This is a genomic window from Pseudomonas sp. PDM19, assembly GCF_014852215.1.
In the GTDB taxonomy this organism is placed as follows: domain Bacteria; phylum Pseudomonadota; class Gammaproteobacteria; order Pseudomonadales; family Pseudomonadaceae; genus Pseudomonas.
This window is the reverse complement of the sequence record NZ_JACVBG010000001.1, coordinates 1,654,128-1,711,412: the sequence shown is the minus strand read 5'-3', so window position 1 is coordinate 1,711,412 and position 57,285 is coordinate 1,654,128. Positions and strand designations below refer to the sequence as shown.

The following is a 57,285-nucleotide window of genomic DNA, read 5'->3' as shown; positions in this document are numbered from 1 at the left end:
CGCTTTCGTTCTGCCTTCCTGGGCTTCGGAGCCAAGCCCTCCAGCTACCGCCCAAGCCTCCACGACGATTGCCGGACAAGTGATCCCCGTTGTGGCAGGAGGGTTGTACGATCGGTACCACTCCAATCCACCGCTCTCGGTGATTGCCCAGGAAGCTCCGGAAATCGACCTGAGCTGGTTCAAAAGCCTGACGAAGACCAAGGTGGACATGGGCTTCGAGTCCTATTCCCCGAATTTCTACTACAGCAACAGTCGGGTCACGGCGGTTTTCACTGCTGATCTGGACAGGCTGAGGGAGCTGATGCCCGCCAAGGTACTGGAGCAGGTGCAGCCACTGCAGATCTGGCCGGGGCGAGGGGTGGTTGCCCTGACTGCCTATGCCTATCACTACTGCGATAACGACAGTTACAACGAAATCGCCTTATCTATCGTTACCAACAAACCCGGAAGCCGCAACCTGGGGCCCATCAGCCTGGTCAGACAGTCGATGAGCAAGGACATGTGGGGATATGTGTTGAAGCTGCCGGTCAACACGGAGCTGGCCAGAGTGCGAGGGGTAGTCGGCTACAACCTGCCCAAATGGTTGGCCCTCATCGACTATCGCGAAACCGAAAAGTCGGTGGTCGTTACCATCAGCGACAGCCAGACCGGGAAGGCCGACGTGACGCTGGAAACGGAAAAGCTTGCCGATCTGTCGCAGGACGATGAATTGGTGACCAACAGCTTCATCAACCTCGATCACAAGTCAGAGCTCAGCTACGGCTATGCGGTTTCACGGCAGCAGCGCCACGCCTCCTCGACTAGTGCGGATGCCGTCAGGCTGACCCTGAGCGATGGCAGCCTGTCGACCTACATCAAGTCGCTGAAACTGGGTTCGATGTTGAAGTACGAGTACGTGCCGCAGTTCCAGAGTGCGTTGTATGCGCCGACACCGCTGCAGACCATTCTGCCGCGCGAATAAGAACTGCAGGCCCAAGGTCCCATTGAGGAGATTGCATGCAAACCATTCTGGGCGTCACCGGTCAGATTGCGGTGGAACTGGCGCGGGAGCTGAGCCGCACCTATACGACAGACTAGCGCCTTGTGAGCCGTAGCCCCGGGAAGGTCAACAACTCCGACTCCCTGGTGTCGGCCAACCTGCTCGATGCAGCCCAGGCAGCCAGGGCGGTGGAGGGCAGCAGCATCGTCTACTTCACTGCGGGGCTGCCGCCGGATACGCGGCTGTGGGAAGAGCAGTTTCCAACGATACTCAGGAACTCGCTAGAGGCGACCCGAGCGGCAAAGGCCAAATTCGTCTATTTCGACAACACCTACATGTCCCCCCAGGATGATCGCTTGCTGACCGAGGGTTCGGTATTCGAGCCAGTCGGGCGCAAGGGCAGAGTGCGGGCGGCGATGGGTTTTGCAGGAGATGGCGCGCGGCGAGATTCCCGTCGTCATTGGCCGGGCCCCGGAGTTCTATGGTCCCGACAAGACGCAGAGCATCACCAACAGGTTGATCATCGACAAGATCAAGTCTGGCCAGACGCCGCGTGTGCCGGTGCGGGACGACACCAGGCGCACGCTGATCTGGACTCCCGATGCGAGCCGTGTGCTGGCGGCCCTGGGTAACGCAGCGGACGCGTTCGGGAAAACCTGGCACCTGCCCTGCGACGATGATCGCCTAACCTACAGGCAGTTTGTTGCGCTGGCATTCGAGCTCTGCGGGCACGAGCCCTCGTATCGATTGCTCGGCAAGTGGACGTTGATGGCGGCGGGCATCATATCCCGGCAGGTCCGTGAACTCCGGGAGCTGCTGCCGCGCAATGAGCGCGACAACCTGTTCGACTCAACGAAATTCAAGCGGCGCTTCCCGGAGTTCAAGGTGACCACTTATCGCCAAGGGCTCTCGCAGCTCTTTGCAGAATCCAGCCCGAATCCGCTTGAAAGGTAGACCGCCATGCCTCGTTGCATTCTTCATGTCGTCTCCAATGTGGCTCACTTCGACCATCCCGACGAGCCAACCGGCTTATGGCTGTCAGAGCTATCCCACGCTTATGACCTCTTTGCTGCCCAGGGTTACGAGCAGCGGTTGGTGAGCCCGAAGGGCGGGGCAATACCTCTAGAGCCGCGCTCTCTCAAATGGCCGAACGCCGACGCATCCACTAAACGCTGGCTGGCTGCCCCTGCCAGCATGGCATTGCTCTCGGACACCGCCTCGCCAGGTGAGCTACACGGCAAGGATTTTGATGCGATCTACTTCACGGGCTGTCATGCCGTGATGTACGACTTTCCGGATGATGAGGGACTGCGGCGACTCACCCGCGAGGTGTATGAGAGCGGGGGGATCGTTGACTCCGTGTGCCATGGCTACTGCGGCCTTTTGAACACTCGGCTCTCTGACGGTTCGTTGCTCGTTGTAGGGCGACGCGTGACCGGCTTTACCTGGATGGAAGAAATCCTGGCGGGAGTTGCCAAACAGGCGCCTTACGACGCCGAGGAAGAGATGAGGCGACGTGGCGCCCGGTTCGAAAAATCGCTGCAGAGTCAGTCCGGGGTGATTCTCGCTTCTCGTTCCGGCCGACGGATGAAACAGCGTCCCCTGCAACTGCACGTCTGCAGGCGCCGGGCATCGATCTACACATAATCCGGAGAGACGAACATGGGATACGTCACGACCAAAGACGGTGTCGAGATCTTCTATAAGGGTTGGGGCCCGTGGAGCGCACCGGTCATTCACTTCCATCATGGCTGGCCGCTCAGTGCCGACGACTGGGACGCCCAGATGTTGTTCTTCGTCGCGAATGGCTTCCGAGTCGTTACTCACGATCGTCGCGGACATGTGCGATCGAGCCTGGTGTGGGACGGGCATGACATGGACCACTACGCTGACGACGTGGCCGCGGTAGTGTCAATCATCTTGGTACCCAGGGGGCGGCGCATGTGGGCCACTCCACCGGCGGCGGAGAGGTTATCCACTACATTGCCCGCCACGGCGAGGACCGTGTGTCCAAGGCCGCGATCATCAGCGCAGTTGCTCCGCTGATGGTCAAGACTCAAAGCAATCCTGGCGGTCTGCCCAAGGAGGTGTTTGACGACCTTCAGGCGCAGCTCAAGGCCAATCGCGCTCAGTTCTATTATGACGTGCCGGCCGGGCCGTTCTATGGCTAGCGGGCATCGACGCCTAAGGGACGAAACTCCCCTTTAGGTACGCACACAACTAAATCGATTGCAGAATCAGAGATAAGGGAGGAAGGTGATCTCCACCGCGCCCGAGCTATGTCGGAATATCCTTCCACCGTTCGGTCGTCAACCGAGGACGGTATGGACGATCGACGATTCGCCTGTGGTCTAAACATCGCTGCTTGCTATCTGAGAATGCTGGCGGACGAACTCTCTACAGATCACGCCCCATCTGATTATCCTCTCTCTACCAAGCGCTTTAACGATCTTGGGCGCAACTTAGAGTGTTGTGCATTGATCTTGGAGACCCTGCAAAAGAATCACAGGCACTTGTCGTTCATTCAAAATCTGCCTGACGATTCCCACGGCTCTGGTTGGCTGGTATCGAGAGGTCAGAATACATGCGCAAATCTGATTTGGCTGAGCTACCCACGAGTTACCTGCTCCTTCACTTAGACGTCTCAGGCGTCATCTTCTGAGCCCCTAGGCTCGGATGAGAGACCGCCATCTTAGATGGGCGTCAATCGCTCCAAGACGGCAAGCGGCTGATGGTGGAAACCCTAACTATTTCCACCACACGTCGGCAAAGTGACGAGTAACGCGGATAAGGTGAACGTACGCGAGATTGTGCCTTCTACCGCTGCACACAGAGGAGTTTAGGCATGGAAACGCTAAGAGGCCCGCTCACGAAAAACGTCACATACGTGCTCATCCTCGATGATGATTCGACTCTGGCGAGAGTTCTGGGTCTAGCCATGGAAGACTATGGAGTCCCCGCGATCGTTCTTGGAAATGCCGATGACGGGCTCGACTGGATCAATGCTAATCCTGGCCAACTGGCCCTCTTGCTTACTGACGTCTCAATGCCTGGAGAAATCGACGGCGTAGAACTCGCGCGTCAAATTGCAGAAAGATTCCCAGACATCCCTATCATCATCATGTCCGGCGGCTCTTGGAGCAGAGACTTCCCAACGTATAGATTTCTCGACAAGCCATTTGATCTCACGGCGCTCATGACCACTGTAGAAGAGGCTCTAGCGCCTCAACACTGAGCGAACAGCTCGCGTGCGCGTGACAACGCCGATGGATCTGCCGAGCAGTTATCGGCAGTCAGTGCGGTCAGCGAAGGGTAGGGAGATCAGTGTCTGTCGCGTTCTCGACCCTTGGTCGAATAACCGAACCATTGAGAGCTATTCAGCGGTATCAGGAGGATAGTGGGTTATCCCCTGAAATTGTGAGGCTCCCATGAACGAACGTGCATTCCCCGGTTACGACACGTGGAGCCTAGCCAAGATGAATGGCGACCACGCATTAGCCTTTATCGCAGTGCAGGACCAGTATGAGGGCTCGACGCCGAGTTTTCACTTGGTCTATGGGTTGTCCTGCTTTGGTGTGATGTCCCAAGCGTTTGCCGCAGCAGAAAAAGCTCTGGCAAAGATCACGCGCATCAATCGCCACGGCGAGCCGGTATTCAGCTCGCCAGATTGCTGACGCAACCTACCAATAGCTCCGCTTAGGGGCATACAGTCGCAAGCTGTCTTCCCTGCCCGCAGGTCCCCGCGGGCTTTTAGTTCCCGCCCTAAGAGAGCTTTCACTTAGGAGACCGGCATGACCGATACTACTGTCTCGGCGCTGCTTTATCGCCTCAATGAGAACATCAACGCCATCGGTGCAGCAGCAGAGGAGTTGGCAATCTGGATCGAGCAACGCGGTTCCACCGAAACAGCCTTGGCGGCTAAAAGCCATCTCGATGTGCTGGTTAGCAATGCTGACCTGATCGCGAATGGATTGGCGGAATTGATTGCGAGGGAGGCGAAGACCAAGAGCGATGTGCGGGCTTGGCGGTGCAGGTCGAGGACTTGCAAACCGGCTGGGATCTGGTGATGCCGAATGGTTTGAGGAGTAGCGGTCACACGGTAAAAGCCGCATCTTCCGATGCGGTTTTTTTCAAAAACATCAGGCGGCTGAATTTTTCGCCTTGCCAATCGTCCACTCGCTCCGTTTGTATGGCTCCTTACGGCCATGCCTACCGGCGGGAATTTCTTGGATTTCTCCGCCTTTGGAAAGGAACGCTGCGATTTTCTTCTCCAGATCCGAGCGCGCAGTTTCTAACATTGAATAAGACATCATGTCACCTCAGGCGATGAGCCACCAGGTTGGTGACTAGCATTCACTATACGCATATCTCGTGCTCATCCCCGACCGTCTGCCAGATATCTGCATATTTTTTTAAATTGCCTATCTATTCCTTGCAGAACCTGTATGGTGAGTCTCCTGCCTGCTCGGTTTAGCGGCACCGATTGATGTTTTGTCTTCTGGATTCTCCATCTTTGCGGCCCCTCTTCACTTCGCATCCAGTCATGTCTCGCATATCGCATGGCATGATCATTATTTGGAGATTCATCATGACTACTCGTCAAACTGGTATCGTTAAATGGTTCAACGCTGAGAAAGGTTTCGGTTTCATAACCCCCGAAAACGGCGCAGATGTTTTTGTTCACTTTCGCGCGATCGAAAGCAGCGGATACAAAACGCTTGATGACGGTCAGCAGGTCAGCTTTTACGTGACCAACGGGCCCAAAGGTCCTCAGGCTGATCAAGTGCAAGCAATGTAATCTGCGCAAATAAAAAGCCCCGCAAATGCGGGGTTTTTTTTCCAATGCCCCGTCCTGAATAAGGTTTACACCTTTCCCCTTATTGCAGCATTGACTCGCGGACTCTTATACGAAGGTTCGTCGCCGACATCAATCGCACCGGCCTGGGTGGCCACGGCTGTGGCGACGGCAACGGTCGGATTCATGCTGTCGATCATGGCGCTGGGAATGAGGATGGTGGTTCCGCGCTCCTTGGTGGTCTCGTAGATGATGTTCATTGCGCGCAACTGCAAGGCAGTAGGCTGACCGGCATAGATAGTGGCCGCTTCCACGAAACGTCCGGCGATTTCCGCCTCTGCGGAGCCTAGGATGATTCGCGCCTGCTTCTCGCGTTCGGCCTGCGCCTGGCGTGACATGGCGTCCTGCAATGCTACCGGGATGGCCACGTCGCGGATCTCCACCGAGCCGACGGTGACACCCCATTCCTGAGTCTTTTCACCAATCTCGCGGCACAACTGCTGATCGGAGCTGCGTCGATCGGATAGCAGCGCGGCCAGCATCGACGAGCCGATCATTTCCCGCAGAGAGGTCTGTGCTACCCGGTCGATGGCCTGCCGGTAGTCGGTGATCGCCAGTGCCGCTTTGCGGGCGTCGTGCACGTGCCAGAAGATGATGGCGTCGACGTTCACCGGCACTGTATCGCGGGTCAGTGCCTGCTCGGCATTGAATGCCGTGGTCTGGATTCGCTCGTCGATCACAGCGACGACGCTGTCCAGGACCGGAATGATCATGAACAGTCCGGGCCCGCACACGCCTTGCAGGTTGCCTGCGCGCAACACGACGAATTTCTGCCAGGTATTGGCCATCTTGAGGGACAGCGAGACGACCAGTGCGCACACCAGCACAACGATGCCCACAACCGTGTGGCCAAAGTAGATGAGGACGGCCCCCATGGCTGTCAGAACCATGACAATGAAGAGGGTGATGGGGTTCATAGTGTCCTCCTGCATTCAAGTGCAACGCTCATTTGAAGATTGCGCCTGAGGCGTTCGTCTGTCTGTGCGCTAGACCACTGGAGCGGTCCGTTGGGAAGGTCCCCGCGAGCACTGCCGGTCTTTGTGATGGGCTAAGCGCGCTTGCGCACCGACGCCAGGAGCTGCGACCTGCCATGGTTGCATTCCGTCGACAGCGAGCTGGCCTGGTGTTTCGGTACGTCCTGGCGACCAGCAGTGATCGGCTCACCAGAGGTCGCCATGAAAAGACAACCGGGAACAGTTCCGGACAGCCCATCGCCAGCCGGTGGTGGTGTCAGGCCCACACTGCCGGGCGGTGAATATGGCTCTCCCGCCGAGCGATATTCATTTCGAGATCGCGACAAGAAACAGCCGACGCTGCCTCCATCGGTTAACCCGGCCGAAGCACCATCACAGGCTCCGCACCAGTCTCCGGTCGATCCCTCGGAGGAGTAGTCCCCACCGAACGTGCGATGGCGCACGGACGGCTATCAGGCCTGGCTGGCGAATCAGGTCATCGAGTGCCGCAAGCCGCAGCAGGAGAAATCATCATGCTGGAAACCGTTGTTGTTTGCTTGCTCATCCTCTGGGCGCTCGGGATGTTCACCGCCTACACCCTGGGCGGCTTCATTCATGTTCTGTTGATCGCGGCAGTAGCAATAGTGGTGATGCGTATGCTCCAGGGACGACGGCCATCCTGACGCTGTTGTCCGTCCGCTGCCCGGAGTCGGCCGCTGCGTCGTCATGTGCCAACTCAGACCAGGCTGATGTCCATGTGCGCACCGACTCCGGGTGCTCTTTCGATGATGTCGAAGGCGCGCAGGGTTTCGCGCGCCGAGCGGGTCTCGGCAAGCAGAACAACATTTCCTGGCAGGAGGGTGTACCCGAAGGGATGGTCGTCCTGGCTGACGTTCGCCGACGCGCCGATTGCCGCGCCCGCCAGCCCTCCCACGACAGCACCCCAGCCCAGCATTTCGAATAGCGGCGAGCCGCCGAAGAGGCCTGCTCCGGCGTTCGTCATGGCGAATGCGAACAGCGCACTGACCAGCAGGCCGAACAGCGTCCCGACGGCAACGCCCTTGATGACCTGCCTGAAGGGGCGCCGCTTCGCGCGCAGGCGCCCGGAGGGCACCAGTTCATGGTTGTCGAATATGCGCACTCGGTCCAGACGAATGCCCAACCCCAACAGGTCCTGTTTTGCGCAATCGGCCTGTGATCGTCGGTTGAACACACCTGAGACCTGATGGCAGTAGCGGGTCATGGTTGCTCTCCTGGCATGCGACCTTTCGAACCAGTTTCCAGCATCCGCGAAGCCAAGGCGTCGGTCCGTCTGTTACCGCACGTACCGGTGCCCGTTATTGGATGACCAGCGCAAGTGGGCTACCGCACCGACAACCTGGTGAAAGGTTGTCATTGTCGCTCCCTCCACACTCTGCATGGTGCAGGAGTGGCAAGCGCGGCGAGGCGACCATGAACCAGACAGGCAAGCAAGCCCCCCATGGCGGGGCCGCTGATCCCAAGGGGAAGACTCATCCGCCCGGCAGGCGCAGCGAAGCGCCGCGTCTGCCGGGCTCAGATAACGACGCCAATCCGAAGACCAGAGCGGAAGTGGTACTCCAGCAATCGCTGGAGGTCGATTCTGCTGGAAATCCCATCCATCGACCGGAGAAGGGCACGAAGCCCAGCCGCGCCGGAGCTGTTCATGAGCAGTGATGCGCCATCGACGGATGACTACAGAGCGCGCAGTGTGGCGGCGGGTCTCCGGCGCCAATGGCGGCATGCGGTGATTCTCTGCAAGAGGGCATGGCGTCAGCTGTCCATGACGACACACTCCGTGCCGCAGGTCAATCGCCGGATCAGGGTGAAAGAAACGCCGGTGGTTCGGCGCAAGCCGCGTCGTTGATCGTGCAACTGCCGGTTCCGATGGAGGTCACCAGAGCCGAGCATCAAACGGCCCTTACCTTAAGTGCGCAACCGCACCGACGTCGTAGTCCTGGTCTGCGAAGGTTGCAGTCAGACATGCCCCACGGCTTGCGGTGATACAGGCAGCTTCTTCAGGACTCGCCGGGTACCGACAGAGGGGGCTTTCTCTGTACGTGCCCCCCTGACGCTCGTGTCGACCGGCCAGGTTTTCGCTGCACTTCCGGAGCAATGCCATGATGTCGCTCCATTTCCGGGCCTTGCGCCGCGACCGATCAAAGCCTCCCTGGGACAGTCTGGCACCGGTTCGAGAAGAACTCTTCGGCATCGAACGGCTCGAACAGCACGCGCAGAGCCTGGCCCTGGCACAACAAGTGACGGATACGCCAAAGCGTGTACTGCCGTTGCATGTGCGCCTGGATGACAACTCCCGTGTCCTGCTGGCTGCCTACCGGGCTAGCGCTGTCGAGTTGGAAAGGGGCAATGGTGTGGTACCGGCTGCCGAGTGGCTACTGGACAATTACCACATTGTCGAAGAGCAAATCCGCGAGGTCCGCGACGACCTGCCGCCTGGCTACTACCGGCAGTTGCCCAAGCTGGCCGATGGGCCGTTCGCCGGCTACCCGCGAGTCTTCGGGCTGGCCTGGGCCTTCGTGGCGCACACCGACAGCCACCTCGATGTGGAACTGCTGCAGCGCTTCATCCATGCCTACCAGCGGGTCCAGCCACTGACTATTGGTGAGTTGTGGGCGGTAGCGATTACCCTGCGCATCGTCCTGATCGAGAACCTGCGGCGCTTGGCCGAGCAGATCAGTGCCGGGCGCATAGCCCGTGCCGATGCCGATGCCCTGGCCGAGCGTCTGCTCTCGCCAGGGCACGCTCGTTCGGCACTGGAGGCGGATATCGCCGCGCGCTCGACCGGTCCGCTTTCCGAGGTGTTCTCGGCCCAACTGGCCAAACGCATGCGCGACCAGGACCCGCGCACGACACCGACACTGGGTTGGCTCGAAGAGCGCCTGCACGAACAGGGTGTCAGCGTCGAGGCGGCGGTCCAGCATGCGCAGCAGCGCTTGGGCGCCTCCAATGTCACTGTGCGCAATGTGATCACTAGCATGCGCCTGATCTCCGATATCGACTGGGCACAGCTGTTCGAGAATGTCAGTCTGGTCGACGCGCGGCTGCGCGACGGCAGCAACTTCGCTGCCATGGACTTTCCCACTCGTAACCTCTATCGCAGCGCCATCGAACAGTTGGCGCGCGGCTCGTGTCTGGACGAGCTCCAGGTGGTCGATCACGCCCTGGAGGCTTGCCGTCAGGCCGTTGCCGAACATCCGGACGGCGAAGACTCCCGCCGTGAATTCGATCCCGGATTTCATCTGATTGCTGAAGGCCGCCCGACGCTGGAGCGCGCCATCTGCTTCAGCCCGACGCTGCACCTGCGCCTGAATCGCTTCAGCGTGCGCCTGGGCATGGGCGGCTACATCGGTGCCATCGGCCTGCTCAGCCTGGTGCTGCTGGGATTCGTATCCCATCTGCTGAATCAGCCTGCGCTCTCCTGGGGTTGGATGCTGGCCTTCCTGGCCTGCCTTTTCGTTCCGGTGACCGAAGTGGCCACGGCACTCATCAACCGCTTGGTGACCTGGAGCTTTGGCGCGATCACGCTGCCTGCGCTGGAACTCCTGGCCGGCGTGCCACGGGCGTTGCGCACCATGGTGGCGGTGCCGACCTTGCTGACCACCGAGGCCGATCTGCTGGAGCAGATCGAGCGGCTGGAGGTCCACCATCTCGCGGGTATCGGCGGTGACCTGACTTTCGTGCTGATTCTCGATGGCGTCGACGCGCCACAGGAGGTCCTGCCCAGTGATGCACCGCTGCTCGACGCTGCGGCTGCGGCCATCGACCGCCTGAATCAGCATTACGGCCCAGGGCCCGGCGGCCAGCGCTTCTTCGTGCTGTTTCGCAGGCGCTGCTTCAACTCTGCCGAGGGCTGTTGGATGGGCTGGGAGCGCAAGCGCGGAAAATTGCATGAACTGAATCGGCTGTTGCGCGGCGCCACCGATACCAGCTTCGTGGCGATTGCCGGAGAGCCGCCGCGAGTGCCGAGCGAGGTACGCTTGGTCATCACCCTCGACGCCGATACCCGCCTGCCCCGCGAGGCGGCCCTGCGCCTTATCGGCAAGATGGGCCACCCGCTGAACCAGCCGCGCTTCGATGCCTCGCAGCAGCGAGTGATCAACGGCCACGCGGTACTCCAGCCGCGGGTGACGCCATCGCTGCCGATGGGCGGGGAGGGGTCGTTGTACCAGCGCGTCTTTTCCGGCCCGGCAGGCATGGACCCCTACGCGGCGGCGGTGTCGGACGTTTATCAGGATCTGTTCGGCGAAGGCTCCTTCACCGGCAAGGGGATCTATGACGTCGATGCCTTCGAGCGCGCGATGGCCGGTCGGGTCGCGGACAATCGACTGCTCAGCCATGATCTGTTCGAAGGCATCTTCGCCCGCGCAGGGCTGGTGTCGGATGTCGAGGTCGTTGAAGAGTCGCCGTCGCGCTTCGATGTGGCGAGCAGGCGCATGCATCGCTGGACCCGCGGCGACTGGCAGCTATTGCCGTGGATGCTCGGCCACTGGCGCGGGCCGCAGGCGATGCCGTTGATCGGCCGCTGCAAGATGCTCGACAACCTGCGACGGTCGCTGGTCGTGCCCTTCGCCCTGTCCAGCCTTCTGCTCTGCTGGTGGTTGCCATTGCCCCAGGCGCTGCTGGCCGCGATGTTGGTCATTCTGACCCAGGCGATCCCGCCGTTACTGCCGATCTACTGCGCATTGCTGCCAGCGCGCTCGGGTGTTCGAATACGCAGCCACTTCGCCATGCTCGGTGCCGACTTCCGTCGTGCGTTGCTGCAGATCCTGCTGTCGCTGGCCTTTCTGGCAAACGATGCCTGGAGCATGGTCGATGCCATCCTGCGCACGCTTTGGCGGATGTACGTCAGCCAGCGCAACCTGCTGGAGTGGACCACCGCCGCACAGTCCTCACGCAAGCCGCGCCCCGGCTGGCTCGGCAGCTATCGGCAGATGGCCGGCGGGACGGCCCTCGCCGCATCGGCCGGCATCACCGGGTTGGTATTGCATCCGGCGAACTGGTTGCTGATCCTGCCATTGACCCTGCTCTGGTTAGGCGCGCCTCTGCTCGCGTTCTACAGCAGCAGGCCCACGCAGCCGGCGCGCCGTTCGGGCCTGGAAGAGGATGACGCAACTGCACTGCGCCTGGGCGCACGGCGGACCTGGCGCTTCTTCGAGACCTTCGTCACACCGGCGGACAATCTGCTGCCGCCGGACAACTTCCAGGAGCAGCCCAGGCCTGTGCTGGCTCACCGCACTTCACCTACCAATATTGGCCTCTACCTGCTGTCCGCGGTGGCCGCCCGCGATTTCGGTTGGGCCGGCGGCCTGCAGACGCTGGAGCGCCTCGAAGGCACCCTGGCGGTGCTGGAGAAGCTGCCGCGCAGCCACGGCCATTTCTTCAACTGGTACGGAACCCACGACCTGCGTGCCCTCGAACCGAGGTACCTGTCCTCGGTGGACAGTGGCAACCTGGCTGGGCACCTGATCGTGCTGGCCAACGCGTGCGAGGAGTGGCGCGCCAGCCCGCTGGTGGTGGAAGCGCGCCAGGGCCTGCTCGACACCCTGCATCTGGCACGGCAAGCCGTCGCAAGGCTTCCGCTGGCAGAAGATGTCGCGTTGCTGCAGGTGAAGGAGGACGTGCGGGTGATTCACCGGGCCCTCACCGGCCCACAATCGCTCGACGCCTTGCTGCCCGCCCTCGGGCACCGCGCAGAAAAGGTCGTGCGTTGCGTCGCGGGCCTCGCGCCGGCTGGCGAGGAGGGCGACGACCTGTCGTTCTGGTTCGACGCACTGCGCAGGGCCTTTGCCGAGCACAGCCGAGACCGACGGCATGGCCATGAAAAGACAGTGGACCGTCGCCTTCAGGCCCTGGCCGATACGGCACGGCGGTTGGCACTGGAGATGGATTTCGGTTTCCTGCTCAACCAGGAGCGCCAGCTGCTGTCCATCGGCTATTGCGTGGACAACAACTGCCTGGACCCAAGTTGCTACGACCTGCTGGCCTCCGAGGCACGCCTGGCCAGCCTGTTCGCCATCGCCAAGGGCGACCTGCCGACCCGCCACTGGTTCCGCCTGGGCCGCACGGCCACGCCGGTGCCCGGTGGCTCGGCGCTGATCTCCTGGTCCGGCTCAATGTTCGAGTACCTGATGCCCTCGCTGGTCATGCGGGCGCCGGCCGGCAGCCTGCTGGAACAGACCAACCGCCTTGTCGTGGCGCGGCAGCAGGCCTATGGCGCCGCGCTGGGCATCCCCTGGGGAATCTCCGAATCGGCCTACAACGCCCGCGATCTGGAATTCACCTACCAGTATTCGAACTTCGGCGTGCCGGGTCTTGGTCTCAAGCGCGGGTTGGCCGAGAACGTTGTCATAGCTCCCTATGCCACGGCGCTGGCGACCATGGTCGATGCGCAAGGGGCGCAGCGCAATTTCGATCACTTGACGGCCGTCGGTGCGCTCGGCCGCTATGGCTTCTACGAGGCTCTGGACTTCACCCGCTCACGCCTGCAGGATGGGGAAAGCGCTGCCATCGTCCGCAGTTTCATGGCCCACCACCAGGGCATGAGCATCGTCGCCATCGCCAATACCCTGCAGCACGGGCGCATGCGCTGCCGCCTGCATCGCGAGCCGATGATCCAGGCCAGCGAACTGCTGTTGCAGGAGCGCGTCCCGCGCGACGTGGCGCAGGGGCATCCCCGCGCCGAGGAAATTACGGTAGCGCCCAGTGACACCATTGCCGATGCGTCCACGTTGCGCCGAGTCGATGCAATGCTCGATGGGCCGCCGATCACTCATCTGCTGTCCAACGGCCGCTACGCATTGATGCTGACTGCCAGCGGTGGCGGCTACAGCCGCTGGGGCGATATCGCAGTGACGCGCTGGCGCGAGGATGCTACCTGCGACGACTGGGGCAGTTTCATCTTCCTGCGCGACCTGCAGAGCGGCGCACTGTGGTCGACCACGGCGCAGCCTGGCGGACAACCGGTGGAGAATGGCGAGGTACTGTTCGACGAGGACCACGCCGAGTTCATCCAGCGCGACGCCGCGCTGCTGACCAACCTGGAGGTACTGGTGTCCGGGGAGGACGACGGCGAGGTGCGGCGGGTGTCGCTGACCAATCATGGTCGCCGTGCCTGCGAAATCGAACTGACTTCCTATGCCGAAGTGGTGCTGGCAACGCCGGCAGCCGATGCCGCGCATCCGGTGTTCTCGCGGATGTTCGTACAGACAGAATACCTTGCCGAGTTCGGCGCCCTGATCGCCACGCGGCGCCTGCGCTCGCCGGACGATCCATCGATATGGGCGGCCCATTTCGCAGTGGTCGAGGGCGAGGTGATCGGCGAGACGCAGTATGAGTCCGACCGCGCTCGCTTCCTCGGCCGCGGCCGAACCCTGCGGGAGGCGCAGGCAGTTCTGAGCCACCGTGCCCTGGGCAACTCCCAGGGCAGCGTGCTCGATCCGATCTTCTCCCTTCGCCAGCGCCTGCGGGTGGCGCCGGGCAAGGTTGCACGGGTCGCATTCTGGACACTGGTAGCCAGTACCCGGGACGCCTTGCTTGACCTGATCGACAAGCATCACGAACGCAACGCCTTCGAACGCGCCAAGACCCTAGCCTGGACCCAGGCCCAGGTGGAATTGCGCGACCTGGGGATCGATGCGGAGGAGGCCGCCGATTTCCAGCGCCTGGCGGCGCCGATTCTCTATGCGGATTATCGCTGGCGGGCACCGCAGGAAGCCCTCCGGCGCGGGGCGGGGCGCCAGTCCGGGCTCTGGCCGCTGGCGATTTCCGGAGATTTACCGATCGTGCTGTTGCGCATCGACGAAGTCGACGATCTGTCGCTGCTGCGGCAACTCCTGCGTGCTCGCGAGTACTGGCGGATGAAGGGCCTGGACGTCGACCTAGTGATCGTCAACGAACGAGCCTCGTCCTATGTCCAGGATCTGCAGACAGCTATCGAAACGGCCGTACGCAGCAGCCCCTCGCGTCAACGCAGGGAGGGCGAGGCCTTACGGGGTGCCGTGTACACTTTGCGTGCCGACCTGATGACCGTGGAGGCAAGGGCACTGCTGAACGCCGTGGCGCGGGTCAACCTGCTGGCGCGCCGCGGCTCCATCGCTGCCCACCTGGAGCGCCTGCCGCTGGCCCAGCCGCGGCCGTCTGCCGCCCTGCACTCACCGGTGGCCTTGCCGCTGGTGCCCGCGACCGAGGGAGCGAGCAGTGATGAGCCGCTGGAGTTTTTCAACGGCCTGGGCGGCTTCGCGCTGGGCGGGCGCGAGTACCACATCGCTCTGAACAATGGCCACATGACCCCGGCGCCGTGGATCAATGTGATCGCCAATCCAGCGTTCGGCTTCCAGGTCTCGGCGGAAGGCAGCGGCTACACCTGGGCCGGCAACAGTCGGGACAATCAGCTTAGCCCCTGGTCCAACGACCCGGTCATCGATCCTGCAGGTGAGGCTTTCTACCTGCGCGACGAAGAAAGTCTGGCAGTCTGGGGCGTTACCGCCCAGCCGATCCGCGACGCAGGCTTGTACCGCGCCGCCCATGGTTTCGGCTACAGCCGGTTCAGCCACACGGCCCACGGTATCGAGGCGCAGCTGCTGCAGTACGTGCCGCTGGAAGACCCGCTGAAGATATCGCGGCTGACACTGCGCAATACCTCCGGCCGGCCGCGCCGGCTATCGGTGACAGCTTACGTGGAATGGATACTGGGTACCGCGCGCGGAGCCTGTGCCCCTTTCATCCTGACGGGGGTGGATGTCGACAGCGGCGCGCTACTGGCACGTAACCCATGGAGCATCGCTTATTCCGAGCTGCTGGCTTTCGCAGACCTGGGCGGGCGGCAGAGCAGCTGGACCGCCGATCGCAGCGAATTCATCGGTCCTGCCGGTAGCCTGTCGGCTCCTCGGGCGCTGCTCGGCACCACGGCGTTGTCGGGCGCCAGCGGCGCTGGCTTCGATCCTTGCGCTGCCCTGCAATGCATCGTCGAGCTGGGCGTCGGCGAGTCCGTGGAAGTGCTGGCGTTGCTGGGGCAGGCCGGATCGAACGAGGATGTTAGTCGACTCGTGCTGCGTTACCGCAGTCTTGATCTCGATGCAGTGTTGGCCGACGTGACCCGGTATTGGGAACAACGGCTTGGCGCGGTTCAGGTCCGCACGCCCGATCGCGCCATGGACTTGATGCTCAATGGCTGGCTGCTCTACCAGACCCTGTCGTGCCGCATCCATTCCCGATCGGCGTTCTACCAGGCCAGCGGTGCTTATGGTTTCCGTGACCAGTTGCAGGATGCTCTGGCGTTGTCGTTCGCCTGCCCAGAGCTGACCCGCCACCACCTGCTGCGGGCCGCCGGGCGCCAGTTCGTCGAGGGCGATGTGCAGCACTGGTGGCTGGAACAGACGGGGCAGGGAGTGCGCACGCGAATCTCCGATGACCGGGTCTGGTTGGCCTATGCCTGTGCCAGCTACATCGAGTCATCCGCAGACCTTGCGGTGCTCGACGAAATGCTGCCTTTCCTCGAAGGGCCACAGCTGAATCCTGGCGAGAGCGATACGTTTTTCCAGCCGATGCTTGCGGAGGAGAGCGCCTCGCTGTTCGAACACTGCGCTCGGGGCCTGGACCGGTGCCTGGAGATGACCGGCGCCCACGGCCTGCCACTGATGGGGAGCGGAGACTGGAACGACGGAATGAACCGTGTGGGCGTCGGCGGCCAGGGCGAAAGTGTGTGGCTCGGCTGGTTGCTGTTGCATACCCTGGAGCGCTTCGCTGCCCTGGCCGAGGGGCGGGATGAGGTACGGTCCGTGCGCTGGCGAAAACATTCGGCGGCGCTGCAACTGGCCTTGGAGGAGCATGGTTGGGACGGCCAGTGGTATCGCCGGGCGACCTTCGACGACGGCACCTGGCTCGGTTCGGCGGCCAGCGACGAATGCCGGATCGATTCCATTGCCCAGTCCTGGGCAGTGCTCTGCGGCGGTGCGAATCCCGAGCGTACAGCCACTGCCATGGCGTCGCTGGAGCGCTGGTTGATCCGTCAGGATGAGGGGTTGGCCTTGCTGTTCACTCCCCCCTTCGATCAATCAGCACATGATCCCGGGTACATCAAAGGCTACCCGCCGGGCCTGCGCGAGAACGGCGGGCAATACAGTCATGCGGCGATGTGGAGCATCCTGGCGTTTGCCCGTCTCGGTCAGGGCGACAAGGCGGCCAGGCTGTTCTCCCTGCTCAACCCGATCAACCACACGCGCACGGCGGCAGAGGTTGAGTGCTACAGGATCGAACCCTATGTCGTCGCCGCCGATGTCTATTCCATTGCCCCCCATGTCGGGCGTGGTGGCTGGAGCTGGTATACCGGCTCCGCTGGCTGGATGTACCGAGCGGGGGTGGAGGGAATCCTGGGGCTCCGGCGCGAGGGTGCAAGTCTGGTCATCGATCCGTGTATCCCGCTGGACTGGCCGGGGTTCGACGCCAGCGTAACGGTGGATGGTTGCCATTACAGCATCGTCCTGACCTCGGCCGGGAAGCACTGCCGCGGCATCCAGCGCGCGCTTCTGAATGGCTGTTCACTGGTCTGCGGCGAAAGCCCTGTGCGGGTGCCGCTGGCGGTTGGCGAGCATCGCCTCGAGCTGTTCCTGTAAACGCGTGTCACCCCGCCGTATGGCCTGGACGACGGGGAACGTAGGGTAGCAAGCGGTCGGTTTCCGCCTTCACCACCGCGTAGCACTCGCAACTCAATGCCTCCAGGCGCGGGCGGTCCAGCACGGTGATCCGCCCCCGGCTGTACTCGATCACACCTTGCTTCTGCAGTTTGCCGGCCGCTTCGGTGACGCCCTCTCGCCGCACACCGAGCATGTTGGCGATGAGCTCCTGGGTCATGATCAGCTGGTTGCCGGGCAGGCGGTCGAGGGACAGCAGCAGCCAGCGGCAGAGTTGCTGGTCGATGGAGTGATGGCGGTTGCAGACAGCCGTCTGGGCCATCTGAGTGATCAATGCCTGGGTATAGCGGAGCAACAACTGGAGCATGTCGCCGTGGCGGCCGAACTCGTCCTTCATTCGTTGCCCTGCGAGCCGGTAAACGCTGCCGGCGCTTTGCACGATAGCGCGGCTGGGGGTGCTCTCGCCGCCCATGAAGACGGCTATACCGACCAGCCCCTCGTTACCGACCACGGATATCTCGGCCGATGCACCACTTTCCATCACGTACAAAAGCGAAACGATGGAGTCGGTGGGGAAGAACACGTAACGCATCGCATCACCGGGTTCGTAGATCACCTTGCCCAGTTCCAGACGTTGCAGGTCCAGATGGGGGAAGAGGCGCTCCTGAACCTCTCGGGGGAGTGCGGCCAGTAAATGGTTCTGCGCGGGGGAGGGAGTTTCTCGCATGGCGGCCTCCTCACGGGGCGTATCGCGACTACTCGAGCATACAGTTTCAGGCCTTTACCGGTGGTGCAACGTTCCCTATCGCACAGACCGGGCTTCCGCTGGCGCGCAGTCTGGAGCTTGCGGCGGCAGATGCTGATCTGGCGCTTTGTAAGACCAAGTCATCGCATCTTTTCAGGGATTTTCCATGAACATTGAAGATGGCGATTCCTTCAGTATGTACGAGGGCCATAACGGCGTAGCCGCCGATGACCATTCCTGTCTCGGCCCCTAATTGCTGAGCGCAGATACGCTCATCGAGAGTGACATCTGCAACTTCGAGGACGAAGGTTTTGGCGGCCTCAAGAAAATCATGCTGTATTCGCAAAGTAGGTAAGTTGCCTGTGCCGGGCTGTCGTTCGGCGGACTCCTGGGGATGGGAGAAAAACTGTTTTCAGTTCCATGGCGTCTCTGGAGGCGGGATATAGCGAACAAGCACTTCGTGCTTGACGTCGACCAGGACCGCCTCAGCAGCGCACCGGGGTTCGACAAGGATGATTGGCCGGACATGCAGGATCCGACATGGGGCGGGATATACCTGCTTATTATGGAGCTGAGCCAGTCGGAGATTTCAGATTATGATTGATTGTGCCTGACCGTGCCCTGCCTTTTTGTTAAATTGAAGCCAGTTAGGTGGTTTCTAATCAGTGGATTGGAAATATATTCGAGATTGGCTGGGCATTTGCCCGCTTGAGTGATTCCATGATCACGGCGACACATTCAAGTTGTTGTCTGATTCTGGCGAGACTTTCCCTGTTCGTGGAAGATTCAGAACTGACTTCTTCTGCCGCAAGATCATTTATCGCCTGTGTCAGGCAACTGCTTGCAATATTAAGGCTTTGCCCAAATCGCTTTTCTTTCATGTCGAATCCCCGCTATTTCCCTGTGAGTCGCATGGCTTGAACCCAATGAGAGACCCCGCAGGTAGCGGGGTCTGGGGATTTCACAGTACTTTCACCTGCTCGGCCTGATCACCTTTAGGGCCAACGCCCACCAGGAAGCTCACGCGCTGGCCTTCATCTAGTGACTTGAAGCCTGGAGTGTCGATTTCTCGGAAATGGACGAATATGTCCGGCCCTATCTCGGGTGTGATGAAGCCAAAACCTTTTACTGCGTTGAACCATTTTACGGTTCCATTCTGACGAATAGCCATGATGATCTCCACGGAAATGGCTGCAGAGTGAAGTGGCCGAGGAGATGGGCGTCATGCATCAAGACGGAGCCGCTAAACACGGCAGGGGAATCAAAGTATACACCGTCTGGGGATATCTTCAGGGTTTTTAAGATGGATTTGGATTATTCGGATGAGTGGTCTGCTGAGTATATGTCGATATCGAGATGATGTTTTTATAGGGTTGTTATTTTCTCTTTCTGCTTTTTGATTTCGTTGAGATGTTGGCCAGCAGTTTTGGTGGCCGCAGTTGCGGGGGATGTTTCCCTAAACGGATGAAACTTGGCGGAAAAGATACCCGATCCAGATTCATTCCAGCCATTTGAGTGCATACGAACAAAGAATCCTCTCGTAGCAAGTCTAGCTGCTGCATGGCATATGGCTGGCTCCTCCCCACGGTGCCGGAGTCTTTCAGGTGATTGCTGGGAGTAGCGTTACGCAGGCGGCCGGCACCCAGGCGCTCCTCCAGCGCGGCGATGCGCCGGCTGAGCTTCGACTTGGGCTCGTCCAGGGCGCGGCCGGCCGGGGTGAAACCGCCGTACTCGACCACCTGGGCGAAGTAATAGAGGTCGTTGAGATCGTCCATTTCAGTGTTCCTCCTATGGGACACTGATACTAATTTTTGCCGTCTACCGAGGCAATTGTTCCATCCGCATCGTGACCTCCATGCACTACAGGAGGCACCCATGAAACAGATTCTTGGTATCTACAGCGCCGCCCGGCCGCACTGGGTCGGTGACGGTTTTCCGGTTCGCACGCTGTTTTCCTACGACAGCCTGGGCGAGCACCTCAGCCCCTTCCTGCTGCTCGACCATGCCGGCCCCCACGCTTTCGGCCCCAGCACGGTGCGCCGTGGCGTCGGCCAGCACCCGCACCGGGGCTTCGAGACCGTGACCCTGGTCTATGACGGCGAACTGGAACACCGCGACTCCAGCGGTGGCGGCCGCATCGGCCCTGGCGACGTGCAGTGGATGACTGGGGCGGGGCGCATAGCCAAAGCTGACCATGTCAGAGTCGGAGCGGATAACGCAGTCATCAAGTGCGTGTGCAACGTTGCCCTGTTTACGATACGAGCAAGCTACCAACCATGACCTTGGTTCGTCTTTGCTAAACGATCCATGATCACTGTCACGCTTTATATGCAGGATGCCGTTGAGTCATTCTGGGAATAATTGTCCCTGCTATCTAATCGAATGCTCATGATGCTTTTTCATTTTTAGGACCAGTTCAGCAGCGGAAATGTTACCCATTTTATATTGATCAGCCAGCTCTAGGAACTTCTCGCTAGGCCTGACATCGGAGAGTCTCGCTGAGGTCAAAGCATGCTCTACATTCCAAGCTCGATTAATGCTCATTGCCATTTTACTCGCTACCCGGTGTGCCCGTAACTCGATCAAAAGCGTTCAGATAATTTTCATCGGCATCTATGTTCATCTGAATCGCTCGCTGAAGACGCAGATCTCCGAGTACTCGAAAAAAGCACTCGTCACAAAGACTTAAGTCGTAACTCTCACCCTCGTGAGTTGAACTCCTTCCCCAGTTGGCTCTAAGTGAGCCAAACTCCATCTCGCACCCGTCCGCGTCTACTGTCCTGCAGCAAGCATAGCAACTAACTTTAGTAGTCGCTGCGGAGTTATTTTCTTCGATAGGTTTCATCAGCAGTCTCCCTACAGAAAAATTTACTTGGGTAATTGCTATAGAGACTCATTGAGCTGACTTGTCGTTGCTTCCGGTCAATTTTCGCAGATAGGTTTCAAATAAAGTCGCTTGCTCTTGTCGGTGGGTGACAATCACATAGCGACTCCCGGAGAAGGTATATGCAACTAGATAGCCAAACTCAACCCCGATGCTAATTACGAAAGAGGTGGCTATTTGGCGCCCGTCTATAAATCGGCTGTGAACATCACCATATACGGTGCCGACGAGATAACCGAAGACGCTGGCGACGTCGATGAGATAGGCGGTAGGCGCCTCTTCCTCTTTCCATTGCCTCAATGCGGAGACGACCTCTGACGGATAAGGGATAGGGGACATATTGGTTAGCTCTCCTGTGACGATCTTGGTGGTAGGGCTTGCAGTGTCGAATGCCAAATACTATAGTCATTAAATGCACATTTTGATGGGAGTAATCAATGGGTCGTGAGCGTCCTAATCTGTACCCGATGCTGGAGCGTCTGCTGCTGGGATTTGGTGAGCGGATCCGTCTAGCGCGCCTGAGACGGGACCTTTCCATGGTGGTTGTCGCCGACAACGCGGGAATTTCTCGGGAGACGCTCAACAAAATTGAGCGCGGAGATCCAGGTGTTGCATTGGGGAGCTATGCACGAGTGCTAGAGGCCCTAGGGCTGGCAGGGGACATTGATCTGTGGGCTCAGGGAGACGACATCGGCCGTCAGCTGCAAGACGAACGCCTACCAAGAAGAGCGTCTCGTCGTAAATCCGAAGGAGATGAACCATGAGCTTTAGCGTGTTGGAGGAGTTTCGCGATCACGATGCGGAGATCCGAGGGGCGATTTTCAATCGAGGAGTCAATCGGGCCTGCTATCGAATTGTCGAGATAGAAGGGTCTCGATGGAGCTTTTTACTCCGAGCAATTGATGATCGCTCTGTATTCTGGCGAACCTATCTGATCAGGTCTTTGGCGGATGCAGTTAATCTGGCTGCCGATCCCGTATGGAGTCGGCATACTCTTTATGTTCTCTTCTGCTCGCACGATGGCATAGCTATTAAGCAAGAGTGCCAAAAGGTTCTCAATATCTATGAGGCAGTCTTTTCCTCGCAGGGTGGCTCGTCGTTCTTGGTCGAGACGGTAGATGGTGAGTTTGCCGATGACCCGATTATGGAGGGTGAAGTCCCCACTTCGCGTGCAAAAGTTTATTGCAGCGGGCAAGGTCAATAGTGCGGCGCTGCACGTATGGTTTGCGAGAGGGCGGGTAGGGCAAGTCGATTGTCTCAGTTTTTAGTATGAGCGCTCTGCGGTATGGAAGCGTTGTGATTCAATCTGCGTTGGTCCATCTGATAAATCATAATAGAATTAAATATCTTGCCAATTACAGGGCTGTTGATTCGTTCCTGCTTTTTTGTTAACAATAAAAGGCCGGCGAGCAAAGGTTCTGTCAGGACAAACCGCATCCACTAACGTGTGTACATTTGTCCTGACAAAACGCTCGACGGCCAATCACTGCGTTCTCAGCCGTATAATAAGAATAATAAAAAAGGCAAATATATGAGAAGTCTCAGAATCGACGTGCGTGTTTCGGACGAGGAAAAAAGAGAGCTCATTCGCCTGGCTACCGAGCAGGGGATGAGCCTTTCCGACTATCTGCGCAGCGTTTTGTTGGGCAAAGAAATTATCGTTAGAAGAGAAAGTCACGCTCCAGCGAGTCTTGTCCAAGAGTTATCCAGAATCGGCAACAACCTGAATCAGCTGGCTAGGCACGCCAACCGCGGGGACTCAATTACGTCCGCTGACCTCGCTCGGATTTGGCACTCCTTAGAGGTTCTGTGGGCGGCATTCCAATGATCGTCGAAACCTCAAAAGTTGCTGACATCATTTCCGCACAGAGACTTGTAAATTACTTGCTCTCCAATAAGGGCGAGCGACTCCCTGATGGTGAACGTGTGTTACTGGCTGCGGCCACCTATGCGCTCCCTCCGAATCCAAGTAGCTCCGCAACAGCTTATGCCAAAACATTTAGTGATCTAGTTCGAAAATGGACAACGCAGCATAGGGCAAATAAAAAGGAGCCAAAATCGATTGCGCAGAGCGTAACCGTTAGTTTTTACCCTGGCTGCAAAGCTTTTCCTAGGGATCCAGTCGACCCGTCACGAGCTGTCGAAATTGCGAGGGAGTTGGTTGGCGATGTTGCCCCAGGTGAACGACTCGCGCTCTATGTGGTTCATGGTGACACCCAGCATCTACACGTCCATGTGTTGTTCTCCACCGTTTGCGGAAACGGGAAAATATGGAACCCGCGTCATGACTATCGCCTGTGGGAGAGCGCAGCAGAGAAACTAGAAATTAAGTACAAACTTTACCGTACACCCAATCGGATATCTCGTGGTGAAGTGGTGGCCGACATCGCACTTGATCATGGTTCTATTCAAATGGAAAAGCGGACTGGTGATCAAAGCGAAAAAAGAAAGGTGAAATTTCATCTAGGCAGGATACTAGGGCTAGGCAATATTGAGTTTCGAGGATTCATTCAGATATGCCGAAAGATCGGTTTGTCGATAATTCTAACGCGCTCACAAAGTGGGCGAGTTTCCGGTATCTCATTCCAAATGTCGAAGGGGCCTATTTTTAAAGGTAGTCAACTCAATCGAGACTGGTCATGGAGCAAGTTGAGTAGAAGATTGAATTTTGACGAGGCCCAGCATCGAGACATCGTCGACGAATTAGAAAGACTAAAGCCGACAGAGTCAAAACTCGAAATGAAACAGTCCAACATAACAGCTCCAGGAGAAGCTGAAGGTAAAATCCGCAAGCTGGGGCCTCCTGATAAGAACTGGTCAAACGCTCTTAGACGGTTTAGATGTGAAAGCTCTAGCGACGCTACTAGGGACTACTATTGGCGAAATCAAAAGCGCTGCACAAAGCCAGCTTTTTCAGATCGAGGAGACAGGATCGTTACAAACAGTCGGCAGAATCAAACCATATATTTAGCCATGGCCGAGCTTGCCAGGAATAAGGGCTGGAGCAGCGTCGAAATTCGTGCCTCAGACAGGAAGGCATTGACAAAGTTATGGTTGGCGTGCGCGCTGACCGGGCTTGCTGTTACAAACTTCACGCCAACCAGCGATGAAATTATGGGGCTATTAGCTGAGGCGTATAGAGTCGAAAAAGATGAAATCGGCCATAAGCCTCGCTCAACGCGAAGCAATGATAAATTTGAAGGATAAGAGAGATTGGGTAATATCGCCTAGGATGGCGATGGTGCTTTAGAGAAGGAATTCTGAGAAAGGCACAGAGCTTGGTGAGAGAGACTAAGGATCGCGCATCCTGCGCGTGTGGTGTTAGGTCAGCGAGAGCGATTAGTGCCCCTGGTTTTTCGCTTGCCTACCCTTCTGCGAAATTCACGATAGTTGCACCAGCGCACATGAGTCAGTGCCAGTCCGTAGTTCAGATGAAGTTCGAGAACTTCTTTTCTCGCGGCCAGCAGCGTTTTACCCGCATAGTGGGGCCGGGTGACCTCCAAACCTGTAGGGTCTGCATGCCCCAGTAAATCCGCAATGATCTCAGCCGAAACGCCCCGTTGCCGCAACTGCTCAGCAAACGTGCGGCGAAGGCTGCGTGCGCCCCATCCCCCCTCGCTGGTCGCGACCCCACAACTGCGATCCAGGTAACCAGCTACGCGGTCATACCCCATCAGGAATCGACTGGCCTGACGAGAGAAGAGATGCATCTCATTAAACGATAATTCCGGAAACAACTGGCTTGTCTCTTTCCCTTCGCATTCGATCCGCCTTTCCTCCACAAACTCTAGAAATCCCATATCGATCAGCAACTGTGAAATCGGGATTTTTCGGCGCGAATGTGGCGTTTTGATACTTTGATGTTTGCCATCGTCGTTTACATGGATGATCCACATTGCCTCTTCAGGCTGAACATCTTTGAGTTGTAGTTGGCAAATTTCGTTGAGCCTAAGCCCGCAGAACGCTCCGAGGGGGACGAGCCAAAACTTAAACGACTGCGGATCCCATGACGGTTTTAGACCTTCGTCGCCATTAACTTGATAGATATAGCCGTCAAACAACTTCTGCAGATCTGAAAGACCAAATGGAGGCGTCACATCCAGTGTCGGGCGCTCGTAGGAGGATTCGACTACCAAGTCCTCTGAGACGTATCCTTCCTTCTTAGCTGCTCGCACTAATCTGTTAAATAAGGAGTAATAGCGATCAAGTGTAGAGCCTTGCCCGTCAGAGTAACGCTCCAGATGCTGATGCAGTTTAGTACGCAGCATCGTAACATCGGCGCCACTCAGTGAACTAACGCTTCTATTGGGATCTGCCGCTGTCAGCAGCTCTGTCAAGTTGTAAACTCTGCTACGCAACTGAGCTGCATGTTTTGGGCTGGGTAGGTTTTCTCGTATATGGCACTCAATTAAATCACTTGCAAACTTTCTCAGGAGCGGAGCCGACTGCATCCGTTGGAACTGCCGAATAGGTGCATCTAGGATCTTAATCAGATCAAAAACATAGGAAGCACCCGCTTCCGTGCGGCAGCAAACATCCACGCCGGGCATCACGCTGAGGCGCAGTTCTGGGGTTTCACTCATAGGCGTCTCCGTCAATGATTGATTCCCGCAAATCGTATTTAGAAAGCTCCTCTTCGACAAGAGCCTATTTTTTGCGGAGAGCTCTCTAAGAGTTATTGACGAGCTGTCAAACTTTACAAGATTTCAGATGCCAGGCGGGTTTCGATACTACTAAAAGAGCGGCTTTTTCAGCCAGAGAGCATAAAAAATTTTCTTGCTACAACCACTTTGATCAGGAGTGGGATCGTTGGTACTACTCCTGCTCCAGCGTTGACTGGGAGACTAAAGCCCACTTCAGGTCTGTCGCTGATCGAAGGCGGCGAGCTTTACGTAACACCGCAAAGTCGGAGGGGACTCGCGTGTGGCCGTGCATGATGATGAGTCTCTGCAGGATATCCAGGCGCGGGCGCAGCAGGCGCCCTCATCGCATGGGTAGCGCTGAGCTCCGAGGAGGTCATGCTCTCCGGGCGCGGTAAAAGCGCTACCGCCTGGCTCGGCCGGCTGAATAAGAACGGTGCGCCGCGTGACACCATGTGGCTAACCACAGGTATTGCCCAGGCGATGATGCTGGTCACCGGTTAAATCCACAGCCGATTGCTGCCCTAGCCGGCTTCCAGCGATGCGATAACGCCATGGCCACGGGTTTTCAGCGAGCCGGCGTCGTTGGCGCGGGCCTTAAGGTCGAAGCGGTTGAACTGCACGACGCCGTCCAGGTACTAGCCTTCGGGGCCGAAGTGCCCCGCCAGGCTAAAGCGGGCTCACTGTGCGGTGGAGCCGCCGTCGACCGTGAGTGCGTGACCATTGATGTAGCTGGCGTTGTCGCTGCAAAGGAAGAGGATGGCTTCGGCGATTTCCTCCGGGCGCCCGGCGCGGCCCATGGGGTGGGCCGCCAGGGCCTGGTCGCGGTGCGCGGATTCGCTGGCGAGGATGCGGTCGAGCATGTCGGTGTCGATCATGCCCGGGCACACCGCGTTGACCCGAATGTTTCTGCGTCCGTACTCCAGCGCAGTGCTTCGGGTCAGGCCGATGACCGCGTGCTTGGAGGCGCTGTAGATACTCATCCGCGCCGCGCCGATCAGGCCGGCGATGGAGGCGGTATTGACGATGGCGCCGCCGCCCTGGGCCAACAGCAATGGCAACTGATGCTTCATGCAGAGCAGTACGCCGGCGACGTTGACGCCCATGATCGTCTGGTAATGCGTGGCATCGCATTCCGCCACTCGCGCTTTGCGGCCCTCGATGCCAGCGTTGTTGACTGCGTAGTCGAGCCGACCGTAGGCCGCGACGCAACCGCCAAGCAAGGCTCGGACCTGCTCTTCCTGGGCGACGTCGCAGCTGATGAAGCAGGCTTCGCCGCCCGCCTCGCGGATGCGCAGGACGGTTTCTTCGCCGCCCTGGCGGTCGAGATCGCTGACCACGACGTTCAGCCCACTGCCGGCGAACGCCAGGGCGGTGGCGCGCCCGATGCCACCGGCGGCGCCAGTGACCAACGCCACCTTGCCGGAGAATTTCATGCTCATGGGTTGGGCTTCCTCAGGCGATGGCGCCGTTGCTGCGAAGGGTGGCGATAGCACTGTCATCCAGGCCCAACTGGGCGAGGATTTCCAGGGTGTTCGAACCGTTCTTCACGACCTTGCCAGGCGCGGCCGGGGTTCGGCTCAGGCGTGGCGCGGGGGAGGGCATCAGCACACCATCGCTTTCGAAGAACAGGCCGCGATCCTGGTTGTGGGGGTGTTGCGGTGCCTCGTTGAAATCCAGCACCGGGCTGAAGCAGGCGTCGCTGCCTTCCAGCAGACGACACCACTCGTCACGACTGCGGGAGCGGAACATGGCTTCCAGCTTGCCGCGCAACACCGGCCACTCGGCTCGTTCCCACTGGGCGGCGAAGGTCGGGTCGTCGATCTCGCAGAGTTGCAGCAGCAATTGGTAGAACTGAGGCTCGATCGGGCCGATGGAGACGAACTTGCCATCGGCGCAGGCATAGCAGCCGTAGAAGGGCGCCGAACCGTCGAGGAAGTTGCTCTGCCGCTGAGGGTTCCAGGCGCCCTGATGGCGCAGCTCGTAGTACATGCTGGCGAGGAGGGTCGTGCCGTCGCAGATGGCCGCGTCGACCACCTGGCCCTGGCCCGACTTCTGCGCCTCGAACAGGGCAGCGAGGACGCCGGTGACCAAAAACATGGCGCCACCGCCCATGTCGCCGACCATGTGCAAAGGCGGCGTGGGCGCGCGGTCGGCGTACCCCATGGCGTGCAGGACGCCGGACAGCGAAATGTAGTTCAGGTCATGGCCTGCGGTGGGAGCCAGCGGGCCGTCCTGGCCCCAGCCGGTCATGCGCCCGTAGACCAGCTTCGGGTTGCGCTGCAGGCACAGCTCCGGGCCCAGGCCCAGACGTTCCATGACCCCCGGGCGGAAGCCCTCGATCAATACGTCGGCGCCATCGATCAATTGCAGCAGCACATCTGTCGCTCCGGGTTTCTTCGGGTCGATGGCGATGCTGCGGCGGCCACGGCCGAGCTGGCTGCCGTCGCCATCGAAGAAACCGGCCGCCAGTCGGTCGACGCGGATCACATCGGCGCCCAGGTCGGCGAGGATCATGCTGGCCACCGGCGCGGGGCCGATGGCATTCATTTCGATAACTTTCACACCTGCGAGGGGGCCTGCCATGGAGTTCTCTCTTGTTCTTTGCGATGCGCTTCGAAGGCGCGCCCCGAACACTGGCAGCGCCGGCCAAGCCACGGATGCTAGGGAGCGCCGCCGGCCCGTTCCTACCTAGAAGGGATGATTTATGGCGGTTTTTCTGCCCCGGCGGCCTCTGTGCAGAGAGAGTGCGGTGCCAGGCGCCTGGGGGCGTGGCAAGATGCCGGCGTGTTTCGCAGGAGCCGTCGTCGTGCCTGATTTCCTTCCATTGCTTAGCGCCACTGACCAGGGCCACGTGCTGCCGCGCAGCGGTCTGCTCGCGCGCCTGCTCGAGGCCGAGGACGCCCGCCTGGTGCTGGTGCGTGCCCCCGCGGGATTCGGCAAGACCACGTTGTTGCGCCAGTATCGCGAGCAGCGTCTGGCTTGCGGTCGAGCATTGCTGTGGCTGGACATGGGCACCCTGGACAACGATCTTGCACGACTGCTCGGCGAGCTGGACGCCTCCCTGCCGCTGCTGGACGAAGGTGAGCTGTCCAGCCACGCGCTGCTGGAGCGCATCGCCCTGCACCCCGGGCCGCTGGACATCGTTCTGGATGAGTTCGAGGAAGTGCAGGCGCCGGCTCTCTTGCGCTTTGTCCAGCAATTGCTCGACATGCTGCCGGCCGACAGCCGACTGATCCTTGCCTCGCAGACCACCCCGGACATCGGAATTGCGCGTATCCGCGCCCGCGGCCAGCTCCTGGAGCTGACCCCCAGGGCCCTGCGTTTCAGCCTGGAGGAGACCGCCTGCTTTCTGCGCGAACAGTCCGGGCTGAGCCTGGACGATGCCCAGGTTGGCGCCTTGCAGCGATGCACCGAGGGCTGGGGCGTGGCCCTGGCATTGGCGGCGATGTCATTACAGGGACGCCCGGACCCGCAGGCATTCATCGACTCTTTCGCCGAGGTCGATGCCGACCTGGCCGCCTACCTGGCCGAAGCCGTGGTTGCGCGACTGACGGATGATCAGCGGAGCTTCATTCTTCGCACCAGCCTGCTCGACAGCTTCTGTGCCCCTCTCTGCGACGAGTTGTTCGTCCGTGACGACAGCCAGGAGCACATCGACTTCCTGGTGCGCGGCCACCTGTTCATTTACCCGCGCGACAATCAGGGCGTGTGGTTCCGCTACCACCGCCTGTTCGCCCGCCACCTCTGCGCCACCTTTACCCGCCAGGCCCCGGAGGAGGTGCAGGCGCTGCGCCAACGCGCCGCCGAGTGGTACTTCGCCCACGGCCAGCCAGCCCAGGGCATCGACCAGTTGTTGTTGGCCGGTGATGCCGAACTGGCAGCCGGGCGGATTGCCGAGCACTTGCAGGGACTGTTCGAGGCTGGCCGCACGCGACGCATGCTGCGTTGGCTTGAGCAGTTGCCAGCGGAAGTGCGCGAACGCCACGGCCTGGCCTTTGCCTATGGGTGGGCGGCGCTGTTCAATCGACGCTATGCCGAAACGCGCCAAGTGGTCGAGCGTCGCGACGGCGAGCTCGACGGCGAGGCACTGCGGCTGATCATGCTGGCGGTGCTCGACCAGGTCGAGGACGCCTGCCAGGTGGGCCGCGCATTGCTTGGCCGCTTGCCCCGCGACGGCAGTTTCGCCTCGCTTGCCGTGGCCAACACCCTTGCCTACAGCCTGCTTTCCTGTGGCCATTACGACGAGGCGCGGGCGCTGCTTTCCGCCAGCCGGCATGCCGATTCGGCCCGACAGCCTGGAGCGATGAGCACGGTAGCGGTGAATGCGGAAAGCATCATCGACCTGCTCAATGGTCGTTTCGGCAGCGCGGCCGCGCGGCTGGAAGGCTTCCGCCAGCAACGATTTTCCTCGGACGCGCGGGTGTTCGCCGCCAAGGTCCCACTGGAGTTGCTGTACGCGCTGGTGCTCTACGAGCGCAACGACGTAGAAGAGGCCCAGCGGCTACTGGGTGAAAACCTTTCGTTCGCCATGGACAGCGGCCCGCTGGATGTCCTCATCCTCGCCTGCATCCTGCTCGCACGCCTGGCGGCCCTGCGGGGCGAGCGCCAGGAGTGGAGCAAATACCTCGCGGAACTGGAACGCCTGGGACGGGAAACCGGCTCGCCGCGGATTCTCTCCGCCGTCTGGGTGGAGCGTGCGCGGCTGGCGACGCTCGAGGGGCGCCTGGACGCGGCGACCCAGGCCGTGCAGCAGGCCGAGCGGCACGCCGGCTGGGAGCGCCGCGGCGTGATCTTCCTTGGCAGCGATGACAGCACGCCCGCTATCGCGCGCTTGCGCCTGCGCATCGCCCAAGGGCAGTTCTCCGCCGCCTGCGAAAGCCTGAAGGCCGCCCTTGATGAAGCCGAGAAGTACCGTCACCGGCGTCGTGCATTGAAGCTGCGCCAGCTACTGGCCCTGGCGGCGGACGGCCTGGGTCGCGGTGACGAGGCTTTCGCCCAACTGACGCGGGCGCTGCATTTTGCGGCAGACGAACGCCTGTTACGCAGCTTCCTCGACGAGGGCCCGACAATGGCCGCCTTGCTGCAACGCTGGGCGCTGAAATATCAACCACGCGCCAGTGCCCTGGGCATCGCCCCCGGGTTTCTCGCCGAGTTGCTGAAACATTTTGCCGAGCAGGGAGAGGTGGCCGCCGTCGAACCGCAAGAGCAGCTCAGCGCCCGCGAGCTGGAAGTGCTGCGCTGGTCGGCAAGGGGGTTACCGATCCGCGAGATAGCCGAAGGCATGGCGCTGTCCGAGCACACGGTGAAGACCCACCTGCGCAACATCAACGCCAAGCTTGGCGCCCACGGCCGCACCGAGGCAGCGGCCATTGCCAGGGCTCGCGGGCTGATTGCCTGAGTTCAGGCCAGCACGCCGATGGCGCGCGCTCGGACGATCGCCTGGGTGCGGCGACTGACCCCGAGTTTATGGTTGATGTGTTTGGTGTGGGTCTTGACGGTGTTCGGTGAAATGTAAAGGCGCTCACTGATCTCCTGGTTGGACAAGCCCTCGGCGAGCAACTCCAGCACCGAGACCTCGCGCAGCGTGAGTGCTTTGTCGTCGCGCCGGGCACCGGGCAGTGGCGAGTGCTTGGGGGCTTGCAGCGCGCCTGCCCGTGGTGTGCCCAGCAGCAGATTGAAGGACTGGCTGGGCAACGGTTCACCACCGGCGGCACAGGGAGGCTGGCATGCCGATTGGGCCAGGCGTTCAAGCAGGCGCTCGGTCTTGCGCAGCAAGCCATGGAAGTTCAGGCGCTGGCACTCACGGTGCAGGGTACGTAGGCGTTTCTCGGCATCCACCAGGCGGCCGACACCTTGCTCGGCCTGGGCCAGCAGCAACTGGCTGCGAGGCAGGAAAGAGGGAGACTGCAGGGCTGCCAGGCGCGCGGTCGGTCCGCGCAGGTAGTCTTCCAGTTGCCGCGCCATCGGCAGGGCCTGTTCCCAGTTGCGCTGTTGCACCAGGATCGCCAGCGATTGCAGGTGCAGTACGCCACGATAGCCGTATTCGTTGACGTTCAACCTTTGCATGCGTCGCTCGGCATCCTGCAGGTGACGGAACGCCAAAGCGTAATCACCACGTTGCGCAGCCACCTCGGACAAGCCCAGCAGGCTGTGCATCTGCCCTGGGCCGATCTGCTCGCGAGTCTGTTCCAGCGCAGCGTTGAGGCTTTGCTCGCAGGCGCCGAGTTCACCCCGTTGCAACTGCAGCTTGCCTTGCATGACCAGCAGGCGACCGAGCTGCATGCGGTGGCGGTAGCCGTCTTCGCGCAGCAATTGCAGGCTCTCCTGCAGCAAGGCCTGGGCGAGCTCGAGCTCCCCGGTGAGAATCATGTGGGCGATGCGCTCGCTGTTGATCAGCACTTCGCTGGCCAGGCATTCCTGGCGTCGCGCCTGCTCCACGGCACCGAGCAGAAGCTGTCTGGCCAGGCCCGGGTCACCGTTGGCCATGGCCAGCCGCGCCAGGGTCGAATGGCACATGTAGGACACCTGCCAATCATCTTCGCCCAGGTATTCCAGGGCAGTCTGGCAGTACTCCCGGGCCTGTTCGGCGTGGCCCTGAGCCCCCAGCAGCGTGCCCTGCAACGCCTGCCAGACCGCCAGCAGGTGACGATTGGCGCTGGCCTCGGGCTGCGGCAGGAAGGCCCCCAGCTGGGCCAGGCAGCCTTGTGCCTGGTCGAGGTTGTAGTTGATCAGCAAGGCGCTGGTGTTGAGAAAGATCAGCCCCGGCGTGCTGTGCAGCAACCAGTCCGGCAGGCGCTTGCACCAACCGCGCATGCTGTGGAGGTTGTCGGCGGCGAGCAGCCAGTTGGGACTGAGACGGTCCAGGTAGTTGGCCGCTACCTCGGGCTGGTCTGCGTCGAGCGCCAGTCCGATGGCATCCTCGATGAAGCCCTGTGCGGCCAGAGCGCCACAGGCACGCAGGCGCAGGCCTTGCAGCTCGCTGTCCGCCACTTCGCCCTGTAGTGCCCGCGCCACGGCAGGCAGCAGGCGTTGCCAATGCCCGTCGGCATCCACATCGTGGAAGAACGCGCCACTGTGCAGCAGACGCTGGATTGCGGCATGGCTCTCCGGCGCGTCCCAGAGTTGAGCGCAAAGGCTCAGTGAGAAGCGCGGAAGATAGGCGAGGCGGGCGAGCAGCTCGCGTTCCTGTAGCGTCAGGCGAGCGAGCAGTTCGCGCCGCAGATAGTCGCCCAGGTGCGCCTGTTGGCTACCCGTCTGCGGCATGCCCAGCAAGAGCCGCGCCCCGGCGCACCAGCCCTGGGTCTGGCGCCAGATTTCGGCCTGCTCGGCGGTTCCTGGTTCGCTGTGGAGCCAACTGGCCAGGCTGTCGAACTCCTCGCGACTGAAGGCCAGCGCGGTAGCGCCCAGCTCCAGCAATTGATCTTCGAGGAACAGCCGCGGCAGGTTCCAGTTCGGCCGCTGCCGGCAACTGACCCAGAGTCGGACGGGGGCTGCGCAATGGCAGAGCAACCTGTCGAGCCACGCGTCGAGGTCTGCGTCTGGCTTCTCCGGGTAATCGTCCAGCACCAGGTTCAACGGGGCATCGAGGTTCTGCAGATGCTGCAGCAGCGCGGTCTCGGCTGCCTCCACGGGCGCCAGGCCGAGCAGGGCAGCGAGGGTGACGGCGAATCTGCGCAGTGACCAGTCGCCGCCCGCCATGTTCAACACCACCTTGGGCCGTTGCGCTGCCGGTTGCTCGAAGCAATCGCGCAGCAGTGCGCTCTTGCCGTAACCGGCCGGCGCACAGAGCAGGCGCAGGCGGTAGTCGCGTCGCAGCAGCAAGGCTTGCAGACGAGGGCGGGGCAGGGCGGTGACCGGCTGAGGCGACATCGGGATCTCCACGGGGCGGCCCGGGCGCCTCGGGGCGCGCGGCCAAGGGTCTGGGTAGCGCTGATTGTCGAGGAGCCCAGGCGCCAGGCGAATACCTTTTTCGGGTGATTGGGCGGGGATATTCGCTTGAGCAGTCAGCGCGGCGCCGGTGCCCTAGGCGTTTCGTCGGGCATTTGTTACCGCGGCCAAGTTCGCCCGGCACGCGCCCGGTGCCGGCCTTTCAGGCATTTGCGGGCAACTCCGCGCGGACTGTCTGTCACCTCGGGTAGCAGGGCGAATGGGGAAATCACCCTTTCGGGTGATCGAAAATCCTCTGAAGCGGCAATTCAGGACGGTGGATGCGCTTCCTAGCATGGGGCCTCCATCACATCCCAACCCGGAGAGCCGCATGACAAGAACAACAATGAGCGGGAGATTCCAACCTCAACTGCTGGCCGCGGCGGTGACCCTGGGGATCAGTTCCCAGGTAGGCGCCGTCACCTTCAACATCGGCGAGATCGAAGCGCGCTTCGACTCTTCCCTGAGTTTCGGCTCCAGTTGGTCGGCCACCGGCGCCAATCCCAACTTCATCTCCAACTTCAACACCCAGGGTGTGCAAGGCAAAGGCGCGGCGCGGGTGATCGACGATGGCCGGCTGAACTTCAAGAGCGGCGAAGCATTCTCGACCATCTTCAAGGGCCTGCATGACCTGGAGCTGAAGTACGGTGACAGCGGCCTGTTCCTGCGCGGCAAGTACTGGTACGACTTCGAGCAGAAGGATGGCCACCAGCACTTCTACGACATCGATGACAGCGGCCGCGACCAGGCCGCTCGCGCCTCCGGCGGGCAGTTCCTCGACGCCTTCGTCTATCACAACTACACACTCGGCGATCTGCCGGGCAACGTGCGCCTGGGCAAGCAAGTGGTGAACTGGGGCGAAAGCACCTTCATCCAGAACGGCATCAGCTCGATCAACCCGGTGGACGTCGCCGCGTTACGTCGCCCGGGCGCCGAAGTGAAAGAAGCGCTGGTGCCGGTGAATCTTTTCTACTTGTCCCAGGGACTGGGAGAAAACTTCACCGCCGAGGGTTTCTACCAACTGGAGTGGGACAAGACCGTGGTGGATAACTGCGGCACCTTCTTCTCGGTGGATTCGGTGGCCCAGGGTTGCGACGACCGCACTGTGTCAGCGATCTACGACCTGGCGCCCGGCCAGGCGGCCAATACCTCGTTGTCGCTGGCTTCGCTGGCGGCCGCTCGTGACGATGTCTATCTGCCGCGCGGCAAGGACAATGATGCCCGCGACAGTGGTCAGTACGGGGTGGCCCTGCGCTGGTTCGTGCCGAGCTTGAACGACACCGAGTTCGCGGCCTACGCGATGAACTACCACAGCCGCAGCCCGTTCATCAGCGCCACGGGCACCACCCGCCCGGCCGGCGATTCCTTCACCCGGGTGCGTACTGCCAACTACTTCATCGATTACCCCGAAGACATCCGCCTGTATGGGTTGAGTTTCCAGACCACCGCCGGCGTCACCTCGATTGGTGGCGAGATCAGCTTCCGGCCGAACATGCCGCTGCAGATCAATACCACCGACGTGCAGACCGCCGCGGCGAACCAGATGGTGGCGGGGCGCCCCGTCTCGCCCATCGGCTACCCGGGCTCGGGCGTGGCGGTGGATGGCTACAAGCGCATGCCGGTGCTGCAGGTGCAGGCCAGCGCCACGCGCTTCTTCGATCAGGTGATGGGGGCCGACCGCCTGACGCTGGTCGGTGAGGTCGGCTACAACCGCATCAACGGCTTGGGCTCCCGCGATGGCAGCGAGGTGCGTTTCGGTCGCAACCCGGTATTCGGTCCCGGCGAGTATCCGGGGATTGCCAACGCCCAGTGCCTGGGCAGCCCGCTTCCGGACGGCCAGGGCGGCACACGGCCGAGTAACTCGCAGCAGGAGTGCAACAGCGACGGTTTCTATACCAGCAGTTCCTGGGGCTACCGCGCTCGCGCCAAGCTGGATTACCCGAACGTGTTCGCCGGCATCAACCTTTCGCCGAATCTTGCCTGGTCCCACGACGTGCACGGCTACGGTCCCACCTTCGAGGAAGGAACCAAGGCCGTCAGCCTCGGCCTGGATGCCGACTACCAGAGCACCTACACCGCCAGCATCAGTTACACCGATTACTTCGGTGGCGACTTCAACACCATGACCGACCGCGACTACGTCGCTCTCAGCGTCGGCGTGAACTTCTGACAAGCAACGGCAGAGAACCCGCATGAAAACAATAAGCATGATGCGTACCGGTGCCCTCGCGCTATCGCTGCTGGCCAGCGCCGTGATGGCCGCCGTTTCGCCGGAGGAAGCCGCGCAACTGGGCGGCAGCCTGACTCCCCTGGGCGCAGAGAAGGCCGGCAACGCCGATGGCAGCATTCCGGCCTGGACCGGTGGGCTGAAACCCGACGCCGCTGCGGTGGACAGCAATGGCTTCGTCGCCAACCCCTATGCTGCCGACAAGCCGCTGTTCGTGATCACCGCAAAGAACGCCGAGCAGTACGCGAACAAGCTCAGTGCCGGGCAACTGGCGATGTTCAAGCGCTATCCGGACAGCTACCGCATTCCCGTCTACGCGACGCGGCGCAGCGGGGCGGCGCCGCAGGAAATCTACGACGCGGCCAAGCAGAACGCCCTGCATGCGCAAACCACCAATGACGGCAACAGCCTGTCGGGCCTCGATCAGACCCACTACTTCGCCTTCCCGATTCCCAAGAACGGCGTCGAAGTGCTGTGGAACCACTGGACGCGCTACCGCGGTGGCAATCTCGACCGCGTCATCGTTCAGGTGTCGCCGCAGGTCAACGGCAGCTACATCCCGGTGGAGATCGAAGAGCAGATCGGCTACCCGTGGCTGATGACCGACGCCGACAAGGTGAAAGACTCCGGTGTCTTCTATTACGCGAAGCAGACCGTTCTTTCTCCCTCGCGTATGGCCGGGACGGTGTCGCTCGTCCACGAGCCCTACGACCAGGTCAAGGACTCGCGCATGGCCTGGGTCTACAGCGCCGGCCAGCGTCGCGTGCGCCGCGCTCCGCAGATCGCCTATGACGGTCCGGGCACCGCGGCGGACGGCATGCGTACCGCGGACAACTCCGACATGTTCAACGGCGCGCCGGATCGCTACGACTGGAAGCTGATCGGCAAGAAAGAGATGTACATCCCGTACAACAACTACGAGCTCTGGTCGCCGAAGCTGAAATACGACCAGATCATCCAGCCCGGCCATATCAACCAGGACCTGACCCGCTACGAACTGCACCGTGTGTGGGAAGTGGAGGGCACCCTGAAGCCTGGCCAGCGGCACATCTACGCCAAGCGCCACATGTATTTCGACGAGGACACCTGGACCCTGGTGGAAGTCGACCACTACGACGGTCGCGGCCAGCTCTGGCGCGTCGCCGAAGGCTACCAGGCACTCGATTACCGCACCGGTGCCAGCTTCTACCCGGTACAGACCGTGTACGACCTGATCGCTGGCCGCTATTCCGCCCTGGGCATGATCAACGAAGCCAAGCGCGGCATCACCTACGGCCAGACCTGCAACAGCAACGACTTCACCCCGGCCGCCCTGCGCAACGCCGGTATCCGCTGATCCAACGGCTGCCGGCGGCGCTGATCCGCCGGCAGCAAACCCGTCAAAGCAATCGGAGCACTTCAGATGTCGCAGAAACCCTATGTAGCCGGTGTCGGCATGATCCCCTTCGTCAAGCCGGGGGCCAGTGGCACCTATATCGAAATGGGCTCCCAGGCCGTGCGCCTGGCGCTCAAGGACGCCGGGCTGAGCTACGACCTGGTGCAACAGGCCTACGTCGGCTACGTGTACGGCGACTCTACCTGCGGCCAGGCTGCGCTTTACGAGGTAGGCCTGTCCGGCATCCCAGTGGTCAACGTCAACAACAACTGCTCCACCGGCTCCAGTGCGCTGTTCCTGGCCCGCCAGGCAGTGCAAAGCGGCGCCGTGGAATGCGCCCTGGCCCTGGGCTTCGAGCAGATGCAACCCGGCGCGCTGAAAAGCCACTGGGATGACCGTCCGGCCGCCATGGCCCGCAGCGTGGAGCTGACCAACGAGCTGGCCGGCGATGTCGCCGGAATGCCGATGGCCCTGCACATGTTCGGCGGTGCCGGGCGCGAGCACATGCAGAAATACGGCACGCAGATGAGCACGTTCGCCGCGATTCGCGCCAAGGCCAGCCGCCATGCCGCGAACAACCCGCTGGCCATGTTCCGCAAGGTCGTCACCACCGAGGACGTCATGAACGACCAGGTGATCTGGCCGGGCGTGATGACCCGCCTGATGGCCTGCCCGCCGACCTGCGGCGCCGCCGCCGCAATCATCTGCAGCGAAGCCTTCGCCAAGAAACATGGCCTGCGCACCGACGTAGTGATCCTGGCCCAGGCCCTGACCACCGATTCGCCGAAGGTCTTTGAGTCGCGCTCGATGATCGAGGTAGTCGGCTTCGACATGGCCCAGCGCGCCGCGAAGCAGGTGTATGAGCAGGCTGGCGTCGACCCCATGGACATCCGCGTGGCCGAGATGCACGACTGCTTCGCCCACAACGAGCTGCTGACCTATGAGTCCCTGGGCTTCTGCGATGTCGGCGGCGCCGAACGCTTCATCCTCGACGGCGACAACACCTACGGCGGCCAGGTGGTGACCAACCCGTCCGGCGGCCTGCTCTCCAAGGGCCATCCGCTGGGCGCTACCGGCCTTGCACAGTGCTACGAGCTGACCCACCAGCTGCGTGGCAGCGCCGAAGCCCGCCAGGTGGAAGGCGTGAACCTGGCTCTGCAGCACAACCTCGGCCTCGGCGGCGCCTGCGTCGTCACCCTGTACGGCCGCGGCTGAATTCCTCGCGCGTGCCTGGAAGGGCACGCTCCCTGAAACTTGAAAGGAGATAGTGAAATGGCAGACAAAAGCCTGATCGGTCACTCCCTCGGCGTGACCCACGCCGACGTGGAAAAAGGCCGCCTGCGTTTCTTCGCCAAGGCCATTGGCGAAACCGACCCGGTCTACACCGACGAAGCCGCGGCCAAGGCCGCTGGCTACAAGTCGCTGCCGGTACCGCCGACCTTCCTCATGTGTCTGGGCGGAGAAGGGCGCGACATCGAGGCGCAGCTGAAACTCTACGAGTTCGACCTCGGCCGCATCCTCCACGCCGAGCAGTCCTTCGTGTACCACAAGCCCGCCGTGGCCGGTGACCAGCTGACCTTCGACAGCAAGGTTGTCGATGTCTACGAAAAGGCCGGCGGCCGCCTGCAGTTCGTGGTCAACGAGATCCGCGTCACCAACCAGGACGGCGAGCACATCGCCGACATCCGTTGCTCGCTGGTCCAGCGCTGAGGAGCCCTTCATGACCCATGTCCAGTATTCCGATATCCAGGTTGGCGATGAAATCCCGCTGCTGAAGCTGCAGCCGGTCAACCGCACCACCCTGGCCCTGTACTGCGGCGCTTCCGGCGACCACAACCCGATCCATATCGACATCGACTTCGCCCGCAAGGCGCGCATGCCCGACGTCTTCGCCCACGGCATGCTGTCGGCCGCCTACCTCGGCCGCCTGCTCACCAGCTGGGTGCCGCAGCAGCAGATCCGCAGCCTGTCGATGCGCTTCACCGGCATCACCCAGCTCGGCCACATCCCCACCTGCACCGGCCAGATCATCGAGAAATTCGAGGCCGATGGTGAGAAGCGTGTGCGCCTGGCGATCCGCTGCGGCAACCAGTACGGCGAAGAGAAGATCGCCGGCGAAGCCGTGGTCGCCCTGGCCTGAACCCTTTTGCTCAACCTGCCTGAATAGGAAATCGCTAGATGAACAAGCTCGAAGGTAAAGTCGCCCTGATCACCGGCTCCGGTCGTGGCATTGGTCGTGAGGTCGCCGTACAACTCGCCGCCTACGGCGCCCGTGTTGTGGTCAACGATCTCGATGCCGCTCCCGCCGAGGAAGTGGTCGCGGAAATCCGTGCCGCCGGCGGCGAGGCCGTGGCCTGCGTGGGTAGCGTCACTGCCGTCGACTTCGCCGACCGCTTCGTCAAGACCGCAGTGGACAACTACGGCGGCATCGACATCATCGTCAACAATGCCGGCTACACCTGGGACAACGTCATCCAGAAGATGACCGACGAGCAGTGGTACGCGATCATCGACTGCCACCTGACCGCGCCGTTCCGCATCCTCCGTGCCGCCCAGCCGGTGATCAGTGCCGCAGCCAAAGCGGAGAAAGCCGAAGGCAAGGAAGTGATCCGCAAGGTGGTCAATATCTCCTCCGTCGCCGCCGGTGGTAACGCCGGGCAGACCAACTACTCCTCGGCCAAGGCCGGCATCCTGGGCATGACCAAGACCTTGTCGCGTGAATGGGGTCGCATGAAGGTCTGCGTCAACGCCGTGGCCTTCGGCTTCATCCAGACCCGCCTGACCGAGGCGCTGGCCGGCGAGGCCAGCAAGACCGTGAACATCGAGGGCCGCGAGATCAAGGTCGGCGTGCAGCAGTCGCTGATCGACGCCGCCAGCATGACCATCCCGCTGGGCCGTCCGGGTACTCCGAAGGAAGCAGCCGGTTCGGTGGTGATGCTCTGCCTGCCGGAGTCGGATTACGTCTCCGGCCAGACTCTCGTCTGCGGCGGCGGCAACGGCACCCTCTGAGGTTGACCCACTCGTCGCCCGCGGCCGGTCGAGCGCGGGCGACGAGTCACGATGACAAGAAGAATCCGAGGTATCGCCATGTTGGAAAACTATCACTCCCCCTGGCTGGACGAAGAGGTCGCGCCTTTCGCCGACAGCGTCCGTCGTTTCGTCACCCAGACCCTGGCCCCGGAGGAAGACAAGTGGCGCGAGCATCACCAGTCCGACCGAGCCGCCTGGCGCGCCTGCGGCGAGATGGGCATGATCCTGCCGGACGTGCCAGTCGAGTACGGTGGCTCCGGCGGCACTCCGGCGCACCTGGCGGTGGTGGTCAATGAACTCAACTATGCCGGCGTCGGCGGGCTCAGCCTGGGCATCAACCACATTGTCGGGCACTACATCCTCGATGACGGCACCGAAGAACAGAAGCAGCACTGGTTGCCCAGGATCGCTTCGGGCGAGGTGATCTGCTCGGTGGCCATGACCGAGCCGGGTACCGGCTCCGACCTGCAGGCTGTGCGTACCCGCGCGGTGAAGCAGGGCGACAAGTATGTGATCAACGGCGCCAAGACCTTCATCACCAACGGCCAGCTGAGCGACATGGTGGCGGTGGTTGCCAAGACCGATCTCAGCGCCGGCGCCAAGGGTGTTTCGATCTTCCTGGTCGACACCCGCCTGCCGGGCTTCCGCCGTGGCAAGGTGCTGGACAAGGTCGGCATGCCGTCCTCGGACACTTCGGAGATGTACTTCGACGACATCGAGGTCCCGGCCGACTGCCTGCTCGGTGGCGTCGAAGGCAAGGGCTTCTACACCCTGATGAAGCAACTGCCCTACGAGCGCGCGCAGATCGCCATTGCCGCCGCCGCGGTGATGGAGCGGGCGCTCAAGCTGACCCTGGAATACACCAAGGAGCGCCAGGTGTTCGGCAAGCCGGTGCTGGACTTCCAGAACACCCGCTTCACCCTGGCCGACGTCAAGGCCACGGTGCTGGCTTCGCGGACCTTCTGCGACCACATCATCCAGCAATGGGTCGACGGCAAGCTCGACCCGGCCCTGGCTTCGATGGGCAAGTTCTGGCTGACCGAACGCAACAGCGAAGTGCTCGACCGCTGTCTGCAGTTCTTCGGCGGCTATGGCTACATGAACGAGTATCCCATCGCTCGCATGTGGGCCGATGCCCGAGTGGCCCGCATCTATGGCGGCGCCAATGAAATCCAGCGCGAACTGGTGGGCCGTTCGCTCTGAGCCCGGACGGAACAACGCCTACCGTTTTCACTCCTTTACGGTATGCGTGGCGCCAGGGACGGCGATATAAACCGGAGGAAAGAGGGATGACCGAAGGGTCAACGCAAGATGTCCGGCGGCGCTTGCTGCACACGCGCCAGGTGATCTGTACGGGATATCAGCGCGACGACGGTTGTGTCGATATCGAAGGCTACCTGCTCGATAGCAAACCGGAGGACACCCATACCGACTATCGATTGGTTGCCGCTGGGGAGGCCTTTCATCAGATGCGCCTGGTTCTGACCGTCGATAGCAAATTCATAATCCGCGCCGCCCACGCGCGGACGGAAGCGGCGCCAACGCCCACCTGCGGAGAGATCGCTGCCGCGTATGAGGGATTGGTGGGGTTGCGCATCGGTCCCGGTTTCAAGCAGCAGGCGATACGGGTAGTGGGAGGCCTGCAGGGTTGCACCCACCTGACCGAGCTGCTGGGTCCCATGGCGACGACGCTGATCCAGAGCACGTTCGTCGCTCGGCGCGACGAGCTTCGCCGGCAGCGTGAAGAGCAGCCTGGCTTCGTGCAGCCCAGACCCTGGGTGATCGGCAGTTGCCATGTCTATCACCCGCAAAGCGATGCGTCGCGGCGCATCTGGCCGCAAGGCTTCGACGAGCGGGGCGATGACGTGATCGCCAGCGACCGGGAATGATCCGCCGCCTGTCGCGCCAGCACGGTACGACAGGTAGCACAGGCCGACGAGCAGCCGGTGTGGGAGCCACCCGCACGGTACAGAATAAAAACAAGATTGGAGGTACCCCATGTACATCACCCAGGGCCTGCATCGACACCTGCAGGCGCGACCCAATGCCACTGCCATTCGTTTCCAGGGCCGCAGCATCACTTATGCAGAATTCGCTGAGCGCGTTGCACGGCTGGCGGGCGCCTTGCGCAAGCGCGGCGTGGCCAGTGGTGACCGCGTAGCCATGCTGTCGGTCAACTCACAGCGCTACATCGAGTACTACCAGGCGGTACCCTGGGCGGACGCCGTACTCAACCCGGTGAATATCCGCTGGAGTGCGGCGGAGATCGTCTATTCCCTGGACGATTCGGAAACCACCGTGCTGATCGTCGACGACACCTTCCTGGAGCTCGGCAAGCGCGTCATCGAACAGGCGCAGACCTTGCGCACGCTGATCTACGCCGGTGACGGTGAGACGCCCAAAGGCATGCTCAACTACGAGGAACTGATCCGCCATGCCGCGCCGATCGAGGATGCTCGCCGCGGTGGCGACCGCTTGCTGGGCATCTTCTATACCGGCGGCACCACCGGATTTCCAAAGGGCGTGATGCTCAGTCACAGCAATGTCGCTTTTGCCGCTCTGGCCTGCCTGAACGCGGGGGTTTATGGCCCTGACTCGGCGTTCCTGCATGTCATGCCGATGTTCCACCTGGCCGATTTCGCCGCCATGACCTCGCTGTTCTTCAGCGGCGGTACCCACGTGGTACTACCAGGATTCAACCCGGCGGTGGTGCTGGAAACCATTGCCAGCGAGCGCATCAACGAGGTGCTGCTGGCACCCACCATGATCCAGATGCTGCTGGACTGCCGTGACGCCAACCCGTCTCTGGCCGAGCTCGATCTGAGCTGCATCCGTACCATCGGCTACGGCGCCTCGCCGATCACCCCGGCGTTACTCAATCGCGCGCTGCAGGCGTTTCCGGCGGCCGGCTTCTCTCAGGGCTACGGGATGACCGAACTGGCGCCGATGGCCTGCATGCTTGGCCGCGAGTTCCATGGCGACGAGCACCACGCCAGCGGCAAGATGTACTCGGCCGGACGCCCGGCCGTGTGTGTCGAGGTGCGCATCGTCGACCCGGATGACCGCGAAGTACCGCGCGGCACCGTCGGAGAGATCGTGGTACGCGGGCCGAACGTGATGCTCGGCTATCTGAACAAGCCCGAGGCCACCGCCGAAGCCCTGCGCGGCGGCTGGATGCACACCGGCGACGGTGGCTACATGGACGAGGATGGCTTCGTCTATGTCTGCGACCGGCTCAAGGACATGATCGTCAGCGGCGGCGAGAACATCTATTCGGCGGAGGTCGAAACCGCCATTGCCAGCCACCCGGCAGTCGCCCAGTGCGCGGTGATCGGCATCCCCTGCGACAAGTGGGGCGAGACGGTCCACGCGGTGATCATCCGCAAGCCCGGCGCCGACCTGTGCAGCGAGACGATAGTCGCCCACTGCCGGGAGCGCATCGCCGGCTACAAGTGCCCGCGCAGTGTCGAGTTCCGTGAGGCATTACCGCTGTCCAGCGTCGGCAAGGTCCTCAAGACCGAGCTGCGCGATCCGTTCTGGCAGGGCCGCAAGCGCGGTATCGCCTGAGCCGGCCGTCCCCGCTTGCCGGCGACGGTAGGCGGGGCCTCCCTACCTCCGCAAAGGAAGCCCCATGACCAAGTCCCTGAATCCGGGTGGGCCGCGGCTGCTCGCCATCGGCCTGCTGAGCCTGGCCGCGCTCGCGCCACTGGCACGCGCCGACGCCACTACGCCTTACCAGTTCCACAATGGCTACCCGACCGATGCCACCGTCCAGCGCGTCTACGACGACATCGACCTGAACCGCGCTCTGCAGGCCTACCGCTTCTTCTACCCCAGCGTGTCTTTTTTCGCCCTGTGGAAGAACAGCCTGGCTTCCGGGGTGGTACCGAACAAGGTCTTCAACCAGATCCAGAGCACCCCCCGGCGCTTGGCTTTCACGCCCAACGCCGATACCCCCTACAGCACGCTGTTCCTCGATCTGTCCCAGGGGCCGCTGGTGGTGGAGATGCCGTCCGGCCCGCTGATGAGCGTGGTCAACGATCTCAACCAGCGTTGGGTCGCCGACCTCGGCCTGCCAGGCCCCGACGCAGGCAAGGGGGGCAAGCACCTGCTGCTGCCGCCGGGCTACCAGGGCGAAATCCCGCCCGGCTACCATGTCAGCCACAGCTCGACCAACCGCGTACTGATGCTGGTCCGGGCGATGCCCAAGGGCGGTGTCGAGGCGGCCTACGCGTTGATGCGCACGGTCAAGGTCTACCCGCTGCAAGCGCGCGCAGACTGGAGCGAGCCGACCTGGCGCAACGTCACCGATCAGCCTGACGACGGCACGCCGCTGAAGGTCGAGAGTACCCTGCAGTTCTGGCAGCTACTGCATGAGCTGATCGATAGCGAACCGGCCTTCGAGCCCTACCGGGAGAACTACGGCGAGCTGGCCGCGTTGGGTATCGCCAAGGGGCAGGCATTCGCCCCCGACGAGCGCATGCGGGCGATCCTGCTGAAGGCCGCGGTCATGGGTAATCAGCAACTGCGCGTGCAGTCGTTCGCTGACCGCCGTCCCGACCGCATGGTGTGGAAGGACCGCAAGTGGGAATGGGCGGTGCTGCGCCCGGAGAACGGAAGCTTCGACACACCCAACTATGCCGACCTCGAAGCTCGCGAGAAGTGGCTGTACCAGGCCATGGTGCAGTCGCCGGCCATGTTCCGTCGCGCCTCCGGCTCGGGCTCGGTGTATTGGCTGGGCGCCCGCGACCAGCAAGGGGCTTACCTCGACGGCGGCAAGACCTATCGGCTGCGCGTGCCGCTACCGGTGCCAAGCCGCCTGTTCTGGTCGCTGACCGTTTACGACAGTCAGACCCGCTCGCAAATCAGCACTGACCAGGACAAGGCCGCCTTGCGCTCGATGCAAGACCTCACGGACGCCACTGGCGATAGCGTCGAACTGTTCTTCGGTCCCAAGGCGCCCAAGGGGCAGGAGAGCCGCTGGATCAAGACCGAGCCTGGCAAAGGCTGGTTCAGCTACTTCCGCGTCTATGGTCCACAGCCGGCAAGCTTCGACGGCAGCTGGAAGCCGGGCGATTTCGAAATCCTCAACTGACTGTCTGTCGCCCGCTGCCTGTGAGGTGGCGGGTGACGCGAGCGAAGGAGCCCATTGTGATGATGCTGTCCCTCTGGAAGAACACTGCGTGCCGACAACTTGCCGCCTGGCTGCTGGGCCTGGGGCTGATCACCGGCATGGCGCCGACGGCCCTGGCGGGCAGCGGCTTCAGCAGCGAACAATTGCAGACCCGCCTGTACCAGCGCCGCGCGGTGGAGGCGGCACTCTGGGGCATGCCGCTGGTCAACTTCGACGCCATGCGCCAGGCCTATTTCCGCGATGCCGGCGCGCAGTACAACGACATCATGTACTGGTCGCGCCCTTCGGACTGGAAGAACCAGACCACCACACCGAACCACTCGACGATCTACGTGATGTTCTTCGTCAATCTCAAGAACGGCCCGCTGGTGGTGGACATCCCGCCGGTCCGTGGGGCCTCCCTCTACGGCGGTCTGGTCGACGCCTGGACCACCCCACAGATCAATGTCGGCAGCCTGGGGCAGGACCAGGGCAAAGGCGCCCGTTACCTGCTGCTGCCTCCGGGCTGGGAGGGCGAAGTGCCGGCTGGCTACGTGGCGGTGCGCAGCCAGACCAACAACGTCTACAGCCTGCTACGGGTGATCACCCGAACCACCGGCACCGCCGACCTGGCCGCCGGCGTCGACTACCTGAAGAACCTGAAGGTCTATCCGCTGGCAGAGGCCCAGTCTCCCAAGGCCAACCGCTACCTGGACGTGGCAGACAAGGTCTACGACGCCATCGCCCGCTTCGACGAGAGCTTCTACGACTCGCTGGCCCGGGTAGTTGCCGAGGAGCCCGTGCAGGAGCGCGATCTGGCGGTGATGGGCCAATTGCGCAGCCTGGGGATCGGCAAGGGCCTGACGTTCCAGCCCGACGCCGCACAGCGCAAGCAGCTCGGCGAGGCGGTGGCCGAAGCACATGCCTACATGATGGAAGGCTACGCCAACTCGGGTAACCCGCTGTGGCCGCAACGCCAGTGGCGGACGCTGGCGGACATGAAGTTGGCCGTGTCGAGCCTGCTGTCCTTCGTCGAGCCGAAGCAGGCCCTGCGCACCGACGAGCGCGCCTTCGCCTGGTTCGGCATGTTCGGCCCGATCATCCCGCCGGCACCGCACCTGTACCTGAAATCCTATGCGACGAACACCGGCGAGCGGTTGTCCGGCGAACACAGCTACCGCCTCCATATACCCGCGCAGGTTCCGGCCCGAGACTTCTGGTCCGTGGACGTCTACGACGCCAGCACTGCGGGCTTCATCCGCGAGGCCAAGGTGGTTGGCCTGGACTCCTACGACCAGAAGCTTCAGGTCAATGCGGATGGCAGCATTGACCTGTACTTCGCTCCGACCCCGCCGAAGGGGCACGAAAACAACTGGATCAGCACCCGCGCCGGAGAGAAGTTCTTTACCCTGTTCCGCGTCTACGGCCTGGACAAGCAGGCCATGGTCCAGCAGCACTGGCTGCTGGAGGATATCCAGAAGCTGTAGCGAGCCCTGTCGCGCCCACCAGAAAGCCCGCCTCTTGGCGGGCTTTCTGTTTCCCCCTGTTGCACGGAAGGACGCATCACAACACGGAAAAACGCAGGGAGAGCCCTGGCTGGAGCGTTTCGTGGCGCCCAGCCTGGCCTCTCGCTCTCCCTGCAGAAGGGGGGAGGGGCTAGAGAGTGCGTTCCAGCTCAGGCACGGCATCGAACAGGTCGGCGACCAGGCCGTAGTCGGCGACCTGGAAGATCGGCGCCTCTTCGTCCTTGTTGATCGCCACGATCACCTTCGAGTCCTTCATGCCTGCCAGGTGCTGGATGGCACCGGAGATGCCGACGGCGATATACAACTGCGGCGCGACGATCTTGCCGGTCTGGCCGACCTGCATGTCGTTGGGCACGAAGCCCGCGTCCACCGCTGCGCGCGAGGCGCCGACGCCAGCGCCGAGCTTGTCCGCCAGGCTGTACAGGTACTTGAAGTTGTCGCCGTTCTGCAGGCCGCGGCCACCGGATACGACGATCTTGGCAGCGGTCAGTTCGGGGCGGTCAGACGTGGCCAGCTCTTCGCTGACAAAGGCCGAGCTGCGTGCGTCGAACACGCTGGCCACGGCTTCGATAATGGCGTTGCCACCGCTATCGGGAACGGCGTCGAAGCCAGTGCCGCGTACGCTGATGACCTTCACCGGCGCAGTGCACTGCACGGTGGCGATGGCGTTGCCGGCGTAGATCGGACGCTTGAAGGTGTCGGCGCTGACGACTTCGATGATTTCGGAGATCTGGTCGACGTCCAGCAGGGCGGCCACGCGCGGCAGGAAATTCTTGCCGTTGCTGGTGGCCGCCGCCAGCACGTGGCTGTAGTCCTTGGTCAGGGACACCAGCAGCGGGGCGATGTTCTCCGGCAACTGCTGGGCGTAGGCAGCGTTATCGGCGACCAGCACCCTGGAAACGCCAGCGATCCTGGCAGCGGCTTCAGCCACGCTAGCGACATTCAGGCCAGCGACCAGGACATGGATATCGCCACCGATCCGAGCGGCAGCGCCGAGGGTATTCAAGGTGGCGCCGGCCAGGGCGCCTTGCTGGTGTTCAGCAATGATGAGGATGGCCATCAGATGACTTTCGCCTCGTTCTGCAGTTTCTCGACCAGTTCGGCCACGGACTTGACCTTGACGCCGGCGCTGCGGGCGGCCGGCGCCTCGACCTTGAGGGTCGTCACGGTGGAGGTGACGGACACGCAAAGAGCATCCGGGGTCAGCACCTCCAGCGGCTTTTTCTTGGCCTTCATGATGTTCGGCAGCGACGCGTAGCGCGGCTCGTTCAGGCGCAGGTCGGTGGTGACGATCGCCGGCAGTTGGAGCGCGACGGTTTGCAGGCCGCCATCGATTTCGCGGGTCACGTTGACCTTGCCATCGGCCACCACCACCTTGGAGGCGAAAGTGCCCTGGGGGTAGCCGTTCAGCGCGGCGAGCATCTGGCCGGTCTGGTTGTTGTCGCTGTCGATCGCCTGCTTGCCGAGGATCACCAACTGCGGGCGCTCCTTGTCGACGACGGCCTTGAGCACCTTGGCAATGGCCAGGGCGTTGAGCTCGGCATCGCTCTCGACCAGCAGGGCGCGGTCGGCGCCCAGGGCGAGGGCGGTGCGCAGTTGCTCCTGGGCGGCGCTCGGGCCGACCGAGACCACCACGATCTCACTGGTGATGCCTTGCTCTTTCAGGCGTACCGCTTCTTCCACGGCAATTTCGCAAAAGGGGTTGAGGGCCATCTTCACGTTGGCCAGGTCGACACCGCTCTGGTCCGCCTTTACCCGGACCTTGACGTTGTAGTCGACCACGCGTTTTACCGCGACCAGCACTTTCATCGGGTTCTCCAAAAAAAATCCGGGCCAGAGGCCCGGAACCAAGGGGGAACTGCAAAGGCTCGGCGCCAGTGTTTCGGGGCACCGCCGGCGAGCCGGGGTGGGCGACTGGTATCGCCCGGGTGACGGCGAGATTATCCCGAGCGGACAGGGTGGCTGTCGTACCCCCTTTGGACCATTTGCGCGCTGCCTGCGCCTTAGTCGATCCAGCCGCGATGGCGGGCGATGGCCACCGCTTGGGCGCGGTCCTCTGCGCCGAGCTTGGCGTTGATCTTGCGCAGGTGGGATTTCACGGTGCATTCGGAGAGGAACAGGCGCTCGGCAATAGTACGGTTGCGATGGCCGCCGGCGAGCAGTTGCAACACCTCGATTTCGCGCCGGGACAAGCCATCGGTGCTTTTGCCAGGTCGTTGCGGGCGCAACCCCAGGCTTTCCTGCAGGCGCGCGAGAAAGGCTTTCTGCATGGCGCTGTAGGCGGGCTGCGCTACGCCGCTGCGGCGGCGCAAGAACTCGCTGAGCCAGGGACCTTCATCGATGAAGCTGCGCATCAGGTCCTGCTCGGCCCCCAGGGCAAGGGCCTGGTCCCAGGCGTTGCTGGCACTCTGCCGGCGACCGAGGCCTTCCAGGGCAAGGGCCAGCAGTAGCTGCAGCTTGAGTTCGCGGCGGCGTTGCTGGGCTGTCTTGGCCTGCTTGATCAATGGCCGAAGGGCCTCGATCGCGGCGACGAATTCGCCGCGGATGATGCGCAATCGCTGACGAGTGATCAGCGGGGTGTCGACATCGTTGGCATAGAACAACACCGCAGGAGTATTCCAGCCGCTCAGGGTTTCGGCGGTCTGCTGGGCCTGCTCCGCGTCCTCCAGCCTGCCTTCGAGCAGCGCCAGGCGCACCCGTTCCAGCCAGGCGGAGCACTGGATGCGTGCCGAGCCCGCCTGCTGGCCCAGTTGCTCCAACTCGGCCAGGCAGCGCAGACAACTGTCGCGTTCACCACGCTGCTGCGCCAGACGCGCCTGCAGCACATGACAGATGATCAGTACGTCCGGGGTACTGGCATCCTTGGTGGCCGGCAGTATCTGCTGCAGCAGCCGCTCGGCCTCGCTACCCGCATCGATTTCGTAGTGCAGCATGGCCTGAAGACTCAGGCGGGTCAGGCGCGCGCCGACTGCGGCGTTTTCCTCCTCGGGTGTCGCCACGGGGGAGGGCGCCAGGAGTTGTCGGGCTTCGCTCAGGCGGCCCTGAACCAGCAGCAGGATGCCTTGGTTGCAGTCGCCTACCGCCTGCATCAATGCTGCATCAGCAGGTTCGCCGACCTGTTCGCGGCGAGCCTGGGCCAGGACGTCGAGGGCCTCGACCGGTCGGCCACAGCTGATCAGGCTGAAGCTCAGGGTATTGACCACCAGTACACGCAGGAAGCCGGCGCTTTCCGGCAATTCCTGCAGCAGCTGGTAGCCGGCCTCGCAACAGGCCTGCGGTTCGTCGGTGACGCTATACAGCAGACAGCGAAGGGTTTGCGCCTCCAGCGCGTCGCCGTGCCGACTGAGCTGCTCGATCAGGCGCGTGGCGTCGTGCAGGCGTCGCGCGAACAACAGTGCCCAGGCATACGCCAGGCGTAGTCGCGGGTGTTCGCCAAGCAGCGCTTCGGGTATACGGTCGAGCCAGCGCAAGAGCATGCGCGTGCGTCCGGTGTGCAGCAGTTCGTCGCAATGCTCGCCGAGGCGGCGCGCCGCTTCTGCCGGGTCACCCGCATCGAGCAAACACTGGATCGCCGGGGCCGGTCTAGCGGCTTCCAGGTACCAGCTGGCGGCGCGCTGCAGCAACTCGCGCTTGCGACCGGGCAGGCGCCGTTCAAGGGTACTGCGCAGGAAGTCGGCGAACAGGCTGTGGTAGCGGAACCATTGTTGCTGATCGTCCAGCGGCACGATGAACAGGCTCTCCCTGCCCAGGCGCTCGATCATCGCCTGGCTGTCGCTACGCCTGCCGACATGGTCGCAAAGCGGCGCGCAGAAGCGCTCCAGCACGCAGCTCTGCAGAAGGAACAGGCGCAGCTCGTCGTCGAGCCGCGCGAAGATATCCTCGGCCAGGTACTCGGCCAATTCCAGGTGTATACCGGAAAACGCCGCAATGGAGGCCGCTGGGTCCGCCTTGCCCTGCAACGACAGGCACGCCAGGTGCAGGGCGGTGACCCAGCCCTCGGTGCTCAGGTAGAGGGTTGCCACCAGGTTGTTGAGCAATGGCAGCTGGCGTTTGTCACGGACGAAGGTGGTGGTTTCCTCCAGGCTGAAACGCAGCAGGTTGGAAGGCAGCTCCAGCAGGCGGCCGAGGCGGGCCAGGCGAGTCAGATCGAGGCCGGGCAGATGGCGGCTGGCGACGAACACCGCGCAGCCTTCCGGCAGCGCCTCGATGATCTGCTGCAGAAAGCTCAGCACGGAAGGGTTGTGCAGCACTTCGAATTCATCGAGCAGCAAGCTGAAGGTGCTGCGGCTATGGGCGATCAATGCCAGTAGCTCCTCGGCGCTGCGAGAGGCCGCGGCGGGCAGGCGAGCACTCGGGAGGATGTCCCGCAGACCCTGTTCGAGCACGCGGATGAAACGCTGCAGATCGTTGTCGCCAGCATCCAGGTTCACCCACAGCGAGGCCAGGCCCCGCTCGCGGCGCCCCTGGTAGTACTGCTGCAGCAGGGTGGTTTTGCCGGACCCGGCGGCGGCGCGGATCAGCACCAGGCGATAGTGCTGCTCGGCCTTGCGCAACTGCTCAACCAGGTGCGGGCGCTCGATGTGTTGGCTGGCCACTCGCGGCGCGGCGTACTTGCTGGGGAGGATGCGCGGCGAAACGGTGTCCGCTGGGTGTTTCATGGGCAGTTCCTGCGTGGCCTTGGCCATCCGCCTGGCGCGGTGGCAGCCATCTGCTTGTGGTGGCGAGCGGCTAGTTTGCCATGGCCGCCTGCCTCGCGTGGCGGCAGGATGCCCGGTGGTCCCGGGCGACTGCTCTTAGCGGCCAAGGAAACGTGGCTCACGTTTCTCCAGGCAGGCCAGGATACCCTCGGCGGCATCGCGGCTGGTGCTGCAGGCAAGGATGGCCGCGCTCTCGAGTTTCAGATGGGTTTCCAGATCGACATCGAGGGCGGCGTCGCACAGCTGCTTGATCTGGCCAATGGCCTGGGTCGCACCATCGGCGAGCAGCACGGCCAGGTCATTGGCCGCCTGCGCCAGGTGTTCCGGGGCATGCAACTCGTCAAACAGGCCCAGGGCCAGGCACTGCTCCGCGCTGTGAACGGCGTTGAGCATCAGCAGGCGCTTGGCGCGGCTGGCGCCGATACGTCGCACCAGGTGGAAGGAGGCACCAATGTCAGGGCTCAGGCCGATGGCCGAGTAGGCGCCGCGTACGCGAACCCGATCGCTGGCCAGGACCAAGTCGGCGCAGCCGGCGAGGGCGATCCCAGCGCCGGCCACGCTGCCCTGGACCACGCTGATAACCGGCAATGGCAGGTTCGCCAGGCGCAACATCGCCGGGTTGAGCACCGTGAGGATGGCGCAGATGTTCTCCGCCAGGCGCTCGCGATGGGCGATCAACCCGTCGATATCGCCGCCGCTGCAGAAGCGCTGGCCCTGGGCATCGAGCAGCAACACGCGGGCATCGCTACGGCTCACCTGGTCGATGGCGGCGGCCAGCGCCTGGGCCAACTCAAGGGTGATGGCGTTGCCCGCGCCGGGGCGGTTGAGGGTGATGCGGGCGATGTGCTGGTCGATGTGACAGAGCACCGGGGAAGGGCAGTTCAAGACGACGACTCCTGTGGTCGGGGCCGCTGAGCACGGCCCGGGCCCGCTTACAACGAGCGGGCGATGATCTCTTTCATGATTTCGCTGGTGCCGGCATAGATGCGCTGCACACGGGCGTCGGCGTACATGCGCGCGATGGGGTACTCGAGCATGTAGCCGTAACCACCGAACAGCTGCAGGCAGTCGTCCATCACCTTGCCCTGGGTCTCGGTCATCCAGAGCTTGGCCTTGGAGGCGGTGACGGTATCCATGTCACCATCGATCATGCGTTGGATGCAGTCATCGACGAATACCCGGGCGAGGGTGGCCAGGGTATCCACCTCGGCCAGTTTGAACCGGGTGTTCTGCTGGTCGAGCAGCGGCCTGCCAAAGGCTTTGCGTTCACGCACGTAGTCCACGGTCAAGCGCACCGCGCGCTCAATCGAGGCGGCAGAGCCCACGGCAACGCCGACCCGCTCATAGGGGAGGTCGGACATCAGTTGACGCATGGCCAGGCCTTCGACGCCGCCGAGCAGGTTGGCCAGTGGTACGCGCACATCCTGGAAGGCCAGCTCGGCGGTGTCGGCATTGTGCTGGCCGAGTTTCTCCAGCACCCGGCCGACGCTGTATCCCTGGACCTCGGCGGTCTCGACGATGATCAGCGACATACCCTTGCTGCCGGCGTTGGGATCGGTACGGGTGACCACGACCACCAAGTCGGCCATGGAGCCGTTGGAGATAAAGGTCTTGGCACCGTTGAGCACGTAATGTTCGCCGTCGCGCACCGCACGGGTACGGATGCCCTGAAGGTCGGAGCCAGCGCCGGGCTCGGTCATCGCGATGGCTCCGATCAGTTCGCCGGAGGCCATGCGCGGCAGGTAATTGCGTTTCTGCTCCTCAGTGCCGTGGTTGAGGATGTAGTGGGAAACGATGTGGTGCACCTGCACGCCAAAACCCCAGTCGCCCACCGCAGCCTGCTCCTCGAAGAACACTGCCAGGTGGGCGAAGTTGCCGGCGCTGCCACCGTATTCCTCAGGCATATCCAGGGCCAGCAGACCGAGCCTGCCAGCCTTGTGCCAGAGCTCGCGGTCTACACGGTGCTGCTTGTACCAGCGCTCCTGGTGCGGCACCACTTCGTTGACGAAGAAGCGCCGCACGTTGTCGCGGAAGACTTCCAGCTCGGCATTCATCCAGGGAGAGGGTCGTTTCATTCGGGGCTCCGGGCAGGGCTCAGACACGAGCAGTCGGCTGCTGCTTGGCGAGGAAGGCGGCGATGGCATCCTTGTGGTACTGGGTGGTGAAGCACTCCTTCTCCAGCGCCAGGGAGGTGTCCAGCATCAAGTTGGCGGTGTCGCGGAGAATCTTGTTCACCGAGGCTTTGGTCGAGCGGATGGCGATCTGCGAGCCCGCCGCCAGGCGGCCTGCGAATCCTTGTGCCTGGACCAGCAGTTCCGCGGCGGGCACCACGTGGGTAACCAGGCCGATGCGCTCGGCCTCGGCTGCCCCCAGGCTGTCGCCGGTCATCAGGTAGCGCTTGGCTCGTGCCGGGCCTACCAGCCAGGGCCAGATCACCGAGCCACCGTCGCCGGCGGTGACGCCGATACTCACATGGGGGTCGGAAATCTTTGCGTTGTCGGCAGCGAAAATCACGTCACAGAACAGCGCCAGGGTGGCACCGAGGCCGACCGCCAGGCCATTGATCGCCGAGATGATCGGCTGCGGCAGCTCCAGCAGGTCGATGATGATCTTGCGTGCCTCGACGAACAGGCGGTCGAGGTCTTCCTGGGGCATGGTGTGGAACCAGCTCAGATCGCCGCCGGCGCAGAAGGCACGGCCGGCACCGGTGAGAACCACAGCGTCGACCGACCTGTCCCGGGCGATATCGGCGAACACCCGAGACAGCTCGCTATGCAAGAGGGAGCTGACAGCGTTGAGCGATTCAGGCTGGTTGAGGGTGACGGTCAGCACGCTGCCGTCCTGACTGAAGCGCAGGGCGTGGTAGTTCTGGTAATGCATGGGATTCTCCGAAACAGAGGCGAGGGTGGTCAGCCGGCGGTGACACCGCCGTCCACGGTGTAACTGGCGCCGGTGACGAAGGAGGCTTTGTCCGAGGCAAGCCAGAGCACCAGCTCGGCCACTTCCTCGGGGGCTGCCAGGCGGCGCAGGGCGGCGCGCTGCAGTTCGGTCTGGAATTTCTTCTCCTGGAGGATGTTCTGCTCGCCCATGGTCATTGGTGTCTCGATGTAGCCCGGGCATACCGCATTGATGCGAATGCCAAAGCGACCGTACTCCAGGGCCGCGGCCTTGGTCAGGCCGATCACTCCGTGCTTGGCGGCGCAGTAGGCCGCGCCGCCCGTGGTGCCCTTCAGGCCCATGATCGAAGCGGTATTGACGATGGCACCGCCATGTTGACGCATGGCTCTAAGCTCATGCGTCATGCAGTGGAAGACGCCGCTGAGATTGACATCGATGACTTGCTGCCATTTTTCCGCGCCGTACTCCGCGGTAAGTGCCGGATAGCCGCGGATACCCGCATTGTTAAAGGCAATGTCCAGTTGGCCGAATCGGTCTAGAGTTCGATTTACCATGTAGCGACAATCGTCTTCGAAGCCGACGTCGACCCGAATAGCAAGAGCCTCACGGCCTAGGCCGGCAATCTTGGCCACGCAATCGGCGGCGTTCTTCTCGCAGATATCGGCAACCACCACGCGCGCGCCGTGTTTCGCGAACAGCAACGCGGTTGCCAGGCCAATGCCCGAGCCGCCTCCAGTGACCAAGGCCACTTTGTCTTCCAGATTGATCATCAGCCTGTCTACCGGTGTCATGTGGGAGATCAAGGGCTGTATGCCCTTGCGGATTAGGCTGATGTTGACGCTGAAAGGAGGCGCAGGGCTTCACTTTAATGGATGATTCTGCGCTGGTTTGTGGATGGCTACGAAGAAAAGGTTGCCTCAGGGGGGGCTCAGGAACTGTGGTTAGCATGCTCACCGATAGCGAATTCAGGGTAGCCCGGTGCTGTCGATTGCTTGTCCAGAAACTCGTAGAGTGCCGTTGACGATAGGTAGGCACCGACCCATAGCTGCCCTTGGTGGAGGACAGTTCACGAGCCCATGGAGACGGCCAACCTCAAGCTGTCGTAACCGTTAGCTTCCCATGCATCCGAATCAGAGGTTGCCTTCAGACCCGGCGTAACTTGCACCCTGGACTTTGCCACTAGCACTGGACAGGCACGACCAAGGAGCGTCCGCCTCAGGTACGCTGATCGTCACGCCAATTCCCGCTTCGGCAGTCATGACGTCGGTCACCGAAAGTTTGCTGACGGCCACGCCGGTTTTCTTCGCCACCTCGGCCAGGCAGGCCTTCTCCGCCTTGTTGGTGGCAGATGTGCCACTAGTACCATTGGCACTCTCAACGCCCGATGTCGATAGCTGGCAATCCCCGTTAGCCCCGCCTTTACCGGTATAGGATACGTCCCATGATTCATCTGGATTGCGCGTGAGGGTAATCGCCACGCCAGAGCCTCTGGCTTCATAGGCGTTGTCGTTGAATTTCTTCAGTTTGGCCTCCTTGCCATTGATGAACACTGGCCCGCCCTTATCCGCATGCACGGAGATATTGGTCGGGCACTTGAAATTAAGCTGCGGAATATCAGCACTGGCTACAGTGGCAAACAGTAAAGTGATGGCTCCCAACAAAAACCTGTTCATGTTCATGCGACATTCTCCTACCGTTTGAGAGTGGTAGTACGTACTGCTCAAGCGTCATGGTCATACGACAGCGCGCGCGGGCCCAAGGCAGGGCGAAACGACTTGCCGCCACCTCGACGACAGTGCTTCGGTAGTTTAGGTGGTAGTGGCCAGTTTGAACGGCCAAAACGCCCACGTTCGGATCTGATTGTCGGGTACTCAGACGGTTGCTCTCATCCGCCCGTACATGCGAGTCAAGTCGATTTCTTCGGCTCAGAGAGTTTGGGCTGCTGGAATAATCCTACCGAAGCCGACGAGGATGATTGAGGTAACCTGAGCCATGAGCTACACCCACGTGCTCAAGGTGGGTGGTGGCGCTGCGGAGCCCTTTGGATTCCTGCCCAGGACTGCTCCTGGCCGATTGCTGCCTCACCGATTGCATGCAGCGATTGGCTCGGTGGGCTGATCTCTCCAGTGAATGCCCACTCCGTTCTCATGTTTTGAAGGAGATAGCGTAACGCTCACCCGTTTGCTCGATGTACGCAAATCCAAGCTCCCCGAGGTGCATGCCCGCAACCAGAAGCCTGTCCGAACTGGCGATATCCAACAGTCTGGATCGCGTAGCGGCAGCAAGATGCGGATCCTGATCGAATGCGATCGATACGTCGGGACGGGCGATCTGGATGTGGGGAAAATGCACGATATCGCCCCATATCAGCGCGCTACTGCCTTCTGATTCAAGGTGAAAGCCGGAGTGGCCGGCAGTGTGGCCTGGAAGCGCCATCGCGCTAATACCTGGCAAGACATCACCCTCTCCGAATGTGCGGATGTTCTCCTGATAGGTATCGAACACTTGTCGAGCCAGCAGGAAGTTGTCGCGTGCACGTTCGCTCGCCCGGTTGAGATGCGCGTCGTCATTCCAGAACGAAAGCTCTTTTTGATGAACGACTAGCTCGGCATCGGGAAAGGCGGCCTCTCCTGACGCGTCGAGCAGCCCGCCGACATGGTCGGGGTGTGCATGGGTCAGAAGAATGGTGTCAACATCGGTTGGCAGTACTCCGGCCAACGCAAGATTGGCTCTAAGTTTTCCGCCCCACTGTTTGAAACCGCCGGCA

Annotated in this window: 47 protein-coding genes and 4 pseudogenes (2 of these 51 running past the window's edge); 29 read left to right on the top strand and 22 right to left on the bottom strand. The window is 61.9% G+C overall.

Annotation, left to right across the window (positions count from 1 at the left end; genetic code table 11):
* From IB273_RS07550 to IB273_RS07520, 7 genes and pseudogenes are all read left to right on the top strand, one after another.
* On the top strand, window positions 1–961 hold the 3' portion of the coding sequence (locus tag IB273_RS07550) for an acetoacetate decarboxylase family protein (protein WP_192223702.1). It extends 44 nt beyond the left edge of the window; the window shows 961 of its 1,005 coding nt (coding positions 45–1,005); the start codon falls outside the window, past its left edge; it ends in the stop codon at window positions 959–961.
* 450 nt (window positions 962–1,411) lie between these two features.
* Complete coding sequence (locus IB273_RS31395; RefSeq protein ID WP_225610095.1) at window positions 1,412–1,933, top strand: hypothetical protein; 522 nt, start codon at window positions 1,412–1,414, stop codon at window positions 1,931–1,933.
* Window positions 1,934–1,939: 6 nt separating this feature from the next.
* Window positions 1,940–2,626: a type 1 glutamine amidotransferase domain-containing protein gene (locus IB273_RS07540; RefSeq protein ID WP_192223701.1), complete on the top strand. Its 687-nt coding sequence runs from the start codon at window positions 1,940–1,942 to the stop codon at window positions 2,624–2,626.
* Window positions 2,627–2,641: 15 nt separating this feature from the next.
* Window positions 2,642–3,147: pseudogene (locus tag IB273_RS07535) on the top strand (alpha/beta fold hydrolase); the annotation flags it as partial.
* 677 nt (window positions 3,148–3,824) lie between these two features.
* Window positions 3,825–4,214, top strand: a complete 390-nt coding sequence (locus IB273_RS07530) for a response regulator (RefSeq protein ID WP_192223700.1) — start codon at window positions 3,825–3,827, stop codon at window positions 4,212–4,214.
* A 193-nt stretch (window positions 4,215–4,407) separates the two neighbouring features.
* On the top strand, window positions 4,408–4,653 hold the full coding sequence (locus tag IB273_RS07525) for a hypothetical protein (RefSeq protein WP_192209981.1): 246 nt from the start codon (window positions 4,408–4,410) through the stop codon (window positions 4,651–4,653).
* 117 nt (window positions 4,654–4,770) lie between these two features.
* Window positions 4,771–5,046 (top strand): hypothetical protein, encoded by a 276-nt coding sequence (locus IB273_RS07520; protein ID WP_192209982.1) that lies wholly within the window; start codon window positions 4,771–4,773, stop codon window positions 5,044–5,046.
* A 72-nt stretch (window positions 5,047–5,118) separates the two neighbouring features.
* Here IB273_RS07520 and IB273_RS31895 read toward each other — a convergent pair whose 3' ends face one another.
* Window positions 5,119–5,277: a hypothetical protein gene (locus IB273_RS31895; protein ID WP_401086891.1), complete on the bottom strand. Its 159-nt coding sequence runs from the start codon at window positions 5,275–5,277 to the stop codon at window positions 5,119–5,121.
* A 290-nt stretch (window positions 5,278–5,567) separates the two neighbouring features.
* Here IB273_RS31895 and IB273_RS07515 point away from each other — a divergent pair, with 290 nt between their 5' ends.
* A complete protein-coding gene (locus IB273_RS07515; RefSeq protein WP_192209983.1) occupies window positions 5,568–5,777 on the top strand; it encodes a cold-shock protein in 210 nt (69 codons plus the stop codon).
* Between the two features lie 65 nt (window positions 5,778–5,842).
* Here IB273_RS07515 and IB273_RS07510 read toward each other — a convergent pair whose 3' ends face one another.
* Window positions 5,843–6,751, bottom strand: coding sequence for a slipin family protein (locus IB273_RS07510; RefSeq protein WP_192209984.1), 909 nt, complete (start codon window positions 6,749–6,751; stop codon window positions 5,843–5,845).
* A gap of 569 nt (window positions 6,752–7,320) precedes the next feature.
* Here IB273_RS07510 and IB273_RS07505 point away from each other — a divergent pair.
* Complete coding sequence (locus IB273_RS07505; protein ID WP_192209985.1) at window positions 7,321–7,470, top strand: lmo0937 family membrane protein; 150 nt, start codon at window positions 7,321–7,323, stop codon at window positions 7,468–7,470.
* A gap of 53 nt (window positions 7,471–7,523) precedes the next feature.
* Here IB273_RS07505 and IB273_RS07500 read toward each other — a convergent pair whose 3' ends face one another.
* Window positions 7,524–8,030: a hypothetical protein gene (locus tag IB273_RS07500; RefSeq protein WP_192209986.1), complete on the bottom strand. Its 507-nt coding sequence runs from the start codon at window positions 8,028–8,030 to the stop codon at window positions 7,524–7,526.
* Between the two features lie 209 nt (window positions 8,031–8,239).
* On the opposite strand from IB273_RS07500, the gene IB273_RS07495 reads away from it, so the two are divergent.
* Both IB273_RS07495 and IB273_RS07490 read left to right on the top strand, forming a co-directional pair.
* Entirely contained in the window at window positions 8,240–8,482 is a 243-nt protein-coding gene (locus IB273_RS07495) for a hypothetical protein (RefSeq protein WP_192209987.1), read from the top strand.
* Window positions 8,483–8,925: 443 nt separating this feature from the next.
* Window positions 8,926–17,436: a GH36-type glycosyl hydrolase domain-containing protein gene (locus IB273_RS07490; RefSeq protein ID WP_225610094.1), complete on the top strand. Its 8,511-nt coding sequence runs from the start codon at window positions 8,926–8,928 to the stop codon at window positions 17,434–17,436.
* 7 nt (window positions 17,437–17,443) lie between these two features.
* Here IB273_RS07490 and IB273_RS07485 read toward each other — a convergent pair whose 3' ends face one another.
* On the bottom strand, window positions 17,444–18,181 hold the full coding sequence (locus IB273_RS07485) for a Crp/Fnr family transcriptional regulator (protein WP_192223699.1): 738 nt from the start codon (window positions 18,179–18,181) through the stop codon (window positions 17,444–17,446).
* Window positions 18,182–18,593: 412 nt separating this feature from the next.
* On the opposite strand from IB273_RS07485, the gene IB273_RS31390 reads away from it, so the two are divergent.
* Entirely contained in the window at window positions 18,594–18,803 is a 210-nt protein-coding gene (locus IB273_RS31390) for a hypothetical protein (protein WP_225610093.1), read from the top strand.
* A 357-nt stretch (window positions 18,804–19,160) separates the two neighbouring features.
* Here the strand turns inward: IB273_RS31390 and IB273_RS07475 are convergent, their stop codons facing one another.
* Window positions 19,161–19,370, bottom strand: coding sequence for a cold-shock protein (locus IB273_RS07475; RefSeq protein WP_192209989.1), 210 nt, complete (start codon window positions 19,368–19,370; stop codon window positions 19,161–19,163).
* A gap of 462 nt (window positions 19,371–19,832) precedes the next feature.
* Window positions 19,833–19,974 (bottom strand): annotated as a pseudogene (locus IB273_RS07470) (LysR family transcriptional regulator); the annotation flags it as partial.
* A 100-nt stretch (window positions 19,975–20,074) separates the two neighbouring features.
* Here IB273_RS07470 and IB273_RS07465 point away from each other — a divergent pair.
* Window positions 20,075–20,380, top strand: a pseudogene (locus IB273_RS07465) (pirin family protein); the annotation flags it as partial.
* Window positions 20,381–20,569: 189 nt separating this feature from the next.
* Here IB273_RS07465 and IB273_RS31890 read toward each other — a convergent pair.
* Together IB273_RS31890 and IB273_RS07455 are read right to left on the bottom strand one after the other, a co-directional pair.
* Window positions 20,570–20,743: a hypothetical protein gene (locus IB273_RS31890; RefSeq protein ID WP_192223698.1), complete on the bottom strand. Its 174-nt coding sequence runs from the start codon at window positions 20,741–20,743 to the stop codon at window positions 20,570–20,572.
* A 349-nt stretch (window positions 20,744–21,092) separates the two neighbouring features.
* On the bottom strand, window positions 21,093–21,422 hold the full coding sequence (locus IB273_RS07455) for a hypothetical protein (protein WP_192223697.1): 330 nt from the start codon (window positions 21,420–21,422) through the stop codon (window positions 21,093–21,095).
* A 98-nt stretch (window positions 21,423–21,520) separates the two neighbouring features.
* Here IB273_RS07455 and IB273_RS31885 point away from each other — a divergent pair, with 98 nt between their 5' ends.
* The 4 genes from IB273_RS31885 to IB273_RS07435 all read left to right on the top strand — a co-directional run bounded on the left by IB273_RS31885 (window position 21,521) and on the right by IB273_RS07435 (window position 24,290).
* Entirely contained in the window at window positions 21,521–21,847 is a 327-nt protein-coding gene (locus IB273_RS31885; RefSeq protein WP_412548064.1) for a helix-turn-helix domain-containing protein, read from the top strand.
* Window positions 21,844–22,287, top strand: a complete 444-nt coding sequence (locus IB273_RS07445) for a hypothetical protein (protein WP_192223696.1) — start codon at window positions 21,844–21,846, stop codon at window positions 22,285–22,287. Before IB273_RS31885 ends, IB273_RS07445 begins: the two co-directional genes overlap by 4 nt.
* Window positions 22,288–22,614: 327 nt before the next feature.
* Window positions 22,615–22,911, top strand: a complete 297-nt coding sequence (locus IB273_RS31880; protein ID WP_192223695.1) for a plasmid mobilization protein — start codon at window positions 22,615–22,617, stop codon at window positions 22,909–22,911.
* Window positions 22,908–24,290, top strand: a complete 1,383-nt coding sequence (locus tag IB273_RS07435) for a relaxase/mobilization nuclease domain-containing protein (protein WP_192223694.1) — start codon at window positions 22,908–22,910, stop codon at window positions 24,288–24,290. The genes IB273_RS31880 and IB273_RS07435 overlap by 4 nt, the downstream gene beginning before the upstream one ends.
* Before the next feature lie 119 nt (window positions 24,291–24,409).
* Here IB273_RS07435 and IB273_RS07430 read toward each other — a convergent pair whose 3' ends face one another.
* The 4 genes from IB273_RS07430 to IB273_RS07420 form a co-directional block, all read right to left on the bottom strand.
* Window positions 24,410–25,666 carry a tyrosine-type recombinase/integrase gene (locus IB273_RS07430; RefSeq protein WP_192223693.1) on the bottom strand — a complete coding sequence of 419 codons (1,257 nt, stop codon included), beginning with the start codon at window positions 25,664–25,666 and terminating at the stop codon, window positions 24,410–24,412.
* A gap of 581 nt (window positions 25,667–26,247) precedes the next feature.
* The gene (locus IB273_RS31735) at window positions 26,248–26,358 is read right to left on the bottom strand and encodes an autotransporter outer membrane beta-barrel domain-containing protein (RefSeq protein WP_318652472.1); all 111 of its coding nucleotides are present in this window, start codon (window positions 26,356–26,358) and stop codon (window positions 26,248–26,250) included.
* A 45-nt stretch (window positions 26,359–26,403) separates the two neighbouring features.
* Entirely contained in the window at window positions 26,404–27,165 is a 762-nt protein-coding gene (locus tag IB273_RS07425; protein WP_192223692.1) for an SDR family oxidoreductase, read from the bottom strand.
* A 13-nt stretch (window positions 27,166–27,178) separates the two neighbouring features.
* Window positions 27,179–28,309 carry a CaiB/BaiF CoA transferase family protein gene (locus IB273_RS07420; protein WP_192223691.1) on the bottom strand — a complete coding sequence of 377 codons (1,131 nt, stop codon included), beginning with the start codon at window positions 28,307–28,309 and terminating at the stop codon, window positions 27,179–27,181.
* 223 nt (window positions 28,310–28,532) lie between these two features.
* On the opposite strand from IB273_RS07420, the gene IB273_RS31730 reads away from it, so the two are divergent.
* Window positions 28,533–31,124: a LuxR C-terminal-related transcriptional regulator gene (locus IB273_RS31730; RefSeq protein ID WP_192223690.1), complete on the top strand. Its 2,592-nt coding sequence runs from the start codon at window positions 28,533–28,535 to the stop codon at window positions 31,122–31,124.
* Window positions 31,125–31,126: 2 nt separating this feature from the next.
* Here the strand turns inward: IB273_RS31730 and IB273_RS07410 are convergent, their stop codons facing one another.
* Complete coding sequence (locus IB273_RS07410; protein ID WP_192223689.1) at window positions 31,127–33,595, bottom strand: LuxR C-terminal-related transcriptional regulator; 2,469 nt, start codon at window positions 33,593–33,595, stop codon at window positions 31,127–31,129.
* Between the two features lie 388 nt (window positions 33,596–33,983).
* Here IB273_RS07410 and IB273_RS07405 point away from each other — a divergent pair, with 388 nt between their 5' ends.
* From IB273_RS07405 to IB273_RS07355, 11 genes are all read left to right on the top strand, one after another.
* Window positions 33,984–35,822 (top strand): DUF1302 domain-containing protein, encoded by a 1,839-nt coding sequence (locus IB273_RS07405; RefSeq protein WP_192223688.1) that lies wholly within the window; start codon window positions 33,984–33,986, stop codon window positions 35,820–35,822.
* Between the two features lie 22 nt (window positions 35,823–35,844).
* Entirely contained in the window at window positions 35,845–37,215 is a 1,371-nt protein-coding gene (locus IB273_RS07400; protein ID WP_192223687.1) for a DUF1329 domain-containing protein, read from the top strand.
* Between the two features lie 66 nt (window positions 37,216–37,281).
* On the top strand, window positions 37,282–38,469 hold the full coding sequence (locus tag IB273_RS07395) for a lipid-transfer protein (RefSeq protein ID WP_192223686.1): 1,188 nt from the start codon (window positions 37,282–37,284) through the stop codon (window positions 38,467–38,469).
* Window positions 38,470–38,526: 57 nt separating this feature from the next.
* Window positions 38,527–38,964 (top strand): MaoC family dehydratase N-terminal domain-containing protein, encoded by a 438-nt coding sequence (locus IB273_RS07390; protein WP_192223685.1) that lies wholly within the window; start codon window positions 38,527–38,529, stop codon window positions 38,962–38,964.
* Between the two features lie 10 nt (window positions 38,965–38,974).
* Window positions 38,975–39,394, top strand: coding sequence for a MaoC family dehydratase (locus IB273_RS07385; protein ID WP_192223684.1), 420 nt, complete (start codon window positions 38,975–38,977; stop codon window positions 39,392–39,394).
* Between the two features lie 38 nt (window positions 39,395–39,432).
* Complete coding sequence (locus tag IB273_RS07380) at window positions 39,433–40,263, top strand: SDR family NAD(P)-dependent oxidoreductase (protein ID WP_192223683.1); 831 nt, start codon at window positions 39,433–39,435, stop codon at window positions 40,261–40,263.
* Window positions 40,264–40,341: 78 nt separating this feature from the next.
* Window positions 40,342–41,487: an acyl-CoA dehydrogenase family protein gene (locus IB273_RS07375; RefSeq protein WP_192223682.1), complete on the top strand. Its 1,146-nt coding sequence runs from the start codon at window positions 40,342–40,344 to the stop codon at window positions 41,485–41,487.
* A gap of 86 nt (window positions 41,488–41,573) precedes the next feature.
* Entirely contained in the window at window positions 41,574–42,173 is a 600-nt protein-coding gene (locus tag IB273_RS07370) for a DUF2889 domain-containing protein (RefSeq protein WP_192223681.1), read from the top strand.
* A gap of 109 nt (window positions 42,174–42,282) precedes the next feature.
* Window positions 42,283–43,851 carry an acyl-CoA synthetase gene (locus IB273_RS07365; protein WP_192223680.1) on the top strand — a complete coding sequence of 523 codons (1,569 nt, stop codon included), beginning with the start codon at window positions 42,283–42,285 and terminating at the stop codon, window positions 43,849–43,851.
* 64 nt (window positions 43,852–43,915) lie between these two features.
* Window positions 43,916–45,379 carry a DUF1254 domain-containing protein gene (locus IB273_RS07360; protein WP_192223679.1) on the top strand — a complete coding sequence of 488 codons (1,464 nt, stop codon included), beginning with the start codon at window positions 43,916–43,918 and terminating at the stop codon, window positions 45,377–45,379.
* 59 nt (window positions 45,380–45,438) lie between these two features.
* Window positions 45,439–46,884: a DUF1254 domain-containing protein gene (locus IB273_RS07355; RefSeq protein WP_192223678.1), complete on the top strand. Its 1,446-nt coding sequence runs from the start codon at window positions 45,439–45,441 to the stop codon at window positions 46,882–46,884.
* Between the two features lie 169 nt (window positions 46,885–47,053).
* On the opposite strand, the gene IB273_RS07350 is transcribed toward IB273_RS07355, so the two are convergent.
* The 9 genes and pseudogenes from IB273_RS07350 to IB273_RS07310 all read right to left on the bottom strand — a co-directional run.
* Window positions 47,054–47,983 carry an electron transfer flavoprotein subunit alpha/FixB family protein gene (locus tag IB273_RS07350; RefSeq protein WP_192223677.1) on the bottom strand — a complete coding sequence of 310 codons (930 nt, stop codon included), beginning with the start codon at window positions 47,981–47,983 and terminating at the stop codon, window positions 47,054–47,056.
* The gene (locus IB273_RS07345; RefSeq protein ID WP_192223676.1) at window positions 47,983–48,732 is read right to left on the bottom strand and encodes an electron transfer flavoprotein subunit beta/FixA family protein; all 750 of its coding nucleotides are present in this window, start codon (window positions 48,730–48,732) and stop codon (window positions 47,983–47,985) included. Before IB273_RS07345 ends, IB273_RS07350 begins: the two co-directional genes overlap by 1 nt.
* Window positions 48,733–48,926: 194 nt before the next feature.
* Entirely contained in the window at window positions 48,927–51,581 is a 2,655-nt protein-coding gene (locus tag IB273_RS07340) for a LuxR C-terminal-related transcriptional regulator (protein WP_192223675.1), read from the bottom strand.
* Window positions 51,582–51,716: 135 nt separating this feature from the next.
* Window positions 51,717–52,505 (bottom strand): enoyl-CoA hydratase/isomerase family protein, encoded by a 789-nt coding sequence (locus tag IB273_RS07335; RefSeq protein WP_225610091.1) that lies wholly within the window; start codon window positions 52,503–52,505, stop codon window positions 51,717–51,719.
* A 47-nt stretch (window positions 52,506–52,552) separates the two neighbouring features.
* Window positions 52,553–53,695, bottom strand: a complete 1,143-nt coding sequence (locus tag IB273_RS07330; RefSeq protein WP_225610090.1) for an acyl-CoA dehydrogenase family protein — start codon at window positions 53,693–53,695, stop codon at window positions 52,553–52,555.
* 19 nt (window positions 53,696–53,714) lie between these two features.
* Window positions 53,715–54,500 carry an enoyl-CoA hydratase/isomerase family protein gene (locus IB273_RS07325; RefSeq protein WP_192223674.1) on the bottom strand — a complete coding sequence of 262 codons (786 nt, stop codon included), beginning with the start codon at window positions 54,498–54,500 and terminating at the stop codon, window positions 53,715–53,717.
* 29 nt (window positions 54,501–54,529) lie between these two features.
* Window positions 54,530–55,288 carry an SDR family NAD(P)-dependent oxidoreductase gene (locus IB273_RS07320; RefSeq protein ID WP_192223673.1) on the bottom strand — a complete coding sequence of 253 codons (759 nt, stop codon included), beginning with the start codon at window positions 55,286–55,288 and terminating at the stop codon, window positions 54,530–54,532.
* A gap of 621 nt (window positions 55,289–55,909) precedes the next feature.
* Window positions 55,910–56,191 (bottom strand): annotated as a pseudogene (locus IB273_RS31380) (hypothetical protein); the annotation flags it as partial.
* 472 nt (window positions 56,192–56,663) lie between these two features.
* Window positions 56,664–57,285 carry the 3' portion of an MBL fold metallo-hydrolase gene (locus tag IB273_RS07310; RefSeq protein WP_318652471.1) on the bottom strand. The gene runs 11 nt beyond the window's last position, so only the last 622 of its 633 coding nucleotides appear in the window; its start codon lies beyond the right edge, outside the window — the gene reads right to left on this strand; it ends in the stop codon at window positions 56,664–56,666.

Excerpts from the sequence above, each read along its gene's own strand:
- IB273_RS07490 (WP_225610094.1), top strand. The coding sequence starts at position 8,926 with ATGATGTCGCTCCATTTCCGGGCCTTGCGCCGCGACCGATCAAAGCCT.
- IB273_RS07340 (WP_192223675.1), bottom strand. The coding sequence starts at position 51,581 with ATGAAACACCCAGCGGACACCGTTTCGCCGCGCATCCTCCCCAGCAAG.
- IB273_RS07510 (WP_192209984.1), bottom strand. The coding sequence starts at position 6,751 with ATGAACCCCATCACCCTCTTCATTGTCATGGTTCTGACAGCCATGGGG.
- IB273_RS07355 (WP_192223678.1), top strand. The coding sequence starts at position 45,439 with ATGATGCTGTCCCTCTGGAAGAACACTGCGTGCCGACAACTTGCCGCC.
- IB273_RS07435 (WP_192223694.1), top strand. The coding sequence starts at position 22,908 with ATGATCGTCGAAACCTCAAAAGTTGCTGACATCATTTCCGCACAGAGA.
- IB273_RS07495 (WP_192209987.1), top strand. The coding sequence starts at position 8,240 with ATGAACCAGACAGGCAAGCAAGCCCCCCATGGCGGGGCCGCTGATCCC.
- IB273_RS07380 (WP_192223683.1), top strand. The coding sequence starts at position 39,433 with ATGAACAAGCTCGAAGGTAAAGTCGCCCTGATCACCGGCTCCGGTCGT.
- IB273_RS07485 (WP_192223699.1), bottom strand. The coding sequence starts at position 18,181 with ATGCGAGAAACTCCCTCCCCCGCGCAGAACCATTTACTGGCCGCACTC.
- IB273_RS07370 (WP_192223681.1), top strand. The coding sequence starts at position 41,574 with ATGACCGAAGGGTCAACGCAAGATGTCCGGCGGCGCTTGCTGCACACG.
- IB273_RS07385 (WP_192223684.1), top strand. The coding sequence starts at position 38,975 with ATGACCCATGTCCAGTATTCCGATATCCAGGTTGGCGATGAAATCCCG.
- IB273_RS07505 (WP_192209985.1), top strand. The coding sequence starts at position 7,321 with ATGCTGGAAACCGTTGTTGTTTGCTTGCTCATCCTCTGGGCGCTCGGG.
- IB273_RS07525 (WP_192209981.1), top strand. The coding sequence starts at position 4,408 with ATGAACGAACGTGCATTCCCCGGTTACGACACGTGGAGCCTAGCCAAG.
- IB273_RS07420 (WP_192223691.1), bottom strand. The coding sequence starts at position 28,309 with ATGGCAGGCCCCCTCGCAGGTGTGAAAGTTATCGAAATGAATGCCATC.
- IB273_RS31890 (WP_192223698.1), bottom strand. The coding sequence starts at position 20,743 with ATGAGCATTAATCGAGCTTGGAATGTAGAGCATGCTTTGACCTCAGCG.
- IB273_RS07410 (WP_192223689.1), bottom strand. The coding sequence starts at position 33,595 with ATGTCGCCTCAGCCGGTCACCGCCCTGCCCCGCCCTCGTCTGCAAGCC.
- IB273_RS07325 (WP_192223674.1), bottom strand. The coding sequence starts at position 54,500 with ATGCATTACCAGAACTACCACGCCCTGCGCTTCAGTCAGGACGGCAGC.
- IB273_RS07430 (WP_192223693.1), bottom strand. The coding sequence starts at position 25,666 with ATGAGTGAAACCCCAGAACTGCGCCTCAGCGTGATGCCCGGCGTGGAT.
- IB273_RS07375 (WP_192223682.1), top strand. The coding sequence starts at position 40,342 with ATGTTGGAAAACTATCACTCCCCCTGGCTGGACGAAGAGGTCGCGCCT.
- IB273_RS07475 (WP_192209989.1), bottom strand. The coding sequence starts at position 19,370 with ATGGCTATTCGTCAGAATGGAACCGTAAAATGGTTCAACGCAGTAAAA.
- IB273_RS07390 (WP_192223685.1), top strand. The coding sequence starts at position 38,527 with ATGGCAGACAAAAGCCTGATCGGTCACTCCCTCGGCGTGACCCACGCC.
- IB273_RS07530 (WP_192223700.1), top strand. The coding sequence starts at position 3,825 with ATGGAAACGCTAAGAGGCCCGCTCACGAAAAACGTCACATACGTGCTC.
- IB273_RS07445 (WP_192223696.1), top strand. The coding sequence starts at position 21,844 with ATGAGCTTTAGCGTGTTGGAGGAGTTTCGCGATCACGATGCGGAGATC.
- IB273_RS31390 (WP_225610093.1), top strand. The coding sequence starts at position 18,594 with ATGGGAGAAAAACTGTTTTCAGTTCCATGGCGTCTCTGGAGGCGGGAT.
- IB273_RS07365 (WP_192223680.1), top strand. The coding sequence starts at position 42,283 with ATGTACATCACCCAGGGCCTGCATCGACACCTGCAGGCGCGACCCAAT.
- IB273_RS07455 (WP_192223697.1), bottom strand. The coding sequence starts at position 21,422 with ATGTCCCCTATCCCTTATCCGTCAGAGGTCGTCTCCGCATTGAGGCAA.
- IB273_RS07520 (WP_192209982.1), top strand. The coding sequence starts at position 4,771 with ATGACCGATACTACTGTCTCGGCGCTGCTTTATCGCCTCAATGAGAAC.
- IB273_RS07540 (WP_192223701.1), top strand. The coding sequence starts at position 1,940 with ATGCCTCGTTGCATTCTTCATGTCGTCTCCAATGTGGCTCACTTCGAC.
- IB273_RS07395 (WP_192223686.1), top strand. The coding sequence starts at position 37,282 with ATGTCGCAGAAACCCTATGTAGCCGGTGTCGGCATGATCCCCTTCGTC.
- IB273_RS07320 (WP_192223673.1), bottom strand. The coding sequence starts at position 55,288 with ATGATCAATCTGGAAGACAAAGTGGCCTTGGTCACTGGAGGCGGCTCG.
- IB273_RS07500 (WP_192209986.1), bottom strand. The coding sequence starts at position 8,030 with ATGACCCGCTACTGCCATCAGGTCTCAGGTGTGTTCAACCGACGATCA.
- IB273_RS07515 (WP_192209983.1), top strand. The coding sequence starts at position 5,568 with ATGACTACTCGTCAAACTGGTATCGTTAAATGGTTCAACGCTGAGAAA.
- IB273_RS07405 (WP_192223688.1), top strand. The coding sequence starts at position 33,984 with ATGACAAGAACAACAATGAGCGGGAGATTCCAACCTCAACTGCTGGCC.
- IB273_RS31885 (WP_412548064.1), top strand. The coding sequence starts at position 21,521 with ATGGGTCGTGAGCGTCCTAATCTGTACCCGATGCTGGAGCGTCTGCTG.
- IB273_RS07360 (WP_192223679.1), top strand. The coding sequence starts at position 43,916 with ATGACCAAGTCCCTGAATCCGGGTGGGCCGCGGCTGCTCGCCATCGGC.
- IB273_RS07425 (WP_192223692.1), bottom strand. The coding sequence starts at position 27,165 with ATGAGCATGAAATTCTCCGGCAAGGTGGCGTTGGTCACTGGCGCCGCC.
- IB273_RS07400 (WP_192223687.1), top strand. The coding sequence starts at position 35,845 with ATGAAAACAATAAGCATGATGCGTACCGGTGCCCTCGCGCTATCGCTG.
- IB273_RS31395 (WP_225610095.1), top strand. The coding sequence starts at position 1,412 with ATGGCGCGCGGCGAGATTCCCGTCGTCATTGGCCGGGCCCCGGAGTTC.
- IB273_RS07330 (WP_225610090.1), bottom strand. The coding sequence starts at position 53,695 with ATGAAACGACCCTCTCCCTGGATGAATGCCGAGCTGGAAGTCTTCCGC.
- IB273_RS31895 (WP_401086891.1), bottom strand. The coding sequence starts at position 5,277 with ATGTTAGAAACTGCGCGCTCGGATCTGGAGAAGAAAATCGCAGCGTTC.
- IB273_RS07345 (WP_192223676.1), bottom strand. The coding sequence starts at position 48,732 with ATGAAAGTGCTGGTCGCGGTAAAACGCGTGGTCGACTACAACGTCAAG.
- IB273_RS31880 (WP_192223695.1), top strand. The coding sequence starts at position 22,615 with ATGAGAAGTCTCAGAATCGACGTGCGTGTTTCGGACGAGGAAAAAAGA.
- IB273_RS07350 (WP_192223677.1), bottom strand. The coding sequence starts at position 47,983 with ATGGCCATCCTCATCATTGCTGAACACCAGCAAGGCGCCCTGGCCGGC.